Below are 56,718 nucleotides of genomic sequence, written 5' to 3' on the forward strand. Positions count from 1 at the left end.
AAAGAGCAGGACGATGTTGTCACCATCCGCACCCCTGGCGGTGAAGTGGAATACGAAATTATCAAGGTTGAATACCTGTAATTCGCTTCTCTACTAAGATGTTGATACATTGTAAAGAAAAGAAAAAGGCCGCATAGCGGCCTTTTATCAACTCAAGGAGCATGGCATTTTGCTGAGCCTGCTGAAAGAAATCCCTCGTTTCACACAGAAAATGTGATTGATTCAGGATATCCTTAGCGTGGCAGCGAGATTTTACGCTCTTTAGATGGGCGATAGAGCACCAGCGTTTTACCGATGACCTGTACATTACAGGCGCCGGTTTCGCGCACGATGGCTTCCACGATCAGGTTTTTAGTGTCTCTGTCTTCAGAGGCGATTTTCACCTTGATCAGCTCGTGGTGTTCCAGCGCTTGTTCAATCTCGGCAAGCACCCCTTCGGTCAAACCATTGTTGCCAAGCATGACTACAGGCTTGAGCGGATGTGCCAGACCTTTAAGGTGCTGTTTTTGTTTAGTACTCAGATTCATCGTATATTTTTGCTTACGTTGGGATTGAAAACGGTTCATTCTACCGCCATCTCCCTTATATCGCCAAATAGCTGCGTAGAAATTTACGTCACAGGCAAGCAACGATGAACCAGGACGGAAATGTTAAATGACAGGTAAAAAGCGTTCTGCCAGTTCCAGCCGCTGGCTTCAGGAACACTTTAGCGATAAATATGTTCAACAGGCACAGAAAAAGGGGTTACGTTCCCGTGCCTGGTTTAAACTTGATGAAATACAGCAAAGTGACAAACTTTTTAAGCCGGGGATGACGGTTGTCGACCTCGGTGCGGCACCTGGCGGATGGTCCCAGTATGCGGTAACGCAGATCGGCGGAACGGGCCGAATCATCGCGTGCGATCTTTTACCAATGGATCCCATCGTTGGTGTCGACTTCCTTCAGGGCGACTTTCGTGATGAATTAGTGCTGAAAGCGTTACTTGATCGTGTTGGTGACAGTAAGGTCCAGGTTGTCATGTCGGATATGGCACCAAATATGTGCGGAACACCGGCGGTGGATATCCCCCGCGCCATGTATCTGGTGGAGCTAGCGTTAGAAATGTGTCGTGATGTACTAGCGCCTGGTGGTTGTTTTGTTGTGAAGGTGTTTCAGGGCGAAGGTTTCGAGGAGTATCTTAAGGAAATTCGCTCCCTGTTTGCGAAGGTCAAAGTTCGTAAGCCGGACTCTTCCCGGGCCCGTTCCCGTGAAGTGTATATTGTAGCGACCGGGCGAAAATGATAACCGGGAGATTTCAGACGAAAGTTTGAATGAAACTGGATATAGAGTATCCTGACGCTGTTTTTAACACAGTTGTAATATGAGGTTAATCCCTTGAGTGACATGGCGAAAAACCTAATACTCTGGCTGGTCATTGCCGTTGTGCTGATGTCAGTATTCCAGAGCTTTGGGCCCAGCGAGTCGAATGGCCGCAAGGTGGATTATTCTACCTTCCTGCAAGAGGTCAATCAGGACCAGGTTCGCGAAGCGCGTATCAACGGACGTGAGATCAACGTTACCAAGAAAGATAGTAACCGTTACACGACTTACATCCCGGTGAACGATCCTAAGCTGCTTGATAACCTTCTGACCAAAAACGTCAAAGTGGTAGGCGAGCCGCCAGAAGAACCAAGCCTGCTGGCTTCTATCTTCATTTCCTGGTTCCCGATGCTGCTTCTTATCGGCGTCTGGATCTTCTTTATGCGCCAGATGCAGGGCGGCGGTGGCAAAGGTGCCATGTCGTTCGGTAAGAGCAAGGCGCGTATGCTGACGGAAGACCAGATCAAGACCACGTTTGCTGACGTCGCCGGTTGTGACGAAGCAAAAGAAGAAGTGGGTGAACTGGTTGAATACCTGCGCGAGCCGAGCCGTTTCCAGAAACTGGGCGGTAAGATCCCGAAAGGCGTCCTGATGGTAGGCCCTCCGGGTACCGGTAAAACCCTGCTGGCGAAAGCCATCGCGGGTGAAGCGAAGGTGCCGTTCTTTACTATTTCAGGTTCTGACTTCGTTGAAATGTTCGTGGGTGTCGGTGCATCTCGTGTGCGTGACATGTTCGAGCAGGCCAAGAAGGCAGCACCGTGCATCATCTTTATCGATGAAATCGACGCCGTAGGCCGCCAGCGTGGCGCGGGCCTGGGCGGTGGTCACGATGAGCGTGAGCAGACCCTGAACCAGATGCTGGTTGAGATGGACGGCTTCGAAGGTAACGAAGGTATTATCGTTATCGCGGCGACTAACCGTCCGGACGTACTTGACCCTGCGCTGCTGCGTCCAGGCCGTTTCGACCGTCAGGTTGTTGTCGGTCTGCCGGATGTTCGTGGTCGTGAACAGATTCTGAAAGTGCACATGCGTCGCGTACCGCTGGCGCCAGATATCGACGCGGCCATCATTGCGCGCGGTACCCCGGGCTTCTCCGGTGCGGACCTGGCTAACCTGGTCAACGAAGCTGCACTGTTTGCCGCTCGCGGTAACAAGCGCGTGGTCTCCATGGTGGAGTTCGAGAAAGCGAAAGACAAAATCATGATGGGTGCGGAACGTCGCTCCATGGTGATGACGGAAGCGCAGAAAGAGTCCACGGCTTACCACGAAGCGGGTCACGCGATTATCGGTCGCCTGGTGCCGGAACACGATCCGGTACACAAGGTAACGATTATTCCGCGCGGCCGTGCGCTGGGTGTGACCTTCTTCCTGCCTGAGGGCGACGCGATCAGCGCCAGCCGTCAGAAGCTGGAAAGCCAGATTTCGACCCTGTACGGCGGTCGTCTGGCGGAAGAGATCATCTACGGGCCAGAACATGTTTCTACCGGTGCGTCGAACGACATTAAAGTGGCGACAAACCTGGCGCGTAACATGGTGACTCAGTGGGGCTTCTCCGACAAACTCGGTCCGCTGCTGTATGCAGAGGAAGAGGGTGAAGTATTCCTGGGCCGCTCCGTGGCGAAAGCAAAACATATGTCCGATGAGACGGCACGTATCATCGACCAGGAAGTGAAAGCGCTGATTGAACGTAACTACGGTCGTGCGCGTCAGATCCTGAACGACAATATGGACATTCTGCATTCGATGAAAGATGCGCTCATGAAATATGAGACCATCGATGCACCGCAGATTGACGACCTGATGGCTCGCCGCGAAGTGCGTCCGCCAGCAGGCTGGGAAGACCCAGGCGCTTCCAACAATTCTGACAACAATGGTACCCCGCGCGCGCCGCGTCCGGTCGATGAACCGCGTACGCCAAACCCGGGCAACACCATGTCAGAGCAGTTGGGCGACAAGTAAGTCACTGCTGTTGAAGCGTTTGTCTGTACCCCAAACCCTGGAGCTTGCTCCGGGGTTTTTCTTTTCCGTTAAACCATACTAAAACCAGGGATTTAACCATGAAACTCTTCGCCCAGGACTCGCATCTCGATCTTTCACATCCGCACGTGATGGGGATCCTGAATGTTACCCCTGACTCCTTCTCTGACGGCGGCACGCATAACACGCTTATCGACGCGGTTAAGCACGCAAATCTAATGATCAACGCGGGTGCCACCATCATTGATGTGGGCGGTGAATCGACGCGTCCCGGCGCGGCAGATGTTTCGGTGGAAGAAGAGCTGGCGCGCGTGGTGCCGGTGGTTGAGGCAATCGCGCAACGTTTCGAGGTGTGGATCTCCGTCGACACGTCCAAACCAGAAGTGATCCGTGAAGTGGCGAGAGTGGGTGCTCACATTATTAATGATATCCGCTCGCTGACCGAACCGGGTGCGATCGAGGCCGCTGCAGAAACCGGCCTGCCGGTATGCCTGATGCACATGCAGGGGCAACCGAAAACCATGCAGGAAGCGCCGAAGTATGATGACGTCTTTGCCGACGTGAATCGCTTCTTTATTGAGCATATTGAACGCTGTGAGCGTGCAGGTATCGCAAAAGAGAAATTGCTGCTCGACCCGGGGTTCGGTTTCGGTAAAAATCTCTCACACAATTATGCGTTGCTTGCGCGCTTATCGGAATTTCATCACTTTGGTCTGCCGCTGCTGGTGGGTATGTCGAGAAAGTCGATGATTGGTCAATTGCTGAATGTAGGACCGAGCGAGCGCCTGAGTGGCAGCCTGGCCTGCGCGGTAATTGCGGCGATGCAAGGCGCGCACATTATCCGTGTCCATGACGTCAAAGAAACAGTAGAAGCCATGCGTGTGGTGGAAGCCACACTGGCAGCGAAGGAAAACAAACGCTATGAGTAACCGTAAATATTTTGGTACCGATGGTATCCGTGGGCGCGTAGGCGATGCTCCAATTACCCCTGATTTTGTTCTGAAGCTCGGCTGGGCTGCCGGCAAGGTACTGGCGCGTCATGGCTCACGTAAGATCATTATTGGTAAAGATACCCGTATTTCGGGCTATATGCTGGAATCTGCGTTGGAAGCGGGTCTGGCAGCGGCAGGGCTTTCAGCCTCTTTTACTGGCCCAATGCCAACGCCTGCTGTTGCCTACCTTACGCGCACCTTCCGCGCGGAAGCGGGAATTGTGATTTCGGCGTCTCATAACCCGTTCTACGACAACGGCATCAAGTTCTTCTCCATTGACGGCACCAAGCTGCCGGACGAGGTGGAAGAGGCCATTGAAGCCGAAATGGAAAAAGAGATCACCTGTGTTGATTCCGCCGAGCTGGGTAAAGCGAACCGTATCGTCGATGCGGCGGGTCGTTATATCGAATTCTGCAAAGGCACCTTCCCGAACGAGCTGAGCCTGGCGCATCTTAAAATTGTGGTGGACTGTGCGAACGGTGCGACCTATCACATTGCGCCGAATGTCTTCCGCGAGCTGGGTGCGAAAGTGATCGCCATCGGCTGCGAGCCGGATGGTCTGAACATTAACGAAGAAGTCGGGGCGACGGACGTGCGCGCCCTGCAGGCGCGCGTGCTGGCGGAAAAAGCCGATCTGGGTATTGCCCTGGACGGCGACGGTGACCGCGTGATCATGGTTGACCACGAAGGTAATAAAGTCGACGGCGATCAGATCCTCTACATCATTGCCCGTGAAGGCCTGCGCCAGGGCCAGCTGCGCGGCGGCGCGGTTGGGACGCTGATGAGCAACATGGGTCTGGAGCTGGCGCTGAAACAGCTCGGTATTCCGTTCGTCCGCGCGAAGGTGGGTGACCGCTATGTGCTGGAAAAATTGCAGGAGAAGGGCTGGCGCATTGGTGCTGAGAACTCCGGCCACGTGATCCTGCTCGACAAAACCACTACCGGTGACGGCATTGTTGCCGCGCTTCAGGTGGTTGCCGCGATGGCGCGCAACCATATGAGCCTGCACGATCTGTGCAGCGGGATGAAAATGTTCCCGCAGATCCTGGTGAACGTGCGTTTCACTGCGGGTAAAGGCGACCCGCTGGAAAATGAGAACGTGAAAGCGGTGATGGCTGACGTTGAAGCGGCGCTGGGCAGCCGTGGGCGCGTGCTGCTGCGTAAGTCTGGTACCGAACCACTGATCCGCGTGATGGTGGAAGGCGAAGACGAAGCGCAGGTCACCGAATTTGCGCACCGTATTGCGGATGCCGTAAAAGCTGCATAATCTTGCATGCTAAATGTTTAAAAAGGCGGCGTTTGCCGCCTTTGTTTTAAGCAATTAATGGCTTTTTGCTGTTTTTTTCCGCAGTTGATACAATGCGTCGAAAATGCCCTTGCGAAGGTGATTCGCTTTGGTTAGTATTCACACCCGCTTCAGTGGGAAACAGAAATCCTGCTAATTGGTCGAAGCATTGGTATGCGGCAAATCCGCAAGGAACAGGTTGATTATGTACGAAGCTCTTTTAGTTGTTTTCCTTATTGTAGCCATCGCTCTCGTAGCGTTGATTATGCTGCAGCAAGGTAAAGGCGCTGATATGGGAGCCTCCTTCGGAGCAGGCGCTTCCGGTACGCTGTTCGGTTCAAGTGGTTCTGCGAACTTCATGACCCGCACGACGGCGATTCTGGCTACGCTGTTCTTCATCATCAGTCTGGTGCTGGGCAATATCAACAGCAACAAGACCAGCAAAGGAAGCGAGTGGGAAAATCTGAGCGCGCCAGCCAAAACTGAGCAGACTCAGCCAGCTGCACCGGCTAAGCCAACCAGCGATATCCCGCAGTAAGTATTCCGTACCGAGGTGGTGGAATTGGTAGACACGCTACCTTGAGGTGGTAGTGCCCTAACGGGCTTGTGGGTTCGAGTCCCATCCTCGGTACCAATATTCCAGAAGAAAGACGTCGAAAGGCGTCTTTTTTTTCGTCTGTAGCTTTTGCCTTTTGTAGGCCCGGTAAGCGCAGCGCCACCGGGCAAAATGGCGGGTGGCGCTGCGCTTACACGCCCTATAAAAGCCAAACAAAAAGGCGCCCATTGGGCGCCTTTTGCATGTTACATCAGCGATTACTTCTTATCGCTATTCTCCAGGTTTTCAACCTGCGGCAGGCCGTTACCGGAATTCGCGGAGAGCAGACCATTCTCAACGTAGTTGAAAAGCTTCTCACGGGTATCGGTAATGTCCAGGTTACGCATGGTCAACTGACCAATACGGTCGTCCGGAGAAAACACAGACTCACCTTTTTCCATGGTCAGACGCTCGGCTTTATAGGTCAGGTTGTCCGACACGGTGTTAAGAATGGAGTAGTCGTTACCACGACGCAGTTCCAGCGTCACTTCACCGGTGATCGCGCTCGCTACCCAACGCTGCAGCGCGTCACGCAGCATCAGCGCCTGCGGATCGAACCAGCGACCCTGATACAGCAGTTTGCCCAGTTGACGACCATGAGAGTGATACTGCTCGATGGTGTCTTCGTTGTGAATACCGGTCAGCAAACGCTCGTAAGCGATGTGCAGCAGCGCCATCCCTGGAGCTTCATAGATGCCGCGACTTTTCGCTTCGATGATACGGTTTTCAATCTGATCGCTCATGCCCAGACCGTGACGACCGCCGATGCGGTTTGCTTCCAGCATCAGTTCAACGTCGTCAGAGAAGGTCTTGCCGTTCAGGGCAACCGGATGACCACGTTCGAAACGCACGGTCACTTCTTCTGCCGGGATCTTCACGCTCTCGTCCCAGAACTTCACGCCCATGATCGGGTTAACGATCTTCACGCTGGAGTTCAGGAATTCCAGGTCCTTCGCTTCGTGCGTCGCGCCCAGCATGTTGGAGTCGGTAGAGTAGGCTTTCTCAACGGACATTTTGTAGTCAAAGCCGCAGGCAATCATAAACTCAGACATCTCATGACGACCACCCAGCTCGTCGATGAAGTCGGTGTCCAGCCACGGCTTGTAGATCTGCAGCTCCGCGTTGGTCAGCAGGCCATAACGATAGAAACGTTCGATATCGTTGCCTTTATAGGTGCTGCCGTCACCCCAGATGTTTACGCCATCTTCTTTCATGGCGGCAACCAGCATGGTGCCGGTGACGGCACGACCCAGCGGGGTGGTGTTGAAATAGGTCAGACCGCCCGTAGTGTTATGGAACGCACCGCACTGAATAGCGGCGATACCTTCAGCAACCAGTTGCTTACGGCAGTCAATCAGTCGCGCGTTTTCTGCGCCATACTCTTTAGCGCGACGAGGAATAGCATCGTAATCGTCCTCATCCGGCTGACCCAGGTTCGCAGTATATGCATACGGAACCGCTCCCTTCTGGCGCATCCACAGCAGTGCAGCGCTGGTATCCAGGCCGCCTGAGAAAGCGATGCCAATACGTTGTCCTACCGGAAGATGCTTGAGAATCGTCGTCATAGAATAAAACCCTGCTTGATTGACTGATTAGAGACCGCTTTCGTTCTCTTGTGCATTTTTATGCAAAATAAGTGAGTATTCATTTAATCATCTTTTATCGAATACCGGAAGAGACTCATGCGTTTTTTGTAAAAAATTTGGTCTGTTCTCTCTGGCGGAAGCTGGGTTGACAGGTGGGGTCAACTATCAATATACTAAACGCCGATTTTACGTCCCGTCTTCGGTACCAAATCCCAGCATTATTTGCAAATTCTGTCCAAAACGCGTAGAATTTGCCACGTTTCAGGCGCGGGGTGGAGCAGCCTGGTAGCTCGTCGGGCTCATAACCCGAAGGTCGTCGGTTCAAATCCGGCCCCCGCAACCACTTTCCCATAAAGTTCTTTTTCAAATATACTGTGAAGACTTAGAGCCTTCGTAGCTGGATTTGAAAAAATTCTTTCGGAGAGTGCTCCAGGCCACAGTTGTGGCTATAGGGTTCAGTTATCTAAAGCCCCGATTTATCGGGGTTTTTTGTTATCTGACTACAGAATAACTGGGCTTTACGCCCTTTTTTTATGTCTTGGGGGTGGGCTTGTCCACATTAGAGCAAAAATTAACAGAGATGATTACTGCACCGGTCGAAGCACTGGGCTACGAACTGGTCGGCATCGAATTCGTTCGCGGCCGTACATCGACGCTGCGCATCTATATTGATAGTGAAGATGGCATCAATGTTGATGATTGTGCTGATGTCAGCCACCAGGTGAGTGCGGTTCTTGATGTTGAAGACCCGATTACCGTTGCGTACAACCTGGAAGTTTCCTCACCTGGCCTGGATCGCCCGATGTTCACGGCCGAGCACTATGTGCGCTTTACCGGTGAAGAAGTGGCTCTCGTTCTGCGTATGTCCGTACAGAACCGCCGTAAATGGCAGGGAATTATCAAAGCCGTTGATGGTGAAATGATCACGGTAACAGTCGAAGGCAAAGATGAAGTGTTCGCGCTGAGTAATATCCAGAAGGCGAACCTGGTTCCCCACTTTTAACAGTCTGGATTGAGGTGAAAAGCCCGCGATGAACAAAGAAATTTTGGCTGTTGTTGAAGCCGTCTCCAACGAGAAATCACTGCCGCGTGAGAAAATTTTCGAAGCGCTGGAAAGTGCACTGGCTACAGCAACCAAGAAAAAATACGAACAAGAGATCGATGTTCGCGTAGAAATCGATCGTAAAAGCGGTGACTTCGATACATTCCGTCGTTGGGTAATCGTTGAAGAAGTGACCCAGCCGACCAAAGAGATCACCCTGGAAGCGGCACGTTTTGAAGACGAAAGTCTGAACGTGGGTGACTACGTTGAAGATCAGATTGAATCTGTGACCTTCGACCGTATCACCACCCAGACCGCTAAGCAGGTTATCGTGCAGAAAGTGCGCGAAGCCGAGCGCGCGCTGGTTGTCGATCAGTTCCGCGATCAGGAAGGCGAAATCATCACTGGCGTGGTGAAGAAAGTGAACCGTGACAACATCTCTCTGGAAATTAAATCCGAAGGGATGCCGGGCAACGCTGAAGCCGTGATCCTGCGTGAAGACATGCTGCCGCGTGAAAACTTCCGCCCGGGCGACCGTATTCGTGGTGTTCTGTACGCCGTGCGCCCTGAAGCGCGTGGTGCACAGCTGTTCGTGACCCGTTCTAAACCAGAAATGCTGGTTGAACTGTTCCGCATCGAAGTGCCGGAAATCGGCGAAGAAGTTATTGAGATCAAAGCAGCAGCTCGCGATCCAGGCTCTCGTGCGAAAATTGCGGTGAAAACCAACGACAAGCGTATCGACCCGGTCGGTGCTTGCGTCGGTATGCGCGGCGCGCGCGTTCAGGCGGTTTCTACCGAACTGGGCGGCGAGCGTATTGATATCGTTCTGTGGGACGACAACCCGGCGCAGTTCGTGATCAACGCAATGGCTCCGGCTGATGTCGCGTCTATCGTTGTTGACGAAGACAAACACACCATGGATATCGCTGTTGAAGCGGGCAACCTGGCGCAGGCGATTGGCCGTAACGGTCAGAACGTACGCCTGGCGTCACAGCTGAGCGGCTGGGAACTCAACGTCATGACCGTTGATGACCTGCAGGCTAAGCATCAGGCTGAAGCCCATGCGGCGATCGATACCTTCACCAAATACCTCGACATTGACGAAGACTTCGCCACTGTTCTGGTAGAAGAAGGTTTCTCTACGCTGGAAGAACTGGCCTATGTGCCAATGAAAGAGCTGCTGGAAATTGACGGTCTGGATGAGCCAACCGTTGAAGCCCTGCGTGAACGCGCTAAAAACGCACTGACCACCCTGGCACTGGCTCAGGAAGAAAGCCTTGGCGATAAGAAGCCGGCTGATGACCTGCTGAATCTGGAAGGTCTTGATCGTGCGATTGCGTTCAAGCTGGCTGCCCGTGGTGTTTGTACGCTGGAAGATCTCGCTGAGCAAGGCGTTGATGACCTGGCCGATATCGAAGGTTTAACCGACGAGAAAGCCGGCGAACTCATCATGGCCGCACGTAATATTTGCTGGTTCGGCGACGAAGCGTAATAAACTGTAGCAGGAAGGAACAGCATGACTGATGTAACTGTAAAATCGCTGGCTGCTGAGATTCAGACCTCCGTGGACCGCCTGGTACAGCAATTTGCTGATGCAGGGATCCCGAAGTCCGCTGATGACTCGGTGACCGCGCAAGAAAAACAAACCTTGTTAACGCACCTGAACCGCGAACACGGTTCTACGCCTGACAAGTTAACGCTGCAGCGCAAAACGCGCAGCACGTTAAACATTCCTGGTACCGGTGGCAAAAGCAAATCGGTACAAATTGAAGTCCGCAAGACGCGCACCTTTGTAAAACGTGATCCGCAAGAGGCAGAACGCCTTGCCGCGGAAGAGCAGGCACAGCGTGAAGCGGAAGAACAAGCTCAGCGTGAGGCGGAAGCAGCCGCCAAACGTGAAGCAGAATTAAAAGCTGAACGTGAGGCCGCAGAAAAAGCGAAACGCGACGCCAGTGATAAAGTGAAGCGTGACGCTGCGGAAAAAGACAAAGTGAGCAATCAACAGACAGACGAAATGACCAAAACCGCCCAGGCTGAAAAAGCCCGCCGTGAAAATGAAGCTGCCGAGCTGAAGCGTAAAGCGGAAGAAGAAGCCCGCCGTAAGCTGGAAGAAGAAGCTCGCCGCGTCGCTGAAGAAGCGCGCCGTATGGCAGAAGAAAACGAGAAGAATGGCGTGAATACCGCTGAACCGACTGAAGACACCAGCGACTATCACGTGACCACTTCTCAGCATGCGCGTCAGGCTGAAGATGATAACGACCGTGAAGTAGAAGGCGGCCGTGGCCGTGGTCGTAATGCAAAAGCCGCGCGTCCGGCTAAGAAAGGTAACAAACACGCTGAATCTAAAGCTGACCGCGAAGAAGCTCGTGCAGCGGTTCGCGGTGGTAAAGGCGGCAAGCGTAAAGGTTCTTCTCTGCAGCAGGGCTTCCAGAAGCCAGCTCAGGCGGTTAACCGTGACGTCGTGATTGGCGAAACCATCACCGTTGGCGATCTGGCAAACAAGATGGCGGTTAAAGGCTCTCAGGTCATCAAAGCGATGATGAAGCTGGGCGCAATGGCGACCATCAACCAGGTTATCGACCAGGAAACCGCACAGCTGGTTGCCGAAGAGATGGGCCACAAAGTTATCCTGCGTCGTGAAAACGAGCTGGAAGAAGCCGTAATGAGCGACCGTGACACTGGCGCTGCGGCTGAACCGCGTGCACCGGTTGTGACCATCATGGGTCACGTTGACCACGGTAAAACCTCTCTGCTCGACTACATTCGTTCTACGAAAGTTGCCTCCGGCGAAGCGGGTGGTATTACCCAGCACATCGGTGCTTACCACGTAGAAACTGAAAACGGCATGATCACCTTCCTGGATACCCCAGGCCACGCAGCGTTCACCTCAATGCGTGCTCGTGGTGCTCAGGCTACGGATATCGTTGTACTGGTTGTTGCAGCAGACGATGGCGTTATGCCACAGACCATTGAAGCTATCCAGCACGCGAAAGCGGCGCAGGTGCCTCTGGTTGTTGCGGTCAACAAAATCGATAAGCCAGAAGCCGATCTGGACCGCGTGAAGAACGAACTGTCTCAGTACGGCGTTATGCCGGAAGAGTGGGGCGGCGAAGCGCAGTTCATCCCTGTATCTGCAAAAGCGGGTACTGGTATCGACGACCTGCTGAACGCTATCCTGCTTCAGGCCGAAGTTCTGGAGCTGAAAGCCGTTCGTAAAGGTATGGCGAGCGGTGCGGTAATCGAATCCTTCCTGGATAAAGGTCGTGGTCCGGTTGCAACGGTTCTGGTTCGCGAAGGTACGCTGAACAAGGGCGACATCGTTCTGTGTGGCTTCGAATACGGTCGCGTTCGTGCGATGCGTAACGAACTGGGTCAGGAAGTGCTGGAAGCAGGTCCGTCCATTCCAGTGGAAATCCTGGGTCTGTCCGGTGTTCCGGCTGCCGGTGATGAAGTGACCGTTGTGCGTGACGAGAAGAAAGCGCGTGAAGTGGCACTGTATCGTCAGGGCAAATTCCGTGAAGTTAAGCTGGCGCGTCAGCAGAAATCTAAACTTGAGAACATGTTTGCGAACATGGCTGAAGGCGAAGTTCACGAAGTGAACGTCGTTCTGAAAGCAGACGTTCAGGGTTCTGTGGAAGCGATCTCCGACTCCTTGCTGAAACTGTCTACCGACGAAGTGAAAGTGAAGATCATCGGTTCTGGCGTAGGTGGTATCACCGAAACCGACGCAACCCTGGCTGCGGCATCCAACGCTATCCTGGTTGGCTTCAACGTGCGTGCTGATGCATCTGCTCGCCGCGTGATCGAAGCGGAAAGCCTGGATCTGCGCTACTACTCCGTCATCTATAACCTGATCGACGAAGTGAAAGCCGCGATGAGCGGTATGCTGTCTCCTGAGCTGAAACAGCAGATCATCGGTCTGGCTGAAGTGCGTGACGTGTTCAAATCACCGAAATTCGGTGCGATCGCGGGCTGTATGGTTACCGAAGGTACCATCAAGCGTCACAACCCAATCCGCGTACTGCGTGACAACGTGGTTATCTACGAAGGCGAGCTGGAATCCCTGCGCCGCTTCAAAGATGACGTTAACGAAGTCCGTAACGGCATGGAATGTGGTATCGGCGTTAAGAACTACAACGACGTTCGCGTTGGCGATATGATCGAAGTGTTCGAAATCATCGAGATCCAACGCAGCATCGACTAATCCTTAGGGATAAGTCCATATGTAGGCCGGGATCGCCTCGTGCCACCCGGCAATAATTTTAAAAGGGGCTTTTAGCCCCTTTTTTGTCTGGAGAATTTATTATGGCGAAAGAATTTGGTCGCCCACAGCGCGTGGCGCAGGAGATGCAGAAAGAGATCGCACTCATCCTGCAACGCGAAATCAAAGATCCGCGTATCGGTATGATGACCACCGTCTCTGGCGTGGAAATGTCTCGTGACCTGGCCTATGCCAAAGTGTTCGTGACCTTCCTGAACGATCAGGACGAAGCGGCGGTTAAAAACGGCATTAAAGCACTGCAGGAAGCCTCTGGTTTCATCCGCTCTCTGCTCGGCAAAGCGATGCGCCTGCGTATTGTTCCCGAGCTGACCTTCTTCTACGACAACTCGCTGGTCGAAGGTATGCGCATGTCCAACCTGGTGACCAGCGTGGTGAAACATGACGACGAACGTCGTGTTAACCCGACGGACGACAGCAAGGAGGACTGATGAGTCGTCCTCGTCGTCGCGGTCGCGACGTGCATGGCGTGCTGCTGCTGGATAAACCACAGGGTGCATCCAGCAACGACGTGCTGCAAAAAGTGAAGCGTATTTATAACGCTAACCGTGCGGGCCACACCGGCGCACTGGATCCGCTGGCGACCGGCATGCTGCCGATTTGCCTGGGTGAAGCAACAAAGTTTTCCCAGTACCTGCTCGATTCCGATAAACGCTACCGCGTTATCGCTAAACTGGGCCAGCGTACGGATACTTCCGACGCGGATGGTCAGGTGGTGGAAGAGCGCCCGGTGACCTTCAGCGCCGAACAGCTTGATGCGGCCCTGGAGAGCTTCCGCGGAGACACGATGCAGGTGCCGTCGATGTATTCGGCGCTGAAATATCAGGGCAAGAAGCTCTACGAATATGCGCGCCAGGGAATTGACGTCCCGCGCGAAGCGCGTCCGATAACCGTGTATGAGCTGCTGTTCATTCGCCACGAAGGTGACGAGCTGGAGCTGGAAGTCCACTGTTCGAAAGGGACCTATATTCGCACCATCATCGACGACCTGGGTGAAAAGCTGGGCTGCGGTGCGCATGTGATTTATCTGCGTCGTCTGGCGGTCAGTAAATATCCGGTGGAACGCATGGTGACGCTTGAGCAGCTGCGCGCGCTGGCTGAGCAGGCACAAGCGCAGGGAGTGGAACCAGCAGATTTGCTGGATCCACTGCTGATGCCAATGGACAGTCCGGCAGCGGACTTCCCGATCGTTAATCTTCCTTTAACATCGTCCGTTTACTTTAAGAACGGAAACCCGGTTCGTACGGCGGATGCGCCGCTGGATGGACTGGTACGCGTGACGGAAGGTGACGAAGGGAAATTCATCGGTATGGGCGAAATGGACGGTGAAGGGCGCGTTGCGCCGCGTCGTCTGGTCGTCGAATATCCGGTCGACGCGTGACGGTGATTACGCCTCACCTTGCGATAAGCAGGGGAGACGAGTAGAATATCGCCGCTTAACGCCCGGTAAATTGTTTAACAATCTGCGGGGCGTACATGGGGTCGCTGAATTAGAGATCGGCACCCTTACATTTTTTATACTTTGGAGTTTGAAAATGTCTCTAAGCGTTGAAGCTAAAGCTAAAATCGTTTCTGAGTTTGGTCGTGGTACTAACGACAGCGGTTCTACCGAAGTTCAGGTTGCACTGCTGACTGCACAGATTAACCACCTGCAGGGTCACTTTGCAGAGCACAAAAAAGATCACCACAGCCGTCGTGGTCTGCTGCGCATGGTTTCTCAGCGTCGTAAACTGCTCGACTACCTGAAGCGTAAAGATGTTGCACGCTACACCGCGCTGATCGAGCGTCTGGGTCTGCGTCGCTAAGTCTTGCGAGTTTCAGAAAAGGGGGCCTGATGGCCCCTTTTTTCAACCAGACGGCAGCAATTCAATGGAAACTATTGTATTGTTGCTATAAATGATCTTCATTGCAGAGGTTCGCGCGGCTAATGAGAGGCTTCACCCATGGGGGTGTCGGTTGTCATTAGTCGCGAGGATGCGAAGAAGGTCGGGTTAAATCGACAGCACGCCGGCGGTGTGCTGTCATACATTTAAGAAAGGATAGAATTTTGCTGAATCCGATCGTTCGTAAATTCCAGTATGGTCAACACACCGTCACGCTGGAAACCGGCATGATGGCACGCCAGGCGACTGCTGCCGTTATGGTAAGCATGGATGACACCGCGGTATTCGTGACCGTTGTGGGCCAGAAAAAAGCTAAACCAGGTCAGGACTTCTTCCCGCTGACCGTTAACTACCAGGAGCGTACCTACGCTGCCGGTAAAATCCCGGGTGGCTTCTTCCGTCGTGAAGGCCGTCCAAGCGAAGGCGAAACCCTGATCGCGCGTCTGATTGACCGCCCGGTTCGTCCGCTGTTCCCGGAAGGCTTCGTTAACGAAGTGCAGGTTATTGCGACCGTTGTTTCCGTTAACCCACAGGTTAACCCGGACATCGTTGCGATGATCGGTGCCTCCGCTGCCCTGTCACTGTCTGGTATTCCATTCAATGGCCCAATCGGTGCCGCGCGCGTCGGTTACATCAACGACCAGTACGTGCTGAACCCAACTCAGGAAGAGCTGAAAGAAAGTAAGCTGGACCTGGTTGTTGCCGGTACTGAAGCGGCTGTGCTGATGGTTGAATCCGAAGCTGAACTGCTGAGCGAAGACCAGATGCTGGGCGCTGTGGTGTTCGGTCACGAGCAGCAGCAGATTGTTATCCAGAACATCAACGACCTGGTGAAAGAAGCCGGTAAGCCACGTTGGGACTGGCAGCCAGAAGCAGCAAACGACGCGCTGAACGCACGCGTTGCCGCACTGGCAGAATCTCGTCTGAGCGACGCTTACCGCATCACCGACAAACAGGAGCGTTACGCTCAGGTTGACGCGATCAAATCTGAAGTAACCGCGACCCTGGTTGCCGAAGACGAAACGCTGGACGCTAACGAAATTGGCGAAATTCTGCACGCTATCGAGAAAAACGTTGTTCGTAGCCGCGTACTGGCAGGCGAGCCGCGTATCGATGGCCGTGAAAAAGACATGATTCGTGGTCTGGATGTACGCACTGGCGTACTGCCGCGTACTCACGGTTCTGCGCTGTTCACCCGTGGTGAAACGCAGGCGCTGGTTACCGCAACCCTGGGTACCGCACGTGACGCGCAGATCATCGATGAACTGATGGGCGAGCGTACTGACAACTTCCTGTTCCACTACAACTTCCCTCCGTACTCTGTGGGCGAAACCGGTATGGTTGGCTCACCGAAGCGTCGTGAAATTGGTCACGGTCGTCTGGCGAAGCGCGGCGTGCTGGCAGTGATGCCGGAAGCTGACAAATTCCCGTACACCGTTCGCGTGGTTTCTGAAATCACCGAATCCAACGGTTCTTCTTCCATGGCTTCCGTATGTGGTGCCTCTCTGGCGCTGATGGATGCGGGCGTGCCGATCAAAGCCGCCGTTGCGGGTATCGCAATGGGTCTGGTGAAAGAAGGCGACAACTTCGTTGTTCTGTCTGACATTCTGGGTGACGAAGACCACCTGGGCGATATGGACTTCAAAGTAGCGGGTTCCCGCGACGGTATCTCTGCCCTGCAGATGGATATCAAAATTGAAGGTATCACCAAAGAGATCATGCAGGTTGCTCTGAACCAGGCTAAAGGTGCGCGTCTGCACATCCTGGGCGTGATGGAACAGGCTATCAACGCGCCACGCGGTGATATCTCTGAATTCGCTCCGCGTATTCACACCATCAAGATCAATCCAGACAAGATCAAAGATGTTATCGGTAAGGGCGGTTCTGTTATCCGCGCGCTGACCGAAGAGACTGGCACCACCATCGAAATCGAAGATGACGGTACTGTGAAGATCGCAGCAACCGACGGCGAGAAAGCGAAATTCGCTATCCGTCGCATCGAAGAAATCACTGCTGAAATCGAAGTGGGCCGCGTCTACGCGGGTAAAGTGACCCGTATCGTTGACTTTGGTGCGTTCGTTGCCATCGGTGGCGGTAAAGAAGGTCTGGTTCACATCTCTCAGATCGCTGACAAGCGCGTTGAGAAAGTGACCGATTACCTGCAGATGGGTCAGGAAGTGCCGGTTAAGGTTCTGGAAGTTGACCGTCAGGGCCGTATCCGTCTGAGCATTAAAGAAGCAACCGAGCAGTCTCAACCTGCTGCGGCACCGGAAGCTCCGGCTGCTGAACAGCAAGGCGAGTAAGTTGCCATTTGCCCTCCGCTTTGCGGAGGGCCTGTTATCAGGCAGGACGCCTTGTTAAGCCGCCGGGGGACAGGACGTTCATCCAATAGTTGTCTTCGGGAGTGGGAAATGAAGCCTTTTTTGCGCTGGTGTTTCGTTGCGACAGCTTTAACGCTGGCAGGATGCAGCAACTCTGCCTGGCGTAAGAGCGAAGTCCTCGCAGTGCCATTGCAACCGACTTTGCAGCAGGAAGTGATTCTGGCACGCATGGAACAAATACTTGCCAGTCGGGCTTTAACCGATGACGAACGCGCACAGCTTTTATATGAGCGCGGAGTGTTGTATGATAGTCTCGGTCTGAGGGCATTAGCGCGAAATGATTTTTCACAAGCGCTGGCTATCCGACCTGATATGCCTGAAGTATTCAATTACTTAGGCATTTATTTAACGCAGGCAGGCAATTTTGATGCTGCCTATGAAGCGTTTGATTCTGTACTTGAGCTTGATCCAACTTACAACTACGCGCACTTGAATCGCGGTATCGCATTGTATTACGGCGGTCGTGATAAGTTAGCGCAAGATGATCTGCTGGCGTTTTATCAAGACGATCCTAATGATCCTTTCCGTAGCCTGTGGCTTTACATCGTTGAGCGGAAGCTCGATGAGAAGCAGGCAAAAGAAGCACTACAACAGCGCTTCGAGAAATCGGATAAGGAACAGTGGGGATGGAACATTGTCGAGTTCTACCTGGGCAACATTAGCGAAGCAACGCTGATGGAACGCCTCAAGGCGGACGCAACGGATAACACCTCGCTCGCTGAGCATCTCAGTGAAACCAACTTCTATTTAGGTAAGTACTACCTAAGTCTGGGGGATATGGACAGCGCTACGGCACTGTTCAAATTAGCGGTTGCTAACAACGTACATAACTTCGTTGAGCACCGTTATGCATTGTTGGAATTATCGCTCTTGGGCCAGGAGCAAGACGACCTGGCAGAATCGGACCAGCAATAGCTGACGACATAAACATCAGCCCGTAATCTTTTGATTGCCATCACCTTCACTGGTGAGGGCGTTGTTGTTCGTCAATACACCTACTTTGAGCCGGTTCACACTTTTCAATGAAAATTGCTAATCATTTTCACGATGAGCTAAGTAGACTGGCCGCCATTGACATTGAGGCACTCGTACTACATGGCTGAATTCGAAACCACTTTTGCAGATCTGGGCCTGAAGGCTCCTATCCTTGAAGCCCTTAACGATCTGGGTTACGAAAAACCATCTCCGATCCAGGCAGAATGTATCCCGCATCTGCTTTCTGGTCGTGACGTGCTGGGCATGGCCCAGACTGGTAGCGGTAAAACTGCAGCGTTCTCGCTGCCGCTGCTGAACAACATCGATCCGGACCTGCGTGCACCGCAGATCCTCGTCCTGGCTCCAACTCGTGAACTGGCTGTTCAGGTTGCTGAAGCAATGACGGAATTCTCTAAACATATGCGCGGCGTAAACGTGGTAGCCCTGTACGGCGGCCAGCGTTATGACGTGCAGTTACGCGCCCTGCGCCAGGGCCCACAGATTGTCGTCGGTACGCCGGGCCGTCTGCTGGATCACCTGAAGCGCGGTACTCTGGACCTCTCTAAACTGAGCGGCCTGGTACTGGATGAAGCAGATGAAATGCTGCGTATGGGCTTCATCGAAGACGTAGAAACCATCATGGCGCAGATCCCGGAAGGTCACCAGACCGCTCTGTTCTCTGCAACCATGCCAGAAGCGATCCGTCGCATTACCCGCCGCTTCATGAAAGAGCCGCAGGAAGTGCGCATTCAGTCCAGCGTGACCACTCGCCCGGACATCAGCCAGAGCTACTGGTCCGTGTACGGCATGCGCAAAAACGAAGCGCTGGTCCGTTTCCTGGAAGCGGAAGATTTTGATGCGGCGATTATCTTCGTGCGTACCAAAAATGCGACCCTGGAAGTGGCTGAAGCGCTGGAGCGTAACGGCTACAACAGCGCAGCGCTGAACGGCGACATGAACCAGGCCCTGCGTGAGCAGACGCTGGAGCGTCTGAAAGACGGTCGTCTGGATATCCTGATTGCAACCGACGTGGCAGCACGTGGTCTGGACGTTGAGCGTATCAGCCTGGTTGTAAACTACGACATTCCGATGGACTCCGAGTCTTACGTTCACCGTATCGGTCGTACCGGTCGTGCGGGTCGTGCTGGCCGTGCGCTGCTGTTCGTTGAGAACCGCGAGCGTCGTCTGCTGCGCAACATTGAACGCACCATGAAGCTGACCATTCCAGAAGCCGACCTGCCAAACGCAGATCTGCTGGGCAAACGCCGTCTGGAAAAATTCGCCGCGAAAGTACAGCAGCAGCTGGAAAGCAGCGATCTGGATCAGTACCGCGCGCTGCTGTCGCAGATCCAGCCTGTCGCTGAAGGCGAAGAGCTGGACATGGAAACTCTGGCTGCAGCACTGCTGAAAATGGCTCAGGGCGAACGTAGCCTGATCGTGCCACCAGATGCACCGATGCGTCCTAAGCGTGAGTTCCGTGACCGTGACGATCGTTTCGAACGTCGTGGCGACCGTAACGACCGTGGTCCACGCGGCGACCGTCCAGAGCGTGGTGGTGAAGACCGTCCACGTCGTGAACGTCGTGACGCAGGCGATATGGAACTGTATCGCATTGAAGTGGGCCGTGATGATGGTGTTGAAGTTCGTCACATCGTTGGCGCGATTGCTAACGAAGGCGACATCAGCAGCCGTTACATTGGTAACATCAAGCTGTTTGCATCCCACTCTACTATCGAACTGCCAAAAGGCATGCCGGGCGAAGTACTTCAGCACTTTACTCGCACCCGCATCCTGAACAAGCCGATGAACATGCAGCTGCTGGGCGATGCACAGCCACGTCCTGACCGCGGTGGCGAACGTCGTGGCGGTGGTCGCGGTTTCGGCGGCGAGCGTCGTGAAGGCGGTCGCAGTGAAGGTCGCGGTGGTGAAGGTCGTCGTTTCTCCGGCGAGCGCCGCGAAAGCCGTGGCCCACGTCGTGAAGAAGGCACCAGCCGTCGTCGTTTCGGTGACGCGTAAGCCTTTCGCTTCTGACGTAAAGTAAAATATACAGCCCCGATACACGCTATCGGGGCTTTTTTTATTCCCTTTGTACTCTTGTACTGGTACAGTGCATCGCACTAAAATGCAGAACCGCATGATTAACTGGAGAAAAGGCTGTATGGCGACACTAACCACCACCCAAACGTCACCTTCGCTGCTTGGCGGCGTGGTGATCATCGGCGGAACCATTATAGGTGCCGGGATGTTTTCCCTGCCCGTGGTCATGTCCGGTGCGTGGTTCTTCTGGTCGCTGGCCGCGCTGGTGTTCACCTGGTTCTGTATGCTGCATTCCGGCCTGATGATCCTTGAAGCGAACCTGAACTACCGCATTGGCTCCAGCTTCGACACCATCACCAAAGATCTGCTGGGCAAAGGCTGGAACCTGGTGAACGGCCTTTCCATCGCATTTGTGCTCTACATCCTGACCTACGCGTACATCTCAGCAAGCGGCTCGATTCTGCATCACACCTTTTCGGAGATGTCGCTGAACGTTCCGGCGCGTCTGGCCGGGCTTTGCTTTGCGCTGGGCGTGGCGTTTATCGTCTGGATGAGCACCAAAGCGGTGAGCCGCATGACGGCCATCGTGCTGGGCGCGAAGGTCATCACCTTCTTCCTGACCTTCGGCAGCCTGCTGGGGCACGTTACGCCCGCCACGCTGTTTAACGTTGCGGAAGTTAATACCTCCTACACGCCGTATCTGCTAATGACTCTGCCGTTCTGTCTGGCGTCGTTCGGCTACCACGGCAACGTGCCGAGCCTGATGAAGTACTACGGCAAAGATCCGCGCACGATTGTGAAGTGCCTGGTCTACGGCACGCTGCTGGCGCTTGGGCTGTATGTGATTTGGCTGCTGGGGACAATGGGCAACATCCCGCGCCCGGAGTTTATCGGCATTGCGCAAAAGGGCGGTAACATTGACGTGCTGGTGCAGGCGCTGAGCGGCGTGCTGAACAGCCGCAGCCTGGATCTGCTGCTGGTGATCTTCTCTAACTTCGCGGTGGCGAGCTCTTTCCTCGGCGTGACGCTGGGCCTGTTTGACTACCTGGCGGATCTGTTTGGCTTTGATGACTCCGCGATGGGGCGCTTCAAAACCGCGCTGCTGACCTTCCTGCCGCCGATTGTCGGCGGTCTGCTGTGGCCGAACGGTTTCCTGTACGCCATAGGCTATGCCGGACTGGCGGCAACCATCTGGGCGGCGATTGTGCCAGCGCTGCTGGCACGTAAATCACGTAAACGCTTCGGCAGCCCGAAATTCCGCGTCTGGGGCGGTAAACCGATGATTGCGCTGATCCTGGTATTTGGGGTGGGTAACGCACTGGTCCACGTGCTGTCGAGCTTTAACCTGTTGCCTGTGTACCAGTAAACACATTGCCCGGTGGCGCTACGCTCACCGGGCCTACAGGGACCGCGTAGGCCGGATAAGGCGAAGCCGCCATCCGGCAAAAAACTACCCCACCAATTCTTCTTTCACCTGCATCGCCAGGTCAAACGAATGTAAACGCGCCTGGTGATCGAAAATCTGGCCGTTGACCATAATTTCATCCGCCTGCGTTTCACGCAGCACTGCTTCCAGCCCGTGACGCACTTTTTCCTTATCACCCACCAGCGACATGCTCAACGCCTGCTGCACGCCATACTGCTCGGAGGCCGACCACAGCTGATGCATATTTTCCACTGGAGGCGGCAATTGGCCCGTCTCGCCGCGGCGCAGCTTCACAAACGCCTGCTGCATAGAGGTAAACAGGAATTCCGCGTCGCGATTGCTGTCAGCGGCAATGATGTTGATACACACCATCGCGTACGGCTTCTCCAGACGCTCGGACGGTTTGAAGTTCGTACGGTAGAGGTGCAGCGCCTGATGCAGCATATCCGGCGCGAAGTGGGAGGCGAACGCGAACGGCAGCCCCAGCTGCGCGGCGAGCTGCGCGCTATACAGGCTCGAGCCTAACAGCCACACCGGGATCTTCTCGCCATAGCCCGGCACCGGGCGCACGTGCGGGTTCGGATCTCGCGCATCGAACCAGTCCACCAGTTCCGCCACGTCGCGCGGGAAGTTATCGATATCGCCGCTCATATGGCGGCGCAGGGCGCGCATGGTCGGCTGGTCGCTGCCCGGCGCGCGGCCAAGCCCCAGGTCAATACGGCCCGGATAGAGGGTGTTCAGCGTCCCGAACTGCTCGGCTATCACCAGCGGGGCGTGGTTCGGCAGCATCACGCCACCGGAGCCAAGGTGCAAAGTGGTGGTATTCGCTGCCAGGTAGCCAATCAGCACCGATGTAGCGGCGCTGGCAATGCCGACCATGTTGTGATGTTCTGCCAGCCAGTAGCGGTGATAGCCACGCTTTTCGGCCAGCTGAGCCAGATCGAGAGAGTGCGTGAAGGCTTCTCTTGCCGAGGAGCCTTGTGGGATCGGCGCCAGATCCAGCACCGAAAACGGAATGGTTTTGTCAGTCATAACAGCTCACTTTGTCGACGGTCAATCTTTAATACTGCATTAAAAAATGATAACCGTTGTTAACAAAGTGAGCCTTTTTTAGGCCTGAAGTTCCAGCCCGGCCAGACGTTTCCAGTAACCGTTGCAGTCGCTGTTTGCCGTCAGCGGCAGCGGCGACGCGCCGTTTTCGTTGGCGCGGAAGGCGTCCAGCATCGCGAAAACGCGGGTATCCAGCGGCGACAGGCGCACCATGTCCACCAGTCCGTCCATCGACGCCAGCTCGTTGCCGAGGTTATAGACGTAACCGCTCATGGTTTGAATGCCGTTCAGGACAAACACCTGCTGGTTCTCCTGCGACAGCATGCTGCGCCCGTTCGGGTACTTGATGCAGCAGGTTTCACATTCATCTTTCGGGCGGTCTTCCGATCGCGCGGTGAAGCAGCGGGCAGAGTAGGCCAGCGGCAGATGACCGTAGCTCAGCACTTCCACTTCGAACTGATGGCGAATGCCCAGCTCGTCGCACTGATTCAGCAGGTTTGCCAGCCAGTCACGGGAGAGCTCCACCGGCATGCACCAGCGGGTCATTCCCTGTTTGAGCAGCAGGCGCAGGGTGACGGCGTTATAGCAGTTCAGCGCATGGCCTGCGACAAACGGCAGCCTGCGTTCGGCGCACATGTTCACCACGCCCAGGTCGCTCGCCTCCAGCAGAAACTCACCGTTTTCGACGTAGCGCTTCAGCTCGCCCAGTTCGGACGAAGCCTGAACCAGCGCGAGCGTTGACAGCACCACCTGCTTGCCGCTCCCGGCCAGGCTTTTCGCCATCTCCAGCCAGTCGCCCACTTTGGTGGCGCGGCGTTTGCTGCATACTGCTTCACCGAGGTAAATCACATCGGCGCTGCTGGTGGCGGCCTGTTGGTAAAAATCTTCCAGCGTCTCTTTTGGCCAGTAGTAGAGCACCGGCCCTAATGAATATTTCATGGTTATCTCACTGCCATTTACGGTGATACGCGCCCAGCGTGGTTTGCGTGCCTTCGGACATCGATCCGAGCGTCTCCATCCACGCCGCCTGTGGGGCGTAGTTCTGCGGGTCCGCCATGCAGCGGTCGATGGCCTGACGCCACACTTTCGCCACCTGGCTCACATAGGCCGGACTGCGCTGGCGACCTTCAATTTTCACCGAGGCAATATTGGCGGCCAGCAGCTCCGGCAGCAGCTCCAGCGTGTTAAGGCTGGTGGGCTCTTCCAGTGCGTGGTAGCGCTCGCCGTCGACCAGGTAGCGGCCTTTGCACAGCGTCGGATAACCCGCGTTTTCACCGTCCTGATAGCGGTCGATCAGAACTTCATTCAGACGCGACTCCAGCCCCTGTGGGGTCTGCTGCCAGCGGACGAAGCGGGCAGGGGAGCAGGCCCCGACGGTATTCGGCGATTCACCGGTTAAGTAAGAAGAAAGATAGCAACGGCCTTCGGCCATGATGCACAGACTACCAAAGGCAAAAACCTCCAGCGGCACTGGCGTGACGCGCGCGAGTTGCTTAACCTGATGAATAGAGAGCACGCGCGGCAGCACCACGCGAGCGACGTCAAAGTGTTGATGGTAAAAACGCACCGCCTCTTCGTTGGTGGCAGATGCCTGAACAGAGACGTGGCGCTCAATATGCGGATAGCGTTCTGCCGCATACTCAAGCATGGCGAGGTCGGCCAGGATTAACGCATCGGCGCCCAGCTGTGCTGCCATGTCCACCGCGCGCTGCCAGCGGGCGTAACCGTCAGGATGGGCAAACGTGTTGATGGCAATATGCAGCTTGCGGCGGTGCTGATGAACGAAGTTAACGGCTTCCTGAAGCTTTTTCTCCGTAAAGTTAAGGCCAGCAAAATGGCGGGCGTTGGTGTCATCCTTCAGCCCGATATAGACCGCATCGGCCCCATTCTCGATGGCCGCCTTAAGCGCCGGAAGGTTTCCGGCAGGGCAGAGCAGCTCCATAAATTATCCTGATGTAGTCGATAGCAAAATTGTTAACGAGCTGGGATTTTAATTAACCCATACGCGACAATTTTTGATTTAAGGCAGCTAATGGCGTATTGATGGCACCAATAATGGGGTACGTCCGACGATGGTTTGTTGATTTACGCCGCTATGTTCTGAAACGGATGTGGCAAAATAGCGGGACTATAGCTATCAGGGAGTAAAGCTCGTGCTGGATAAACTGCGTTCACGTCTCGTACAATTCGGTCCATCAATGCTGAGCGTGCCGGTCAGGCTGGCGCCGTTCGCGCTTAAACGCCAGGTGCTGGAGCAGGTCCTGAGCTGGCAGTTCCGTCAGGCGCTGCAGGATGGCGAGCTGGAGTTTCTGGAAGGGCGCTGGTTAAGCATTGAGGTGCGTGACATCGGGCTGCGCTGGTTTACCTCCGTAGAGAACGACCAGCTGATCGTTCGTGAGTCCGCCGAGGCGGACGTGAGCTTTAGCGCCAACGCCAGCGACCTGCTAATGATTGCCGCGCGTAAGCAGGACCCGGACACACTCTTCTTCCAGCGCCGTCTGGTGATTGAGGGCGACACGGAGCTTGGCCTGTACGTTAAGAATTTAATGGATGCCATTGAGCTGGAGCAGATGCCGAAAGCGCTGCGCGTGATGTTGATGCAAATGGCAGATTTTGTTGAGGCGGGGCTGAAATCCCCGCCGGACAGTAAACACACTTCAGTAGGTGAGCCATGCTGATTCGAGTCGAAATAGGGATTGATGCACCGGGTATCGATGCGTTATTACGCCGCTCTTTTGAGAGCGATGCGGAAGCCCAACTGGTCCACGATCTCCGTGAAGACGGCCTGATCACGCTGGGGCTGGTTGCCACCGATGACGAAGGTCAGGTTGTCGGCTATGTTGCCTTCAGCCCGGTGATCGTTCAGGGTGAAGATCTTCAGTGGGTGGGCATGGCACCGCTGGCGGTAGATGAAAACTACCGCGGGCAGGGCCTGGCGCGCCAGCTGGTCTATGAAGGGCTGGACTCGCTGAATGAGTTTGGTTATGCCGCAGTGGTCACGCTGGGCGACCCGGCGTTCTATGGCCGTTTAGGCTTCGAGCAGGCCGCGCATTACGATCTTCGCTGCCGCTGGCCGGGTACCGAATCCGCCTTCCAGGTGCATCGCCTGGCGGATGATGCCCTGAACGGCGTAAATGGTCTGGTGGACTACCACGACCATTTTAATCGCTTTTAATCAGGCTCTCGCGTAGCGCCTCAAAGGAGCCGTCTCCGGTCACGAGGCGCTCCTTCTGGCGCTTCGTTAGCTGCTTAATACGGTACTCCAGCCTGAGTGCCAGCGATCTGTCCCCCACGGCGGCAGAAAAAGCCAGCTGCAGTTCGCCTTTCCCCCGCAGCGCTTTTGCCCCTTTCCCCGTTTGATGTTGTAAAAAACGCCGCGCCACATCGGTGGTGATCCCGGTGTAGAGTGCGTTATCAGCGGTTCGGACAAGATAGAGAAACCAGCACACGGTAAACAGATTCAGTATGTTAAGGTGAACGCACCATAGCATGAGAGAGAACGAAAATGGAAACACTGGCCGCCATTAACCGCTGGCTGGCAAAGCAGCACGTCGTGACCTGGTGCGTATATAGCGAGGGCGAAATGTGGTGCGCCAACGCCTTTTACTACTACGATCCTGAACGCGTCGCTTTTTACGTCATGAGTGAGGACAAAACGCGGCATGCCCAGATGACCGGCCAGCAGGCAAAAGTGGCGGGCACGGTCAACGGCCAGCCCAAAACCGTCGCGCTGATCCGCGGCGTGCAGTTCAAGGGTGAGATTCGTCGTCTGGAAGGTGAAGAAAGCGACGCACAGCGTAAACGCTACACGCGCCGCTTCCCGGTTGCTGCTGCGCTAAAAGCCCCGGTGTGGGAAATCCGCGTTGATGAGCTGAAATTTACCGACAACACCCTGGGCTTTGGCAAGAAGCTTCACTGGCTACGCGCCGAGCAGGCGTAGTGCTTCGCGGTTAAACGCCGGGAGATCGTCCGGGGTCCGGCTGGTGATCAGCTGGTCGTTATCGTTGACCACCTCCTGATCGTAAAACTCGGCCCCTGCGTTTTTCAGATCGATAACGATCGGTTTCACCGCCGTAAGCTTACGCCCGCGGACCACTTCAGCGCTGATCAGCAGCTGCGGGCCGTGGCAGATGGCAAAGACCGGCTTGCCGGTGCCGACGAAGTCACGGGTAAAGGTGACGAAACGCTCGTCCCCGCGCAGGGAATCCGGTGAATGGCCGCCCGGTAACAGCAGGGCGTCGAAATCTGACGGGCTGACGTTATCGATGGACTCATCGATGGTCACGCTGGCTTCGCCCTTGTGGCCCTTCACGGTTTTACCCGCTTCTTTCTCAATGGTGATGACCTCGTGGCCTGCCTTGCGGAATGCCTCAGCTGGCGACGTAAATTCTGAATCTTCAAACTCGTCGGTAATCAAGACTGCGATTTTTTTACCCATGCTTCCTCCGTTGTTTTCGCTTCAGACTGTTTTTTTCCCGTTTGTGGTAAATACTTACCGGTAACAGACTTTTAAGTGTGGTAGAGCAGGTCCAGATCGCAAACGGACAATTCTGTAAAGGGGATAAGATGAGTCAGGTACTGATTACCGGCGCAACCGGGCTGGTGGGTGGACATCTGCTGCGGCTGCTGATCCAGGACCGGCATATCAACTATATTGCCGCCCCGACGCGCCGCCCGCTGTTGGATATCACCGGCGTCTATAACCCGCACGATCCCCAGCTCACCGACGCGCTGGCGCAGGTGCAGGATCCTATAGATATCGCCTTTTGCTGCCTGGGCACGACGCGGCGTGAGGCGGGCAGTAAAGAAGCGTTCATCCATGCGGACTACACGCTGGTGGTGGATACCGCCCTGACGGCGAAAAAGCTGGGGGCAAAACATTTCCTGGTGGTGAGCTCGCACGGCGCCAGCACCGGCTCACCGTTTTTTTACAATCAGGTGAAGGGCAAAATGGAAGAGGCGCTGATTGCGCAGAAGTGGGAGCGCCTGACAATCGTGCGGCCTTCCATGCTGATGGGCCACCGCGACGAACGGCGTTTTAACGAATCCTTCTTCGCCCCGCTGTTTCGTATCCTGCCGGGTAACTGGAAGTCCATCGAGGCGCGGGACGTCGCGCAGGCGATGCTGAAAGAGGCGCTGGCACCGTCGCAGGAGGGCGTCAATATCATCCCTTCGGCAAAACTGCGTGAAATCGCGCAGGGCGAGGCGTAAACTTCTCCGGCTTATTAAATAACACTCTCCGGGGAATGGTATGACTGGTCAGTCTTCATCTCAGGCGGCAACACCTGTCCAATGGTGGAAGCCCGCACTCTTCTTTCTCGTGGTCATCATTGGCCTCTGGTATGTGAAATGGCAGCCGTACTACGGCAAAGCCTTCACCGCTGCCGAAACGCACAGCATCGGTAAATCTATACTCGCTCAGGCTGATGCCAGCCCGCTGAAGGCGGCATGGGATTACGCCATGGTCTACTTCCTGGCGGTGTGGAAAGCTGCCGTCTTAGGGGTAATCCTGGGATCGCTGATTCAGGTACTTATTCCGCGAAACTGGCTGGTGAAAACACTCGGGCAGCCGCGCTTTCAGGGCACGCTGCTGGGGACGATTTTCTCTCTGCCGGGCATGATGTGCTCCTGCTGTGCCGCACCGGTAGCGGCGGGTATGCGCCGCCAGCGCGTATCCATGGGCGGTGCGCTGGCATTCTGGATGGGGAACCCGCTGCTCAACCCGGCGACGCTGGTGTTTATGGGCTTTGTGCTCGGCTGGCATTTTGCCGCTATCCGTCTGGTTGCCGGGCTGCTGACGGTGCTGGTGGTGGCGACGCTGGTACAAAAACTGGTGAAGGATACTGCCGTCGAACCCGCAGCCGTTGAACTGGACGTCAGCGAACCGCAGGGCGGTTTCTTCACTCGCTGGGGTAAGGCGCTGTGGCAGCTTTTCTGGAGCACCATTCCGGTCTATATCCTGGCGGTACTGGTTCTGGGCGCGGCGCGCGTCTGGCTCTTCCCGCATGCGGATGGGGCGATCGACAACACGCTGATGTGGGTGATTGCGATGGCCGTTGCAGGCTGCCTGTTTGTGATCCCCACGGCGGCAGAAATTCCGATTGTCCAGACCATGATGCTGGCCGGTATGGGTACCGCACCGGCGCTGGCGCTGCTTATCACCTTGCCGGCAATCAGCCTGCCGTCGCTCATCATGCTGCGTAAGTCTTTCCCGGCGAAAGCGCTGTGGCTGACGGCGGGGCTGGTGGCGTTGAGCGGAGTGATGGTGGGGAGTATTGCATTGATGTAAAAAAAGCCCGGTGGCGCTCGCGCCTACCGGGCCTTTAGTCAGACGTGGATTACTTAATGTAGGTAAACGCGGTGGTGACGTGCTTCACGCCGCTCACCCGGCTGGCGATATCCGCCGCCGCTTTCCCTTCACGATCGGTCACCAGACCCAGCAGGAACACTTCACCGTTTTCGGTCGTTACTTTTACGTTTGAGGATTTCACCTGGTCTGAACCCAGCAGCTGGGAGCGGACTTTGGTGGTGATCCAGGTGTCAGACGACGCGGTGCCCAGGCTGATTGGCTGACCCTGGCGGATTTCATTGAAGACTTCCGTGGTGCCCTCAACGCCCATTGCGATCTGCTTCGCGCGGCTGGAGAGGTCGGTATTCGGTGCCTGACCCGTCAGCAGGACTTTGCCCTGATAGGCCGTCACGTTGATACGCGCTTCTTTCTTGATTTGTTCGTCTTTCGACAGCGCACTGTTGACCCGCAGCTCCAGCGTACCGTCATCCACCTGCGTTCCCACAGAGCGCGGATCGGTCGCCGCTTTGGTGCCTACTGCGGCAGTACCCACAACGGCCGCAGCAATACATCCCTGAAGCAGTAATGCAGACATAAGGACTGCGAGGGTCGATAAAGCCTTCATAAAAACTCCTTAATCATCCTGGTGAGGGAAAAGCGTGTTATCGATCAAATCGCATAAGCAGTTCACCGTGAGCATATGCATCTCCTGGATACGTGCGCTACGGTGAGACGGAATGCGGATTTCCACATCCTGCGGCCCGAGCAGACCCGCCAGCTCACCGCCGTCATAGCCGGTTAAGGCGACGATGGTCATGTCGCGGGTAACGGCGGCTTCAACGGCTTTGACGATGTCCCGGCTGTTGCCGCGCGTGGAGATCGCCAGCAGCACATCGCCGGCATGCCCCAGGGCGCGCACCTGCTTTGCGTAAATTTCGTCATGCAGACGATCGTTAGCAATCGCTGTTAAGACCACATTATCGGTATTAAGTGCAATGGCAGGTAAACTCGGGCGTTCGGTTTCAAAACGGTTAATCATGCTGGCAGCAAAATGCTGTGCGTTGGCGGCTGAGGTTCCGTTGCCACAACAGAGGATTTTGTTGCCGTTAAGCAGGGATTGCACCAGCGTCATTGCAGCGCGAGAGATCGCGTCCGGAAGGGCTTCCGCCGCGGCAATCTGAGTCTGGATGCTTTCTGTGAAGCACACTTTAATTCTTTCGAGCACGTTATCCCTTTTAAATCTTAATTATGCGTCTTCGCCAAAAGCGTTTTTAAGCCATTCGATCTCATTTCCGGTGAAGGCTATCACATCGAAACGGCAATCCACAGTATCAAAGCTCCCATTATGGCGGGCAAGCCACAAGTGGGCAGTCTGTAATAATTTATGTTGTTTGGCGAGCGTCACGCTGGCGGCAGCACCGCCAAAACGGGAAGACTGTCGAAAGCGGACTTCTACAAACACAATCACCTGACCGTCTTTCATGATCAGATCAATTTCGCCGCCGCGCCCGCGGACGTTGGCGGCGATAAAGCGCAGTCCTTTGCCTTCGAGCCAGCGACGCGCTTTTAACTCCCACGCATCGCCGGTCTCTTTACGGCTTAACTGGCCGGGACGATTTGCCCCTGCTGGTATTTGAGCCATGATAACTTCCTGTTAATCACACAGTCCTGAGTGGCGGTCAGATCGCCGGTGTTGCCGTTAAGCTCAAAGCCTGGCACCTGACGCATCTGGGTAAAGTGGTTTGCCAGCGCCCACGCATCAACACCCATCGCATACAGACGCGCCAGAGAGTAGTCGTTACGTACGGAGCTTAGCGCCTGCTGCATCAGCGCCGGGTTACTGCCCGCCAGCATCGGGATTTCGCTGTACTGCAGGCCGTCCATTTCCAGACGGAAATCCGGGCCTGCAGTGCCCTGTGCGCTGCGGGAGCTGGCGTAGAGCGTTGCGCCGCTCTGGCTGCCGTTACGCATCGCGATCATCGGCTTGATAAAGGCGATCTCCTGCGGCGTGGCAACGATATAGGCCGCATCCACTTTACCACCACCGCTTATCTGCGCGTCGGTTGGCGGGGCAGGGATGGTCAGGCCGCCAATGGTCACGCTCTGCTGCTGCGGCAGGCTGGCGGAAACCGGACTGCCGTTAAGCGCGATACCCGCTCCACCGTTAACGCCCGCACGCAGTTCAGAGACGGAACCGAATTTCTGCTGCAGCACGATGCCGCCGCCCAGCTTCTGCCACTCGTCGGCAAAAGCATTAGCCACGCGATCGCCCAGCGTACTGCGCGGGATCAGCAGCAGCGGGGCCTGTTTACCCTGCTCGTGGATATGACGTGCCGCATCGCGGGCTTCATCTTCCGGAGAAAGTGCGAAGTAGCAAATATTGGCCCGGTTCTGAACCTGTTCCGGCTGGTTGAGCGCCAGTACGTTCAGCGTGGTATTGCTCTTCATCAGCTCTTCCACGTTGTTTTTCAGCAGCGGGCCGACAACGATGCTTGCCCCGTCCTGCTGAACCTGCGCCAGCACCTGGTCAAGCGGCTTCGAACTGGTGTCGTAGATTTTCAATTCAGCGCCCGGGTTGGCGCTGGTAGCTGCCACGGCCTGCGGCTGTGCTGCAGGTTGAGCGGTAGGTTGTGCCGGCTGCTGTTGAGGCTGTTCTGCCGTTGCCTCTGGTGCAGGCATCGCTTGTGCCTCAGCCGGAGCCTGTACTGCCGGTGCGGCAGTCGCTGGTGGGGTTGTCGGTGCGGTAACCGGGTTTTGCATTGTACCCTGCGCCGGGGTTTGTGCGGTGGTCAGGTCACTGGTCTCGGCGGCAGAGGGGCTGACAACGTCGTTCACGTTGGCCGCCTGCGCTGCCTGCACCGGAACCGCACTGCCCGTTACCGGCGTGGTGCCGTTTTTCGCCGCTTCAAAGCCCTGTTGAATCGTACGGCCAAACACTGCTGCCTGGCCATTCAGCGGCAGAAGCAGCGCAATTTTGCTTGTCGACGCAGGCTTAAAGTTCTGCACATTCACCAGCTGGGTTGGCAGCATTTTTGCGCCCGGGTTCTGCGGGTAACGGGTCTGCCAGTCGGTAATACCGGCTTTCAGCATTTTTGGATCGCTGCGGTTGTTAAACCACATCTGCTGCAGATCAAGCCAGCCCTGAAGCACGTTTTCGTCCGCGTTAATGACCAGCGCCTTTGCCTGATCCTGGGTCATCGAGGCAAGCGCCTGCCAGGTGGCATCAATGTTTTTCTGCTTGTCGGCACCGGCGAGCAGCGGCTCCTGGGCAATCAAGGCACGCAGGAGCGTCAGGGAAGGGCGCCCCTGCTCAGCGGTAATGCCCGCCTGCCAGAAGCGCGCCTGCTGGTTTTTATCCAGCGCGCTCAGGTCAATGCTCCCCAGGATCTTTTTCGCGCCATCATAATCTTTCTGCGCGACCTTCAGCTCGGCAGAGAGCAGGCTCTGCTCAAGTTGCTGAGTATCGTTAAGCTCTTTCGGCAGTTGGCCGAACAGCTCGGCAGCCTGCTGGGTTTTGCCCTCTTTCAGCAGTGCACGAATGGCGAGTAATTGCCAGTTGATCCTGGTATCATTTGTACTCTGCGACATTTGTTGCAGATAAAAGCCAGAATCAGCCTGAGCGGAGCCCTGAAGATGGGCGGCGCTCTGGTCAGGTGCCTGGGTGCCACAGCCTGCAAAAATCAGGGCTGCGAGCAGCAGCGGCACGCTGCGCGTGGCTTTTTTTCGAAGAAACGTTAACGGTACCATACTGTATCCAGTGATTTTTTTACGCAATGCTCAATATTAAATCGGCAATACGGACGAAACAATGAAACAACACGAAACGGCAGATAATTCTCAAGGCCAGCTTTATATTGTACCTACTCCTATCGGGAATTTGTCTGATATTACCCAACGTGCGCTGAACGTATTGCAAGCTGTTGATTTAATTGCCGCTGAAGACACCCGACACACCGGTTTACTGCTGCAACATTTCGCGATTAACGCCCGTTTGTTTGCCCTGCACGATCACAATGAGCAACAAAAAGCCGAAACGCTGGTGGCGAAGCTCAAAGAGGGGCAGAACATCGCGCTGGTCTCTGACGCCGGGACGCCGCTGATTAACGATCCTGGCTACCATCTGGTGCGCACCTGTCGCGAAGCCGGGATTCGCGTTGTGCCACTGCCGGGGCCGTGCGCCGCGATTGCTGCATTGAGCGCCGCAGGTCTGCCGTCTGACCGTTTCTGCTATGAAGGCTTCCTCCCTGCCAAATCCAAAGGCCGCCGCGACGTCTTAAAAGAGCTGGAAGCGGAACCGCGCACCCTGATTTTCTACGAATCCACGCACCGCCTGCTGGAAAGCCTGGAAGATATGGTCACCGTCTGGGGCGAATCCCGCTACGTGGTGCTGGCGCGTGAGCTGACCAAAACCTGGGAAACCATTCACGGTGCGCCAGTCGGTGAACTGCTGGCGTGGGTGAAGGAAGACGAAAACCGCCGCAAAGGCGAAATGGTGCTGATTGTCGAAGGGCATAGGGCGGAAGAGGATGCCCTGCCTGCTGATGCGCTGCGCACGCTGGCCTTGCTGCAGGCCGAACTGCCGCTGAAGAAAGCGGCGGCATTAGCAGCAGAGATTCACGGCGTGAAGAAAAATGCGCTGTATAAGTATGCGCTGGAGCAGCAGGGGGAGTAATTTCTGATACTGTTTTGCCGGGTGGCGGCTGCGCCTTACCCGGCCTACAGATTTATTTACTTTTCTATTTCCCAGGCATCGCCTCAAATACCAGCGTTTCCAGCGGCTGCAGCGTAATCACCACCGCGTTTTTGTACTCCTCAGGTACGGTTGAATTACTGCCGTACATCGCTTTGAGACTAAACTTCGCCGCGTCTCCCGTGGGTATTTCGAACTCTTTCGCTAAATCAAGATAGTAGCTTTGCGGCTTGTCCGAGGGGTTACGCAAGCCGAGTATGGCTTTCTCTTTACTCCACGAAGCCCAGCCGTAAACCTGCAGCGCCGTCGGGTCTCCGCCAATCCAGTGCGTATCCACCAGCACGCTGGCATTGTCACGCGACCATTTTGCGGCCTGCGCCAGCGTATCCCACTTCGCCTTGTTCAGCATTGAAGGGGTGATATACAGTTCCTGCAACTGGGTGCCGGTGGCGAAGTAGCTCCAGACCTGATCGGCAAAATCACTGTCCGTTTGCACCTTCTCCAGCCCGTAATAGGCATTCTCAGCGCTGACAATGCCGTGATACATCAGCGAGTTCAGCGGAAACAGCGGGCCTTTGCGCACAATGGAGCGGTACGTTTCGGCATCGCGGTAGGTCATCCACTGCTGCACCGGCGTGCCGGGACCGTACAGGTTGATGTCATCACCCTGACGCCAGATGGAATCCGCATAGAACAGCCAGGACGGACTGGCATTGGTGCCGGTCGTCAGGTTGATAAACAGATTCGGGTTGGCGCTGCGCATGTTATGCAGCAGAGCGATGGAGGCGTCAAAATCCGAGGCGAACGGGCTGCCCGGGATATGCGCGTTGGCATTACCCATCCCGTCCAGCTTGAACGAGGTAATGTGCTCGTTTTTGATAAGCTTAACGATCTGCTCATTGAAGTTTTTAAAGTAGTTAGGCCCTGACAGAGCCAGCTTCCCGTCGACGGTTTCGAACCCATACTCTTTTGCATGCGAGACGCGAACGTCGCGCGGTTTGTTATACCCTCCCCACGGTGAAAGCCACAGTCCGACCGAGCTGTGCAGGCTGTCGGCTTTTTCCCGTACCTTGCCAAAACCGTTGCCGAATGCCGGGCCAAACAGCCAGCGCCCGGTCAGGTCGTCCCAGCCATCGTCCAGCAGGAAGGCGTCCAGCGCCACGCCGCGTCCGGCGATAAATTCCTTATTCCATTCATCCATCCGCCCCAGCACGTCCTGTTCGGAATAGGGGGTAAAGAAGCCAATATCCATCCAGCTGTTGTAGTGCAGGTAGGGCTTATACGGACGCGGACGCACGGTATTAATAAACTGGTTTACGCTGCGGCGCAGCTGGCTGGTTTCCGGGAAAGTGCCGAAATACGTGGTATAGCTGACCGGCGTTGCGGGCTGAATCGGCGTTTTTAACTCTACGTTGAGGTTGGTCGTCGCTTCATAGGCGTAGGTGTTAACGATGGGCTTGTCCGGGAGAATAAAGAACGAGTCCGCGACAATCGGCGAGCTGTTGATCGCCCCGTCAACGTAAGGTGCCTGCGTCTGTTTTTTCGTCGGGAAGAAGGTGATTTTTGCCACGTCACGCGGCTGACTTACCGCCGCGAGGGTGTAATCGATGCTGGCGTATTTATCTTTCACCAGGTTGAGCTTTACCGTCACGTTAAAATCCGGACGCGAAAAGTCGATGACAATGGCGCTGTCCTGCTTTTCGACGTGCTTGATTTTGAAATCAGCGGTGTGGATTTTGGTTTTGTCCGGCAGCGTCAGAAAGAACAGTTCCTGCGGGGTGATGGGGTGGTTGGCCTTTTTGTCAGTTACCACCACCGTTGAATTGGCGTCATCAAAGGACAGGGCAATCTTGTCGTTAGTGAGCGTGTAGTTCGCTGCCATCGCGCCATGGGAAACGCACAGGGCAAGCATTGAGAGGGTGAGCACTTTTTTCATTAAAGTAAGATCCTCTTTGTTATGCTTCTGCCGGAAGACGCAGACGGTTAGCCGAACCGCAAACGGCGATCTTGCTTCGGACCACCTCTTTCATGGCGTCCATCCCAACGCGCATGTAGAAGCGCGGATCGTTGCCCTGCGGGTTCTCGGCAAACCAGGCTTTGACCGCATCAGAGAAGGCGATTTTCAACTCGGTTGCGACATTAACTTTGCACACGCCCAGTTCAATAGTGCGGCGCACATCATCATCCGGAACATCGCTCGCACCGTGCAGCACCAGCGGAACCGCTACCACCTCGCGGATCTCAGCCAGGCGCTGGAAGTCAATTTTGGGGCGTTTGGTATAGAGGCCGTGTGCAGTGCCGATGGCAACGGCGAGGCTGTCCACGCCGGTCAGCTCAACGAAGCGTTTCGCCTCCTGCGGGTCGGTCAGGAATGCGCTTTCGGCGTCGACGCTCATGTCATCTTCAACCCCCCCCAGACGGCCCAGTTCCGCCTCAACGCTACAGTCGTTGAGGTGGCAAAAATCGACCACCGATTTCACCAGCTTCACGTTTTCTTCAAAGGGATAGTGGCTACCGTCGATCATTGCGCTGCGTACGCCGGCATGTACCTTGCGACGAATGTCATCCAGCGATTCGTGATGATCGAGATGCAGCGCCAGCGGCATGTCGTAGCTGAGGGAGTATGCGCTGCACAGAGCGTAGATCTCCTCCAGCGCAATGTGTTTAAAAGTACCCGGCGTCCCGGCGAGGATCACCGGCGATCGCATTTCGCTGCACACTTCGAGGATCGCCTGGATCGTCTCGGCGTTATGGATGTTAAAGGCCGGAACGGCATAGCCCTTTGTCTGCGCGTCCTGCAAAAGATATTTGGTCGAAATAATAGTCATAATACGATCCTCTTAAGCCTGCCACGGATGAATAACCACGCCCTGTACCACACGGTTGACCGTTCCGCTGGCGGATGGTGTGTCCGGCGTGTTGCCAACATGCAGAGACTGGGTTAGCGCAAAGACCTGGGCGTAGATCAGGAAGCAGAACGCCTGCTCCATATCGTTGAACGGACGGGAAGGCGGCAGCAGGATATGCGGCCCCGCTTCAATGGCTGGATCGTTTTCGGCGGCGATGGCGACCACGCGCATGGCCTGACGATCGCGGCGCAGCTCGGCCAGCAGATCCAGATCGTACTGACGCGTATACGGATGGCTGGAGATAAACACCACCACCAGCGTTTCGTTATCCACCAGTGACTTAGGCCCGTGACGAAAGCCCGTTGGTGAATCGTAGAATGCCGCCAGCTTGCCCGCGGTCAGCTCCAGCACCTTCAGCGCAGACTCGCGCGCCGCTCCCTGCAGACCGCCGCTTCCCAGATACACAACGCGTTTCCACGGTTCGTTGCCAAAGACGCCCTCGCTGAAATCCCCGAGCGAGGTGAGGATCGCCTGGCAGCGATCGGCTACGTCCCGGAAGCTTTGGCTGCCGATCGTTTCTGGTGCGAATACGGCCAGACAGCTCGCCATCATGGTGGTAATGCTGCTGGTCATCGCGAACCCGCGATCGTGCGTTTCGGCTGGCATCAGCAGGGCAAAGGCGTTATCGCTCTCGACGGCGTTCTGGTACAGGCTTCCCGCCTCGTTGCAGGTGATCGACAGGTGGTAGCACTCGGGCACGAACCGGTTCGCCAGCTCAACGGCGGCGACGCTCTCTGGACTGTTGCCGGAGCGGGCAAAAGAGACCAGCAGCAGAGGGTGTGCCGGGCTGAAGTAATCCATCGGGTTGGTGACCAGATCGGTTGTCGGTATGGCGGAGACGTTTTTACCGGTGTGGCTCGCAAGCCAGGGGGCAATTATCTCGCCAATAAACGCGGAGGTGCCCGCGCCGGTGAGGACGATCCGCAGGTCTCGCTTACGCAGCAGCGGCGTCAGGAAACCGTCAATCGAGGTGCGCAGATTATCGATGTTGTTGAGTGAGCGGATCCAGCAGGCAGGCTGCTGACGGATCTCTTTTTCGGTCCAGGTGCCGGTTGTGGCGGCGGTGGTTTGTTGCATAACTCAGTCCTTAGTCGTGTGAATTCCACATCAGACGCTGGCAAACGTGTCGCTATCTTTCGTTTCGTTTCACTTATTCACATTAGCAGTTAAACAAAATCTATAGGAAAGAAATCGAAAGTTCAATAATGGAAAAGGAATAAAACGAAAAGTGTGATCGTGAAAGGAAAGGGTAAAGCCAAGGAAAGGAAAAGAACGGCCTTACGATTTGATGCCGTAAGGCCGCCGGGACACGCAATGTAAACTACGAAGGTGAACGCTGTGAAAGTAACCGGATCATATTCCTTCCTCTACGGGGGCTTCCTCGCGACAGCGACCAAGCTCATCCACCAGGCTGGTCAGGCCGCGGTGGCCGCACTCCAGTGCCTGCAGACGAAACGCTTCGCTACTTAATCCGTCACGTTCCAGCACCATTTCCAGCAAAAGCTGCAGGTTGGTGCCGGTAATCACTTCGCTACCCGGTCTTTGCATCGCGAGCGTCGAGGCCACGCGAAACGGCGTGCCGCCGAGAAGGTCGGTGAGGAAAATAATATCCTGCTCTGGGTCCAGCTCACTCACCGCCTGCTCAAGCTGAGCGGTCAGCCTGGCAGTGGTGGAGTTTTCCGGAAAATCGATGGCGATAAACTGCGGCTGCTCGCCAAGGATCTGCCTCATCGCCTGTTCAAGCCCGCTGGCAAAGCCGCCGTGACCCGTCAAAATTATGCCTAACATCGCAACCTCTTTGCTTTTACAGGAAGTGACAGAATTTACCGACAACGCCCAGCACCACGGTGATACCGATCAGCCGCAGCGGGCTCCAGCCGCGGCGCACCAGCCAGAACATGGTCAGGGTGTAGACCAGCGGCAGGAACGCGGGCATCAGCTTGTCGATCACGTCGGTTTGCAGTTTGACGACCGCATCACCCGCCTTGATTTCAAGCGTCGTATTGAGTCGGACGTAGGTCGCCACCAGCGCGCCGATCACCGTCATCCCGACAATAGAGGCCGCGTGGCCCACCTTTTTGGTGTTGGCTTTGATCAGCGGAATGGCGGCAACGCCCATTCGGTATGCGTAGTGCGCCAGGCCAAAGCGCAGGCCGAGATGCACCACGTTGAACAGCACGATAAAAACCACCGCGCCAAGAATGGAGCCTTGCAGTGCCAGGCTGGCACCAATACCGCCGCAGATGGGTAACAGGGTCAGCCAGAACATGGCGTCACCAATGCCTCCGAGCGGGGCACCGACCGCAATTTTGGTGCTCTGAATGCTGTTTACATCCTGCTTGGAACGCTCCATTGCCAGAATAATGCCGATAACGAAGGTCACCAGAAACGGGTGGGTATTAAAGAAGCCCATATGACCTTTCATCGCCCGCGCCAGGTCCCGCTTATTGGTGTGGATCTTTTTCAGCGCGGGCAGCAGCCCGTACAGCCAGCCGGAGGCCTGCATACGTTCATAGTTAAACGAGGCCTGCAGCAGCATGGAGCGCCAGGCCACGCGGTTAATGTCTTTTTTGGTCAGCTCCGCGCCAATGGTCTGGTCTTCATAGACGTTTTCATTCACGCCGCTCAGCAGCGTCTCTTCACTGACAGACGCGCCCGGCAGGGTGGTTTGATTAGATGCCATCTTCAAATTCCTCTTTCTGGGCCGCAGGCGCCGTCGGTTCAGGCGATTTACGCAGCAGGTCGATCAGCGCCATCGCCAGCGCCGCTGCGGCAATCGCCAGTACCGGAAGCTTCAGCCAGGCCGCGGCGACAAAACCGATAATGAAATAAGGGATGTAGACGTTTTTCATCATGATCTTCAGCAGCACGGCGAAGCCGATCGCTGGCATGATGCCGCCCGCGACGCCGAGACCGTCAATCAGTCGCTCCGGCAGGATAGCAATGGCGGTTTTCGCGTGTTCAGCGCCAAAGTAGATGGGCAGAAACGCGCACAGGAAATAAAAAATGCCGAGCGCCAGCAGCGCCAGATAGTTGACTCGCTCTATGCCGTCGGTGTCCGCGTTGGCCGCCATGCGATCGCAGCGGGACATTACGCCGGACATCACGGAGAAGAGAAAGGTGATCCCCATCTGAACCGCCACGGCAAACGGCACCGCGACCCCAACGGCGACATCCGGCTTCACGCCCGTGGTGATGGCAAACGTGGTGCCGACGATGGTGCCGATAATCACGTTTGGCGGTTGCGCGCCCGCCAGCGGCGCCAGACCCATCCAGACCAGCTCTAAGGTACCGCCGGTCAGGATCCCGGTATGCAGATCGCCCAGTATCAGGCCGACCAGAGGACCAAGCACCACCGGGCGGTGCATGTGTGTTAAGCCGTTAAACATATCCAGGCCCGCGATAAAGGCAAGAAGCCCCAGCGCGAATGCCTGCAACAGACTGATTTCCATTGTGAATCCCTCAAAGCAGTTTAAAGAGATCCAAAGCGGTCTCTGTTGGGACGCCCTGAACAAAGCATTCCACCCCGGCCGCTTTCAGGCCGTTGAACGCAGCGATATCGTTCGCGTCGACAGAGACCGTTTTGGCAATTTGCTGTTTGCCACTGGCGTAGTGCATGTTTCCGACATTGATACGGGTGATGGGCACGCCGCCTTCAACCAGCTTCAGAAAATCGGCGGGTGATTTGCAGACCAGCAGAATTTTCTGGCGGTCAGCGGCGCGGTGAATGTTGTCGATCACTTTTTGCAGCGACCAGAAACGCACGGCGATCCCTTCCGCGAGCACCATTTCCATCAGGTTTTGTTGAACCGGATCGTCTGCAACCTCGTCATTTGCCACCAGCACCAGGTTTGCCCCCGCAAACCCCACCCACTGCACGCCCACCTGTCCGTGGATCAGGCGTTCATCAATGCGGCATAAGACAATGTTTGGCATAGCGTTTTCCTCTTTTTAATTATGCGTGTGGAGTCGTTACGCCTTCGCAGGCGGCATGGTACTGCTGGAGTATGTCCTGAATGTGGTCAATGATGAGTTCCCGCGGCGTTGACTTGAGAGCGCCCTCGCGAACTTTGCTGTACTGCAACGGCAAATACTGGCTGATAAGCGGCAGCGGAATGGGTTCGTCTGCCAGATTGCGCACCAGTCGTTCAAAGGCATCGTCAATCTGGCTGTCCGGCCAGTAATAGCGCACGCGGTCGGAGTAGCTGTAGCCGCGGGCCAGGCGTCGGGCGTTGCCGTCACCGTGATAGTGGCTTTGCCAGTATTCCGGGCGATCGAGCATCACGTTTTCCAGAACGTGACGCAGGCCCGAGCTGGCTTTCGCCGGGAGCAGTTCTTCTTCAATGGCGGCCAGCGAGAACAGCGCTTCACGCAGGGCAAAGGTCAGGGCAGGGCCGACTTTTAAAATAGCGAAGTGATCGTTCACCAGCTGGCGCAGCGCCTGTTGCGTCTGGTAATCGGTAGAGTGTGCTTCAAATACCAGCGTGTCATATGCTTCAACCATCTTGCTCAGCGCGACGGCTTTATGTGGCTGATAGTCACAAACGTGCGCATGGTCGAACTCAACGCCGGGCTGAACCACCAGGCCAATAATGCGCGGCCAGATGTCGCTTAATCCTTCCTTCTCGAATGCATGGCGGTGTGCCTCAAGCGTGGCGCGCGCCGCCTCTGGCGTCGTGACCTCAAGCTCGGTCAGCGTTTCGTGCGCGCCGCCGGGAACCGGAACTTCCGTGCCGATAACGTAGACCAGATCGGCTACACCAAATTGCTCAAGACAGGTTGTTTCGGCAATTTTTGCCAGACGCGCGGCGCGCCCGGCAACGATCGCATCGGTTAAAGGAACCGGATCGTCTTCGCAGGACATGCTGCAATCGAGGTGAATTTTTTTAAATCCGGCCGCCACGTAGTGCCTGATCAGATCGTCGGCGTTCGCCATCGCCTGCAAAGCCGGCAGGTTTTGCCAGCGGTTGGGCCCTAAATGATCGCCGCCGAGGATCAGCTGCGAAGTTGGGAAACCAAGCGATTGCGCCAGCTTACAAACGAACCCGTGAAAGTCGGCGGGGGTCATGCCGGTATAGCCGCCAAACTGATCCACCTGGTTTGAGGTGGCTTCAATCAGCAGTGGCGTTTTGCGTGAATGGGCGTAACGAATGGCAGCTTCAAGTACCAGTGGATGTGCGGAACAGACGGCATAAATCCCGTTTGCATTCCCCCGTTTATGTTGTTCCACCATTTCTGTCAGATGTTTCACTTTCCTCTCCATTTCGGATGGTAATGATTTTTATCTTTCGTTTTGTTTCATTTAATCCTGCATTATGGCGGTGTAAAAATAAAACGAAAGATAATGGTTTTCCGATCTGTTTCACAAAAGAAACACAATGAAAGGTTTCAGCTGTTCACAGGCTTGCATATGTCCTCCAGACAGCGCTTGCATTCGCTAAAAAGAAAGGCGTTAATAGACAAAACGAAATGAAATGAAAGTTTATTGATTAAGGATCTCGTATGAGCAGCAGCGATTCATCCGCAGAGAAGCGCATCACCGGCACCAGTGAAAGGCGGGAGCAGATCATTCAGCGGTTGCGGGCGCAGGGAAGCGTGCAGGTTAACGATCTGTCTCATCTGTACGGCGTATCGACGGTGACGATCCGTAACGATCTGGCGTTTCTGGAAAAGCAGGGCATCGCCGTTCGTGCCTACGGCGGGGCGCTGATCTGCGAAGGGAATGCGCTTGGCATCGAGCCTTCCGTTGAGGATAAAAGCTCGCTCAATACGGCGGTGAAGCGCAGCATCGCTCAGGCCGCCGCCGCGCTGGTGAAGCCGGGGCACCGCATAATTCTGGATTCGGGCACCACGACTTTTGAGATCGCTCGTATGCTGCGCCAGCACTCGGATGTCATTGCGATGACTAACGGGATGAACGTGGCGAATGCGTTGCTGGAAGCAGAAGGGGTAGAGCTGCTGATGACCGGCGGTCACTTGCGGCGTCAGTCGCAGTCCTTCTACGGCGACCAGGCGGAACAGTCCTTACAGAATTATCACTTTGATCTGCTGTTCCTGGGCGTCGACGCTATCGATCTCGATCGCGGTGTGAGCACGCACAACGAGGATGAAGCACGCCTGAACCGCAAAATGTGCGAGGTGGCAGAGCGTATTATTGTCGTGACCGACTCCAGCAAGTTTAACCGCTCAAGCCTGCATAAAATCATTGATACGCAACGGATAGATATGATTATCGTTGATGAAGGTATTCCGGCGGAGAGTCTGGAAGGATTACGGAAAAGCGGGATTGAGGTGGTGTTGGTTTAAGATTTTTTACCCTCTCCCCTATGGGGAGAGGGAAGGCTGAGGGGCCATCACGTCACCGGCGCCGGGTTAAATACCGCCAGCTGGTTATGCAATCCCCACTGGTCCGAGAAAGTTTTCTTCCTCCCGCTCGCTACGTCCAGAATAAAATGGAACAGCTTCCAGCCCACGTCCTCAATACTCTCTTCCCCGGTGGCGATGGTGCCCGCGTTGATATCCATTAAGTCATACCAACGGTTTGCCAGCTCGGTGCGCGTCGCCATCTTGATCACCGGGACCGCCATCAGGCCGTACGGCGTGCCGCGCCCGGTGGTAAAGACCTGCACCGTAATACCGGATGCGACCTGCTGCGTGCCGCACACAAAATCGCTGGCCGGCGTTGCCGCGTAGATCAGGCCGCGTTTCGTCGGGCGCTGTCCCGGAGAGAGCACCTCTGCAATGGCGCTCTGACCGGATTTGGCGATGGAGCCGAGGGCTTTTTCCACCACGTTTGCCAGGCCGCCTTTCTTGTTACCGGGAGAGGGATTGGCGCTGCGGTCTGTTTTGCCCATATCGAGATAGCTATCGTACCAGGCCATTTCCTCCAGCAGGCGCCTGCCGACCTCTTCATTAACGGCGCGCGGCGTCAGCAGGTGGATGGCGTCACGGACTTCGGTCACCTCGGAGAACATCACCGTGGCGCCGCAGCGAACGAGCAGATCGGACGCATAGCCCACCGCCGGGTTGGCCGTTACGCCGGAGAAGGCATCGCTGCCGCCGCACTGGGTTCCGACCACCAGCTCCGATGCCGGGCACGTTTCGCGCTGGCGGCGGTTGAGCTTGTCCAGATGTCGCTCTGCCACCTGAAGAATATCGTCGACCATTGAACGAAAACCAACGTGGCGCTCGTCCTGCAGGCGCACGATGCTGGCCCCGTCTGCCGGGATGGCTTTGACATCCTCGGTGCCCTGAAGCAGGCGCTCTGGCTGCAATTTTTCACAGCCGAGGCCAATGACCATCACCTCGCCGCCAAAGTTCGGATTCAGGGCGATATTGTGGATAGTACGGATCGGCACGACCGCCGCGGGCGCGTTGATCGCTACGCCGCAGCCGTACAGGTGGTTAAGACCCACTACGCCGTCGACGTTCGGGTACTTTGGCAGCAGATCGCGTTCAATGATTTTCACCACGTAATCCACCACGCCCGCCACGCAGTGCACGCTGGTGGTAATGCCGAGCAGGTTTTTGGTGCCGACGCTACCGTCCGCATTGCGGTACCCTTCAAAGGTATAGCCCTCCAGCGGCGGCAAAGCTTCAGGAACGCGGGTCGCCAGCGGAAGCGTATTCAGCGGCGGTGCTTCTGGCAGCGCCACCAGCGACTCCTCAATCCAGCTACCCTGCGGAATAGCGCTTACCGCATAGCCGATGACTTCGCCGTAGCGTACGATTTCACCGTGGGCAGGAATATCGACCAACGCGACCTTGTGCCCCTGCGGAATATGCTCAATTAGCTCCAGCCCGTCCGGGAAGCGGGTGCCTGCTTTTAAGCCATTGTCGTTGACAATAATCGCCACGTTATCCGTATCGTGAACCTTAATATAAAACGCCGTCGGGGGTGCCTCTCTAATTGCAATATCGGTCATTATTCACTCTTCTCCGGCAAAGTTTCAGCTATGAAAAATAACTCGTTGGATAATCGTTTTCTTAACGTAGAAATAAAGCATGTCAGGAGAAGAAAAGTGAAAATGTGATCGCGATCGTTTCAGGCGGACTAATCCTTGATTCTGTGCATTAGCGCCCACTGCTTTGTGCATATGCTCAAAATAGCATTGAGATGTAACGCAATACTTGAGCATCAAAACAATGTGCTGACGTGTAGAGCCGATTATACTGAATGACGATTTTATAACGCCACCATTCAGTCAGAGAAATAAATATAAAGAATCTGTTCTGGAATAAATATTACTGGCTAAAACTGCGGAATTAAAAAAGGGTTAAGTGATGAATAACGATATCTTCCCGAATAAGTTTAAAGCTGCCCTCGCGGCGCACCAGATTCAGATTGGCTGTTGGTCCGCGCTGGCAAACCCTATCAGCACCGAAGTGTTAGGCCTGGCCGGATTCGACTGGCTGGTGCTGGACGGCGAACACGCGCCGAACGATATCAGCACCTTTATTCCGCAGCTGATGGCGCTGAAAGGTAGCCCCAGCACTCCGGTAGTGCGCGTGCCAACTAACGAGCCGGTGATTATCAAGCGTCTGCTGGATATCGGTTTCTACAATTTCCTGATCCCGTTTGTGGAAACGGAAGAACAGGCGGCGCTGGCCGTGGCCTCAACGCGCTATCCGCCGGAAGGGATCCGCGGCGTCTCGGTATCGCACCGCGCCAACATGTTTGGCACCGTGCCGGACTATTTCGCCCAGTCCAATAGCAACATCACTATTCTGGTTCAGATTGAAAGCCAGCAGGGCGTTGATAACGTCGATGCGATTGCAGCCACAGACGGCGTGGACGGTATCTTTGTCGGTCCAAGCGATCTGGCTGCGGCGTTTGGGCATCTGGGCAACGCCAGCCACCCGGACGTACAGCGCGCAATCCAGCACATCTTTGCCCGCGCCAAAGCGCACGGCAAACCGTGCGGCATTCTGGCGCCGGTTGAAGCCGATGCCCGCCGCTACCTGGAGTGGGGAGCCACGTTCGTTGCCGTCGGCAGCGACCTCGGCGTGTTCCGCTCAGCGACGCAGAAATTAGCGGACGCTTTTAAAAAATAACCATCATTGAGGAAACAGATTATGACGCTGAAAGTGGGTTTTATTGGTCTTGGGATCATGGGTAAACCAATGAGTAAGAACCTGATTAAAGCGGGTTACTCACTGGTGGTATCCGATCACAATCCACAGTCTGTGGCTGAGGTGATGGCGGCGGGCGCGGAAACAGCTACTACCCCTAAAGCCATTGCTGAGCAGTGCGATGTCATCATCACCATGCTGCCAAATTCCCCTCACGTCCAAGAGGTCGCGCTTGGGGAGAACGGCATCATCGAAGGTGCGAAGCCAGGCCTGGTGCTGATTGATATGAGCTCTATTGCCCCGCTCGCGAGCCGTGAAATCAGCGAGGCGTTAAAAGCGAAGGGCGTAGAGATGCTGGATGCGCCCGTCAGCGGCGGCGAGCCGAAAGCCATCGACGGTACCCTGTCGGTGATGGTGGGCGGCGATAAGGCCGTGTTCGACAAATACTATGACCTGATGAAAGCGATGGCAGGCTCCGTAGTGCATACCGGAGACATTGGCGCGGGCAACGTTACCAAGCTCGCGAACCAGGTGATTGTGGCGCTGAACATTGCCGCCATGTCTGAAGCGCTGACGCTGGCAACGAAGGCGGGCGTCAATCCGGACCTGGTTTATCAGGCAATCCGTGGCGGTCTGGCGGGCAGTACGGTGCTGGATGCCAAAGCGCCGATGGTGATGGATCGTAATTTCAAACCCGGTTTCCGAATTGATCTGCACATCAAAGATCTGGCGAACGCGCTGGATACGTCTCACGGCGTGGGTGCACAGCTGCCGCTGACCGCTGCGGTTATGGAGATGATGCAGGCGCTGCGGGCGGATGGCCTGGGTACGGCCGATCACAGCGCGATTGCGTGCTACTACGAAAAACTGGCGAAGGTGGAAGTGGCGCGTTAATAGCATCTTGCCCGCACCTGAGGGTGACAGCGGCGCGCAAACCCTCTATACTGCGCGCCGAAGCTGACCAGACAGTCGCCGCTTCGTCGTCGTCCCTTTCGGGGGAGACGGGCGGAGGGGAGGAAAGTCCGGGCTCCATAGGGCAGGGTGCCAGGTAACGCCTGGGGGGGAAACCCACGACCAGTGCAACAGAGAGCAAACCGCCGATGGCCCGCGCAAGCGGGATCAGGTAAGGGTGAAAGGGTGCGGTAAGAGCGCACCGCGCGGCTGGTAACAGTCCGTGGCACGGTAAACTCCACCCGGAGCAAGGCCAAATAGGGGTTCACATGGTACGGCCCGTACTGAACCCGGGTAGGCTGCTTGAGCCAGTGAGCGATTGCTGGCCTAGATGAATGACTGTCCACGACAGAACCCGGCTTATCGGTCAGCTTCAACTTCTTCCAGAACCCCGCTTCGGCGGGGTTTTTGCTTTTAGAGTTTCGTAGCCCAGGTATGCGCATCGCCACCGGGCAACTCGCACAAACGACATCAATTCTCATATTTGCGACATTAAGCACATTTCACTGCATGACCCTTTCAGGCATCGCTATGCCTACCGCAAACGATCGTTATCACAAAATTTCACCCTAAAAAATGGTGAATTTACAGTATTGTTAATTTGTTGCGAATGTTAACTGAACGATCGCAAATATTTTCTTATTTGATATAAACATATTGAAATTAAAAACATTCAGGCTATGAATGTGTGACGTATTCCACTGTTTATAAAAAGCTGTCCAAAAATCCTCTGCAAAATTTGATAATTTGAAAGAATGTTTAAAAGGAATAACGGTTATTTATTGGCCTTTAATTGTCTGAAAGTTCGTCTTTATTGATTTATTTAACGCAGAGAAATTTATCAAGGTTATCGCCATAAAATAAATTTATTACTGCAGATTTTATTGATCGATATCAGCGTAATGGTGTGCTTTTAATTTTGTATGGCATTGATTATAAAGTATTTTTTAGGTTATTGTTGTGCCCGTAAAATGCGCGGGGAAGCAAATTGTGAGTAACAGCACATACCCCCTGAAACATTATTGGGTAGAATCCGCTGCGTCATAGGGAAATAAGCGCAGAATATTATGAATACTATTATTCTACCGAAAACTCAGCACCTCGTGGTATTTCAGGAAGTCATTAAAAGTGGCTCCATAGGTTCTGCCGCAAGACAACTAGGCCTGACGCAACCCGCCGTCAGCAAAATCATCAGCGACATCGAATCCTACTTCGGGGTGGAAGTGATGGTGCGTAAAAACACCGGCGTAAAACTCACTGCCGCTGGTCAGGTGCTGCTGTCATACGCTGAGTCGATCACCCGCGAAATGAAAAACATGGTGAGCGAAATCAACAGCCTCAGTTTCAGTACCGTCATGGACGTCTCCTTTGGCTATCCGTCGCTGATTGGCTTCACCTTCCTGTCTGAGATGATCAAAAAATTCAGGGAAGTGTTCCCGAAAGCGCGCGTCTCCATGTATGAAGCGCAGCTCTCTTCATTCCTGCCCGCCATTCGCGACGGTCGGCTGGATTTTGCCATCGGCACCCTGAGCGACGGAATGTTGCTTCAGGATCTTCACGTTGAGCCACTGTTTGAATCTGAGTTTGTGCTGGTGGCGAGTAAATCACGAACGTGCACCGGCCCGACCAGACTGGCATCACTTACGCACGAGCAGTGGGTGATGCCGCAAACCGATATGGGCTACTACAACGAACTCCTGACCACCCTGCAAGACAACCGCATCAGCATTGAAAACATCGTCCAGACCGATTCCGTCGTCACCATTTATAACCTTGTCCTGAATGCCGATTATCTGACGGTGATCCCCCGCGACATGATTGCGCCGTTCGGCTCAGACCAGTTTATTGTGCTGCCGGTGGAAGATGAATTACCCGTGGCGCGCTATGCCGCCGTGTGGTCGAAAAATTACAGTATTAAAAAATCGGCGTCAGTATTAGTTGAACTGGCAAAACAATATTCGTCGATGGATATCGATAAACGACGATAGAAATAATTAAGTTTTAAAACACCCGGAGCGACGCTTTTTAACGCTCTGATACCCTGACTTTGCCTGAAAAGAATGAATTATTATAACGAGGATATTATGCACATTACTTACGATCTCCCGGTGACCATTGAAGATATTCAGGACGCCAGAAAACGCCTGGCGGGGAAAATTTATAAAACCGGCATGCCGCGCTCAAATTATCTCAGCGAACGCTGTAAGGGTGAGATATTCCTGAAATTTGAAAATATGCAGCGTACCGGTTCGTTTAAAATACGCGGGGCGTTTAATAAGTTAAGTTCATTGACGGACGCAGAAAAACGCAAAGGGGTAGTGGCCTGCTCCGCAGGAAACCACGCTCAGGGGGTGTCGCTCTCTTGCGCCATGCTCGGTATCGACGGCAAAGTGGTGATGCCGATGGGCGCGCCAAAATCCAAGGTCGCCGCTACCCGCGACTACTCCGCCGAAGTGGTGCTGCACGGCGAGAACTTCAACGACACCATCGCTAAGGTGAGCGAAATCGTCGAGATGGAGGGGCGCATATTTATTCCGCCTTATGACGATGCGAAAGTCATTGCCGGGCAGGGCACCATCGGCCTCGAAATTCTCGAAGATCTTTACGACGTGGATAATGTGATTGTTCCTATCGGCGGCGGCGGCTTAATTGCCGGTATTGCGACAGCAATTAAATCCATCAACCCGACAATCAATATTATCGGCGTACAGTCTGAAAACGTTCACGGCATGGCGGCTTCCTGGCAGGCCGGAGAAATAACCAACCATCGCGTTACCGGCACATTAGCCGACGGCTGCGACGTGTCTCGTCCGGGTAAATTAACCTTCGAAATTGTTCGTGAACTGGTCGATGACATTGTGCTGGTGAGCGAAGACGATATTCGCAACAGCATGATTGCCCTTATTCAGCGAAATAAAGTGGTGACGGAAGGTGCGGGCGCGCTGGCCTGCGCGGCGTTATTAAGCGGCAAGCTTGACCCCTATATTCAGGGCCGTAAAACCGTCTGCATTATTTCCGGCGGCAATATCGATCTCTCCCGTGTTTCCCAAATTACCGGCTTCGTTGACGCATAAAGGTGACCTATGAGCAACACAGAAAGCATTATCGTTGGCCAGACAAAAACGTCCTCCTGGCGTAAGTCTGACACCACATGGACGCTCGGCCTGTTTGGTACCGCCATCGGCGCAGGCGTGCTGTTCTTCCCCATTCGCGCAGGCTTTGGCGGACTGATCCCCATCCTGCTGATGCTGGTACTTGCCTTCCCGATTGCGTTTTACTGCCACCGCGCGCTGGCGCGCCTCTGTTTGTCCGGCAGCAACGTCTCCGGCAACATCACCGAGACGGTGGAAGAGCACTTCGGGAAAACCGGTGGGGTGGTGATCACCTTCCTCTACTTCTTCGCCATTTGCCCGCTGCTGTGGATTTACGGCGTCACCATTACTAACACCTTTATGACCTTCTGGGAAAACCAGCTCCAGATGCCTGCGCTGAACCGCGGCGTGGTGGCGCTGTTCCTGCTGCTGCTGATGGCCTTTGTGATCTGGTTCGGGAAAGACCTGATGGTAAAGGTGATGAGCTACCTGGTGTTCCCGTTCATTGCCAGCCTGGTGCTAATTTCCCTGTCGCTGATCCCGTACTGGAACTCGGCGGTAATCGACCAGGTCAACCTGAGCGATATCGCCTTTACCGGTCATGACGGCATTCTGGTCACGGTGTGGCTGGGGATCTCCATCATGGTCTTCTCCTTTAACTTCTCGCCCATCGTCTCCTCGTTCGTGGTCTCCAAGCGCGAAGAGTACGAGCCGGAGTTCGGGAAAGCATTCACCGAGCAGAAATGTTCCAAAATCATCGGTCGCGCCAGCCTGCTGATGGTGGCGGTGGTGATGTTCTTCGCCTTTAGCTGCCTGTTTACGCTCTCTCCGCAGAACATGGCGGATGCCAAAGCGCAGAACATTCCGGTGCTCTCTTACCTGGCGAACCACTTTGCCTCGATGTCGGGCAGTAAATCCACGTTCGCCACGGTGCTGGAATACGGCGCCTCCATCATCGCGCTGGTCGCTATCTTTAAATCCTTCTTCGGCCACTACCTGGGCACGCTGGAGGGGCTGAACGGCCTGATCCTCAAGTTCGGCTACAAGGGCGATAAGAAGAACGTCTCCGTCGGCAAGCTGAACACCATCAGCATGATTTTCATCATGGGCTCCACCTGGATTGTGGCCTACGCCAACCCGAACATTCTCGACCTTATTGAAGCCATGGGGGCGCCAATTATCGCTTCTCTGCTGTGTCTGCTGCCGATGTACGCCATTCGTAAAGCGCCCGCGCTGGCGAAATACAAAGGCCGGACCGAGAACATCTTCGTGACCGTGGTCGGCCTGCTGACCATTCTGAATATCGTTTACAAACTGTTCTAACCCAAAGCTCAGGAAGAGCGGAGTAACACATGACTGAATTTCCGGTAGTACTGGTTATTAACTGCGGATCGTCCTCCGTTAAGTTTTCGGTGCTGGACGCAGCAGGCTGCGATGCCCTGCTGACGGGCATTGCGGACGGCATCAACACTGAAAAAGCCTTTATTTCTGTGAACGGGGGTGAACCGGTCAGACTGGCTCACCAGGACTACGAAGGGGCACTGGCCGCCATCGCCCTCGAGCTGGAGAAGCGCGACCTGATGAGCAGCGTGGCCTTGATTGGCCACCGCATCGCTCACGGCGGCGATCTCTTCAGCGAGTCGACCCTCATCACGGTAGAGGTCATTGAGCAGATCCGCCTGGTTTCCCCGCTGGCGCCGCTGCATAACTACGCCAACCTGAGCGGCGTGGAAGCTGCAGAGCGCCTGTTCCCCGGCGTGCAGCAGGTGGCGGTATTTGACACCAGCTTCCACCAGACCATGGCGCCGCAGGCGTATCTGTACGGTCTGCCGTACCGCTATTTTGAAGAGCTGGGCGTGCGCCGCTACGGCTTCCACGGCACCTCTCACCGCTACGTGTCCGCGCAGGCGCACGCGCTCCTCGGGCTGTCCCCCGATGACAGCGGCCTGGTGATTGCCCATCTCGGCAACGGGGCGTCCATCTGCGCGGTGCGCAACGGTAAAAGCGTCGATACCTCAATGGGGATGACGCCGCTGGAGGGGCTGGTGATGGGCACGCGCTGCGGCGACGTGGACTTCGGCGCAATGGCGTGGATTGCCCAGCAGACCGGTCAGTCGTTCGAGGATCTGGAGCGCGTGGTCAACAAAGAGTCCGGGTTGCTTGGCATCTCCGGTATCTCCTCCGATTTACGTGCGCTGGAGAAAGCCTGGCATGACGGCAATGACCGGGCGCAGCTGGCGATAAAGACCTTTGTCCACCGCATAGCGCGGCATATCGCCGGTCACGCCGCGTCTCTGCACCGTCTGGATGGCGTGATCTTCACTGGCGGCATCGGTGAAAACTCCACGCTGATCCGCGCGCTGGTGGCGGAACATCTGAAGGTGTTTGGCATCGCGCTCGACGAGGCGAAAAACGCTCTGCCGGGCAGCGCGGGTGAGCGCGTCATCTCCACCGAGTCGTCCCGCGTGACCTGCGCGGTTATCCCTACCAACGAAGAAAAAATGATCGCGCTGGACGCCCTCCGTCTTGGGAAGGTCACCCCGGCTGCGGCTTACGCCTGATAAAGCGAGAATCTGATGAAAGTAACAATCGATACGGGCATCGCGCCCTACAGCGACGCATGGGCCGGGTTTCGCGGTGAAGAATGGAAAAACGCCGTTAACGTCCGCGATTTTATTCAGCATAACTACACCCCTTATGAAGGCGATGAAGCTTTCCTCGCGCAGGCGACGCCAGCAACGACGGCGCTGTGGCAGAAGGTGATGGTCGGCATTCGCCAGGAGAATGCCACCCACGCCCCGGTGGATTTCGACACCAACATTGCCACCACCATTACCGCCCACGGACCGGGCTACATCGACCAGGATCTTGAGACGATCGTCGGCCTGCAAACCGACAAACCGCTCAAGCGCGCCCTGCATCCGTACGGCGGGATAAACATGATCCGCAGCTCGTTCGAAGCCTACGGCCGCGAGATGGATCCGCAGTTCGAATACCTGTTTACCGACCTGCGTAAAACCCACAACCAGGGCGTGTTTGACGTTTACTCCCCGGAGATGATGCGCTGCCGTAAATCTGGCGTGCTGACCGGTCTGCCGGACGGCTACGGGCGCGGGCGCATTATCGGCGACTACCGCCGCGTGGCGCTGTACGGCATCAGCTATCTGGTGCGCGAGCGTGAACTGCAGTTTGCCGATCTGCAGGGGAGGCTGGAGCGCGGCGAAGATCTGGAGGCAACGATCCGCCTGCGCGAGGAGCTGGCGGAGCATAAGCGTGCGTTGCTGCAGATCCAGCAGATGGCGGCGAACTATGGCTTTGATATTTCACGTCCGGCGATGAACGCGCAGGAAGCGGTGCAGTGGGTCTACTTTGCCTACCTTGCCGCAGTGAAATCCCAGAACGGCGGGGCGATGTCGCTGGGGCGTACGGCCTCGTTCCTTGATATCTACATTGAACGCGACATGCAGGCGGGGCGGCTGAACGAGGTGCAGGCCCAGGAGCTGATCGACCACTTCATCATGAAGATCCGCATGGTGCGCTTCCTGCGCACGCCGGAGTTCGACACGCTCTTCTCCGGCGATCCGATCTGGGCCACGGAAGTGATCGGCGGCATGGGGCTGGATGGCCGTACGCTGGTGACCAAAAACAGCTTCCGCTACCTGCATACCCTGCACACCATGGGGCCCGCGCCGGAGCCGAACCTGACGATCCTCTGGTCTGAACAGCTGCCGATCGCGTTTAAGAAATACGCCGCGCAGGTGTCGATCGTCACCTCGTCGCTGCAGTATGAGAACGACGATCTTATGCGCGCCGACTTCAACAGCGACGACTACGCCATTGCCTGCTGCGTCAGCCCAATGGTGATCGGCAAGCAGATGCAGTTCTTTGGCGCACGCGCCAACCTTGCTAAAACGCTGCTGTACGCGATCAACGGCGGGGTGGACGAGAAGCTGAAGATCCAGGTCGGCCCGAAAACCGAGCCGCTGCTGGATGAGGTGCTGGATTACGACACCGTGATGGCGAGCCTCGACCACTTTATGGACTGGCTGGCGGTGCAGTACATCAGCGCGCTGAATCTCATTCACTACATGCATGATAAGTACAGTTACGAAGCCTCGCTGATGGCGCTGCACGATCGTGACGTCTATCGCACCATGGCCTGCGGCATTGCCGGGCTGTCGGTGGCGGCGGATTCCCTGTCGGCGATTAAATACGCCACGGTGAAACCAGTGCGCGACCACACCGGCCTGGCGGTGGACTTCGTCATCGAAGGCGACTATCCGCAGTACGGCAATAATGACGATCGCGTGGACAGCATCGCCTGCGACCTGGTGGAGCGATTTATGAAGAAGATCCAGGCGCTGCCGACGTATCGCAACGCGGTGCCGACTCAGTCGATCCTGACTATCACCTCCAACGTGGTCTACGGCCAGAAAACGGGCAACACGCCGGACGGACGCCGCGGCGGCACGCCGTTTGCGCCTGGCGCCAACCCAATGCACGGTCGCGACAGGAAAGGGGCGGTGGCTTCGCTAACGTCGGTCGCCAAGCTGCCGTTTACCTACGCCAAAGACGGGATCTCCTATACCTTCTCCATTGTGCCGCAGGCGCTGGGCAAGGATGAACTGGTGCGCAAAACCAACCTGGTGGGGTTGCTGGATGGGTACTTCCATCACGAAGCGTCTATTGAGGGCGGGCAGCACCTGAACGTCAACGTCATGAACCGGGAGATGCTGCTGGATGCCATTGCCCATCCGGAGAACTACCCGAACCTGACAATTCGCGTATCCGGCTATGCGGTGCGGTTTAACGCCCTGACGCGCGAGCAGCAGCAGGACGTGATTTCGCGGACGTTTACGCAGGCGATGTGACGCAGGCCAAATAATCCGCCCCCTTCAGATAAGGGGGCTTTTTTGTCTGCTAAAAATCATGCAGATGTTCGTTCATTCCATGCATCAGAAAATTGAATATTGCCATCGCAGTAAGTCCAGATTGCTTTTTCGTATCTCAACTGAATGGATTCAAGATGGCCCGTACCGGGACAGTTACGTGTATCGTTAACAATAGGGGAGATTGATACGACCTTTACACCTTCCAGTTCAGTTCTGAAGTATTCAACTTCCCTTCCCGCATCGTTAATTCGATAATATCTTATCTCAACTTTTTTTAGGTTTTGCCCTGTAGCCACAGCCTTATAAAGATACGGAGATGAACTATCTATCTCCTTCTCGAACAAGAAAGGGGCATGTTTGCGCGTTCCGGTTAATCTCCCGGAAAGAGGATCTGTTGGAATACTTAAATTATGGGTTAACCCTCTAATTTCAACACTCCCTTCCCGATCCTGTACATCACTTGAACCCTTAATAAGTGAGCCGCCATCGTCAAAAAACCAAATATGAACCGGTACAGCCATAAATCATGCTCCTTTCGAAAATCAGTGGTGGATCCATGAGCCTGCTTTTACCGCCTCAGCAAACATTCTTACGGTTAATGGCTTCGATATTTGTTTAACGGGTTCTTGCGTAAACCATTTTCTGAAAAACCAGGTTTGAGTCCAGGGGAAATAGTTTTGCGTGGGCACATTGATAAGATACTTTTTCTCAAACTTCTCAATGACATAAACGATATCATCCAGATCGGTGTAATCCTGTAAAACATCGTCTAACTCGAGCGGGATCCTCTTGCCCGTAAATGTTCCCTGTTCTGGTAAATTTTCCCTGAAGAACTTCAAAACATCATTTTCACTATTCATATTCACCAAATCCGATCTTTAGGGTGAGCAATCGTATTATATCGTGAGAGTGTTTTGTAACTTATCGTTGCAAGATCAGCAGCAAGTATGGTTATCCCCAATGCAGGGATCCATCGACCAATGAATGCACCTAAGTTTTTGGTATACATTGGTTTTCGGTATTTAAAGCTTGCGAGGGTAATCGTAGGTAATCGGTGTGGTAGCTGTACATTCAGAAGATCACGAAGATACTTAGAAGCCACGGAAGTACCTATAGTAGCCGTTTCTGGCTTTGTTCTGGTCTCAAGTATAGGTAAACCAAGGATCATAGTAGCCATCATTACTGCATCTTTTAATCCACCGAACTGTTCATCGGTAGTATCAAGGAAAATCCAAAAAAATAACTCAGACGCCGAGATATTACATACACCTTTATAGAAGTATGTTCCATTGAGCTCTTCAACGGTATCCATATCATAGCCATAATAATAGAGTGGTTTCAGTGATGCTATCGTATAAAAATTTGAAGGCATAAAGTAGAACAATCGTCTTTATAAATTCCTAAAAAAGATCCATTTTTTAAATATATTGATTCTGTGAAATGCGTCACTTTTAGAATTTTTTACCAAACATCATTAAAAATTAGGCGTTTTTTTCTCTAAATTTAGGAAGTCCGCATAAAGATTGTGACTTTTTTCTCCCGCGCTACGGATATGATCTTCCCATACCAACAACACACACCTGCACTCTCTGACTCGCAATCGCTGGCGATCGGAACCTAATAAAAACAAAATAAGCGAGTGCCCAATGAATATGGCAACAAACAGCAGTGTGATTGTGAGTGATTCCCCTGCGGCAAGGCGGGCGGGAATGAGCGAAAGCGAATGGCGAGAGGCGATCAAATTCGACAGCACCGACACGGGCTGGGTCATCATGAGTATCGGGATGGCTATCGGCGCGGGTATCGTTTTTCTTCCGGTGCAGGTTGGATTAATGGGGCTGTGGGTCTTTTTGCTCTCCTCGATTATTGGCTATCCGGCCATGTACCTCTTCCAGCGATTATTTATTAATACGCTGGCGGAATCCCCGGAATGTAAAGACTACCCGAGCGTGATTA

At 55.1% G+C, this 56,718-nt stretch carries 55 protein-coding genes, 2 tRNA genes and 1 other RNA gene (2 of these 58 only partly in view); 35 read left to right on the forward strand and 23 right to left on the reverse strand.

Annotated features, from left to right (window positions below; all coding sequences use genetic code 11):
• Window positions 1-81, forward strand: the 3' portion of a protein-coding gene (gene greA / locus IM284_RS00655; protein WP_006812122.1) for a transcription elongation factor GreA. The gene continues 396 nt to the left of window position 1, outside the view; 81 of the gene's 477 nt are visible here — the last part of the coding sequence; the start codon falls outside the window, past its left edge; it ends in the stop codon at window positions 79-81.
• A gap of 152 nt (window positions 82-233) precedes the next feature.
• Here greA and yhbY read toward each other — a convergent pair whose 3' ends face one another.
• The gene (yhbY, locus tag IM284_RS00660; protein ID WP_003861814.1) at window positions 234-527 is read right to left on the reverse strand and encodes a ribosome assembly RNA-binding protein YhbY; all 294 of its coding nucleotides are present in this window, start codon (window positions 525-527) and stop codon (window positions 234-236) included.
• Between the two features lie 127 nt (window positions 528-654).
• On the opposite strand from yhbY, the gene rlmE reads away from it, so the two are divergent.
• From rlmE to IM284_RS00690, 6 genes are all read left to right on the forward strand, one after another.
• Window positions 655-1,281: a 23S rRNA (uridine(2552)-2'-O)-methyltransferase RlmE gene (rlmE, locus tag IM284_RS00665; RefSeq protein ID WP_193055695.1), complete on the forward strand. Its 627-nt coding sequence runs from the start codon at window positions 655-657 to the stop codon at window positions 1,279-1,281.
• A 102-nt stretch (window positions 1,282-1,383) separates the two neighbouring features.
• A complete protein-coding gene (ftsH, locus tag IM284_RS00670; RefSeq protein ID WP_013098921.1) occupies window positions 1,384-3,318 on the forward strand; it encodes an ATP-dependent zinc metalloprotease FtsH in 1,935 nt (644 codons plus the stop codon).
• Window positions 3,319-3,416: 98 nt separating this feature from the next.
• Complete coding sequence (folP, locus tag IM284_RS00675) at window positions 3,417-4,265, forward strand: dihydropteroate synthase (protein ID WP_047367054.1); 849 nt, start codon at window positions 3,417-3,419, stop codon at window positions 4,263-4,265.
• Window positions 4,258-5,595: a phosphoglucosamine mutase gene (glmM, locus tag IM284_RS00680; RefSeq protein ID WP_047367055.1), complete on the forward strand. Its 1,338-nt coding sequence runs from the start codon at window positions 4,258-4,260 to the stop codon at window positions 5,593-5,595. Before folP ends, glmM begins: the two co-directional genes overlap by 8 nt.
• A 223-nt stretch (window positions 5,596-5,818) precedes the next feature.
• Window positions 5,819-6,151, forward strand: a complete 333-nt coding sequence (gene secG, locus IM284_RS00685) for a preprotein translocase subunit SecG (RefSeq protein WP_021242256.1) — start codon at window positions 5,819-5,821, stop codon at window positions 6,149-6,151.
• 9 nt (window positions 6,152-6,160) lie between these two features.
• Window positions 6,161-6,247: transfer RNA gene (locus tag IM284_RS00690), tRNA-Leu, on the forward strand.
• A 179-nt stretch (window positions 6,248-6,426) separates the two neighbouring features.
• Here the strand turns inward: IM284_RS00690 and argG are convergent.
• Window positions 6,427-7,773: an argininosuccinate synthase gene (gene argG, locus IM284_RS00695; protein WP_028014551.1), complete on the reverse strand. Its 1,347-nt coding sequence runs from the start codon at window positions 7,771-7,773 to the stop codon at window positions 6,427-6,429.
• A gap of 287 nt (window positions 7,774-8,060) precedes the next feature.
• Here argG and IM284_RS00700 point away from each other — a divergent pair.
• The 12 genes from IM284_RS00700 to mtr all read left to right on the forward strand — a co-directional run bounded on the left by IM284_RS00700 (window position 8,061) and on the right by mtr (window position 21,757).
• Window positions 8,061-8,137 (forward strand) — tRNA-Met (locus IM284_RS00700).
• Between the two features lie 207 nt (window positions 8,138-8,344).
• On the forward strand, window positions 8,345-8,797 hold the full coding sequence (rimP, locus tag IM284_RS00705; RefSeq protein WP_047367056.1) for a ribosome maturation factor RimP: 453 nt from the start codon (window positions 8,345-8,347) through the stop codon (window positions 8,795-8,797).
• A gap of 28 nt (window positions 8,798-8,825) precedes the next feature.
• Window positions 8,826-10,328, forward strand: a complete 1,503-nt coding sequence (gene nusA / locus IM284_RS00710; RefSeq protein WP_014885374.1) for a transcription termination factor NusA — start codon at window positions 8,826-8,828, stop codon at window positions 10,326-10,328.
• 24 nt (window positions 10,329-10,352) lie between these two features.
• Entirely contained in the window at window positions 10,353-13,040 is a 2,688-nt protein-coding gene (gene infB / locus IM284_RS00715; protein WP_041907885.1) for a translation initiation factor IF-2, read from the forward strand.
• Window positions 13,041-13,141: 101 nt separating this feature from the next.
• Entirely contained in the window at window positions 13,142-13,546 is a 405-nt protein-coding gene (gene rbfA / locus IM284_RS00720; RefSeq protein WP_041907887.1) for a 30S ribosome-binding factor RbfA, read from the forward strand.
• On the forward strand, window positions 13,546-14,496 hold the full coding sequence (gene truB, locus IM284_RS00725) for a tRNA pseudouridine(55) synthase TruB (protein WP_045260076.1): 951 nt from the start codon (window positions 13,546-13,548) through the stop codon (window positions 14,494-14,496). The genes rbfA and truB overlap by 1 nt, the downstream gene beginning before the upstream one ends.
• Before the next feature lie 154 nt (window positions 14,497-14,650).
• Complete coding sequence (gene rpsO, locus IM284_RS00730) at window positions 14,651-14,920, forward strand: 30S ribosomal protein S15 (RefSeq protein WP_003861789.1); 270 nt, start codon at window positions 14,651-14,653, stop codon at window positions 14,918-14,920.
• A 242-nt stretch (window positions 14,921-15,162) separates the two neighbouring features.
• Complete coding sequence (gene pnp, locus IM284_RS00735) at window positions 15,163-17,301, forward strand: polyribonucleotide nucleotidyltransferase (RefSeq protein WP_028014547.1); 2,139 nt, start codon at window positions 15,163-15,165, stop codon at window positions 17,299-17,301.
• Between the two features lie 108 nt (window positions 17,302-17,409).
• Window positions 17,410-18,294: a lipoprotein NlpI gene (gene nlpI, locus IM284_RS00740; RefSeq protein WP_028014546.1), complete on the forward strand. Its 885-nt coding sequence runs from the start codon at window positions 17,410-17,412 to the stop codon at window positions 18,292-18,294.
• A 107-nt stretch (window positions 18,295-18,401) separates the two neighbouring features.
• Window positions 18,402-18,482: a protein YrbN gene (yrbN, locus tag IM284_RS23695; RefSeq protein WP_100122156.1), complete on the forward strand. Its 81-nt coding sequence runs from the start codon at window positions 18,402-18,404 to the stop codon at window positions 18,480-18,482.
• On the forward strand, window positions 18,475-20,370 hold the full coding sequence (locus IM284_RS00750) for a DEAD/DEAH family ATP-dependent RNA helicase (RefSeq protein WP_041907893.1): 1,896 nt from the start codon (window positions 18,475-18,477) through the stop codon (window positions 20,368-20,370). Before yrbN ends, IM284_RS00750 begins: the two co-directional genes overlap by 8 nt.
• A 142-nt stretch (window positions 20,371-20,512) precedes the next feature.
• Entirely contained in the window at window positions 20,513-21,757 is a 1,245-nt protein-coding gene (gene mtr, locus IM284_RS00755; RefSeq protein WP_047367119.1) for a tryptophan permease, read from the forward strand.
• A gap of 84 nt (window positions 21,758-21,841) precedes the next feature.
• Here mtr and IM284_RS00760 read toward each other — a convergent pair whose 3' ends face one another.
• From IM284_RS00760 to IM284_RS00770, 3 genes are all read right to left on the reverse strand, one after another.
• Complete coding sequence (locus IM284_RS00760) at window positions 21,842-22,849, reverse strand: luciferase-like monooxygenase (RefSeq protein ID WP_193055696.1); 1,008 nt, start codon at window positions 22,847-22,849, stop codon at window positions 21,842-21,844.
• Window positions 22,850-22,927: 78 nt separating this feature from the next.
• Window positions 22,928-23,806, reverse strand: coding sequence for a U32 family peptidase (locus IM284_RS00765; protein ID WP_047367058.1), 879 nt, complete (start codon window positions 23,804-23,806; stop codon window positions 22,928-22,930).
• 7 nt (window positions 23,807-23,813) lie between these two features.
• Window positions 23,814-24,809 carry a peptidase U32 family protein gene (locus tag IM284_RS00770; RefSeq protein ID WP_014885366.1) on the reverse strand — a complete coding sequence of 332 codons (996 nt, stop codon included), beginning with the start codon at window positions 24,807-24,809 and terminating at the stop codon, window positions 23,814-23,816.
• Window positions 24,810-25,020: 211 nt separating this feature from the next.
• On the opposite strand from IM284_RS00770, the gene IM284_RS00775 reads away from it, so the two are divergent.
• The gene (locus IM284_RS00775) at window positions 25,021-25,545 is read left to right on the forward strand and encodes an SCP2 domain-containing protein (RefSeq protein WP_028014541.1); all 525 of its coding nucleotides are present in this window, start codon (window positions 25,021-25,023) and stop codon (window positions 25,543-25,545) included.
• Entirely contained in the window at window positions 25,539-26,042 is a 504-nt protein-coding gene (locus IM284_RS00780; RefSeq protein WP_041907900.1) for a GNAT family N-acetyltransferase, read from the forward strand. Before IM284_RS00775 ends, IM284_RS00780 begins: the two co-directional genes overlap by 7 nt.
• Here IM284_RS00780 and IM284_RS00785 read toward each other — a convergent pair.
• The gene (locus IM284_RS00785) at window positions 26,029-26,358 is read right to left on the reverse strand and encodes a GIY-YIG nuclease family protein (RefSeq protein WP_045260079.1); all 330 of its coding nucleotides are present in this window, start codon (window positions 26,356-26,358) and stop codon (window positions 26,029-26,031) included. The two genes, IM284_RS00780 and IM284_RS00785, sit on opposite strands and share 14 nt — an antisense overlap.
• Window positions 26,359-26,372: 14 nt before the next feature.
• Between IM284_RS00785 and IM284_RS00790 the strand changes: the two genes are divergently transcribed.
• Entirely contained in the window at window positions 26,373-26,807 is a 435-nt protein-coding gene (locus tag IM284_RS00790; protein WP_047364709.1) for a YhbP family protein, read from the forward strand.
• On the opposite strand, the gene IM284_RS00795 is transcribed toward IM284_RS00790, so the two are convergent.
• Entirely contained in the window at window positions 26,787-27,305 is a 519-nt protein-coding gene (locus IM284_RS00795) for a type 1 glutamine amidotransferase domain-containing protein (RefSeq protein ID WP_028014537.1), read from the reverse strand. The two genes, IM284_RS00790 and IM284_RS00795, sit on opposite strands and share 21 nt — an antisense overlap.
• 128 nt (window positions 27,306-27,433) lie before the next feature.
• Here IM284_RS00795 and IM284_RS00800 point away from each other — a divergent pair, with 128 nt between their 5' ends.
• Together IM284_RS00800 and IM284_RS00805 are read left to right on the forward strand one after the other, a co-directional pair.
• The gene (locus IM284_RS00800) at window positions 27,434-28,078 is read left to right on the forward strand and encodes an NAD(P)H-binding protein (protein WP_041907904.1); all 645 of its coding nucleotides are present in this window, start codon (window positions 27,434-27,436) and stop codon (window positions 28,076-28,078) included.
• A 40-nt stretch (window positions 28,079-28,118) separates the two neighbouring features.
• Window positions 28,119-29,156 (forward strand): permease, encoded by a 1,038-nt coding sequence (locus tag IM284_RS00805; protein ID WP_028014535.1) that lies wholly within the window; start codon window positions 28,119-28,121, stop codon window positions 29,154-29,156.
• 49 nt (window positions 29,157-29,205) lie between these two features.
• On the opposite strand, the gene dolP is transcribed toward IM284_RS00805, so the two are convergent.
• Genes dolP through IM284_RS00825 form a run of 4 tightly spaced genes read right to left on the reverse strand, consistent with a single transcriptional unit; the run spans window position 29,206 to window position 32,903 of the window.
• A complete protein-coding gene (gene dolP / locus IM284_RS00810) occupies window positions 29,206-29,781 on the reverse strand; it encodes a division/outer membrane stress-associated lipid-binding lipoprotein (protein WP_047367060.1) in 576 nt (191 codons plus the stop codon).
• 9 nt (window positions 29,782-29,790) lie between these two features.
• Window positions 29,791-30,381, reverse strand: a complete 591-nt coding sequence (gene diaA, locus IM284_RS00815; protein WP_003861754.1) for a DnaA initiator-associating protein DiaA — start codon at window positions 30,379-30,381, stop codon at window positions 29,791-29,793.
• 21 nt (window positions 30,382-30,402) lie between these two features.
• A complete protein-coding gene (locus tag IM284_RS00820) occupies window positions 30,403-30,798 on the reverse strand; it encodes a YraN family protein (protein WP_028014533.1) in 396 nt (131 codons plus the stop codon).
• A complete protein-coding gene (locus IM284_RS00825; protein ID WP_047367061.1) occupies window positions 30,756-32,903 on the reverse strand; it encodes a penicillin-binding protein activator in 2,148 nt (715 codons plus the stop codon). Before IM284_RS00825 ends, IM284_RS00820 begins: the two co-directional genes overlap by 43 nt.
• A 61-nt stretch (window positions 32,904-32,964) precedes the next feature.
• On the opposite strand from IM284_RS00825, the gene rsmI reads away from it, so the two are divergent.
• Window positions 32,965-33,828, forward strand: coding sequence for a 16S rRNA (cytidine(1402)-2'-O)-methyltransferase (rsmI, locus tag IM284_RS00830; RefSeq protein WP_047364705.1), 864 nt, complete (start codon window positions 32,965-32,967; stop codon window positions 33,826-33,828).
• Window positions 33,829-33,892: 64 nt separating this feature from the next.
• Here rsmI and IM284_RS00835 read toward each other — a convergent pair whose 3' ends face one another.
• From IM284_RS00835 to kbaZ, 8 genes are all read right to left on the reverse strand, one after another.
• Entirely contained in the window at window positions 33,893-35,782 is a 1,890-nt protein-coding gene (locus IM284_RS00835) for an enterotoxin (protein WP_193055697.1), read from the reverse strand.
• 19 nt (window positions 35,783-35,801) lie between these two features.
• Window positions 35,802-36,674, reverse strand: a complete 873-nt coding sequence (gene kbaY, locus IM284_RS00840) for a tagatose-bisphosphate aldolase subunit KbaY (protein ID WP_047367063.1) — start codon at window positions 36,672-36,674, stop codon at window positions 35,802-35,804.
• Window positions 36,675-36,686: 12 nt separating this feature from the next.
• Window positions 36,687-37,832, reverse strand: a complete 1,146-nt coding sequence (locus tag IM284_RS00845) for an SIS domain-containing protein (RefSeq protein ID WP_047367064.1) — start codon at window positions 37,830-37,832, stop codon at window positions 36,687-36,689.
• Between the two features lie 276 nt (window positions 37,833-38,108).
• On the reverse strand, window positions 38,109-38,543 hold the full coding sequence (gene agaF / locus IM284_RS00850) for a PTS galactosamine/N-acetylgalactosamine transporter subunit IIA (protein WP_047367065.1): 435 nt from the start codon (window positions 38,541-38,543) through the stop codon (window positions 38,109-38,111).
• 16 nt (window positions 38,544-38,559) lie between these two features.
• Complete coding sequence (agaE, locus tag IM284_RS00855) at window positions 38,560-39,438, reverse strand: PTS N-acetylgalactosamine transporter subunit IID (RefSeq protein WP_047367066.1); 879 nt, start codon at window positions 39,436-39,438, stop codon at window positions 38,560-38,562.
• Complete coding sequence (gene agaW, locus IM284_RS00860; RefSeq protein ID WP_028014525.1) at window positions 39,428-40,207, reverse strand: PTS N-acetylgalactosamine transporter subunit IIC; 780 nt, start codon at window positions 40,205-40,207, stop codon at window positions 39,428-39,430. Before agaW ends, agaE begins: the two co-directional genes overlap by 11 nt.
• Before the next feature lie 10 nt (window positions 40,208-40,217).
• The gene (agaV, locus tag IM284_RS00865) at window positions 40,218-40,691 is read right to left on the reverse strand and encodes a PTS N-acetylgalactosamine transporter subunit IIB (protein WP_028014524.1); all 474 of its coding nucleotides are present in this window, start codon (window positions 40,689-40,691) and stop codon (window positions 40,218-40,220) included.
• Window positions 40,692-40,710: 19 nt separating this feature from the next.
• Complete coding sequence (gene kbaZ, locus IM284_RS00870) at window positions 40,711-42,018, reverse strand: tagatose-bisphosphate aldolase subunit KbaZ (protein ID WP_047367067.1); 1,308 nt, start codon at window positions 42,016-42,018, stop codon at window positions 40,711-40,713.
• A gap of 239 nt (window positions 42,019-42,257) precedes the next feature.
• On the opposite strand from kbaZ, the gene IM284_RS00875 reads away from it, so the two are divergent.
• The gene (locus IM284_RS00875) at window positions 42,258-43,061 is read left to right on the forward strand and encodes a DeoR family transcriptional regulator (RefSeq protein ID WP_047367068.1); all 804 of its coding nucleotides are present in this window, start codon (window positions 42,258-42,260) and stop codon (window positions 43,059-43,061) included.
• 47 nt (window positions 43,062-43,108) lie between these two features.
• Here IM284_RS00875 and garD read toward each other — a convergent pair whose 3' ends face one another.
• Window positions 43,109-44,680 (reverse strand): galactarate dehydratase, encoded by a 1,572-nt coding sequence (gene garD / locus IM284_RS00880; RefSeq protein ID WP_047367069.1) that lies wholly within the window; start codon window positions 44,678-44,680, stop codon window positions 43,109-43,111.
• 358 nt (window positions 44,681-45,038) lie between these two features.
• Here garD and garL point away from each other — a divergent pair, with 358 nt between their 5' ends.
• The 8 genes from garL to pflB all read left to right on the forward strand — a co-directional run bounded on the left by garL (window position 45,039) and on the right by pflB (window position 54,741).
• Window positions 45,039-45,809 (forward strand): 2-dehydro-3-deoxyglucarate aldolase, encoded by a 771-nt coding sequence (gene garL / locus IM284_RS00885; RefSeq protein WP_028014520.1) that lies wholly within the window; start codon window positions 45,039-45,041, stop codon window positions 45,807-45,809.
• Between the two features lie 21 nt (window positions 45,810-45,830).
• Window positions 45,831-46,721 carry a 2-hydroxy-3-oxopropionate reductase gene (gene garR, locus IM284_RS00890; protein ID WP_047367070.1) on the forward strand — a complete coding sequence of 297 codons (891 nt, stop codon included), beginning with the start codon at window positions 45,831-45,833 and terminating at the stop codon, window positions 46,719-46,721.
• Window positions 46,722-46,780: 59 nt separating this feature from the next.
• An RNA gene (gene rnpB, locus IM284_RS00895) (RNase P RNA component class A) lies at window positions 46,781-47,157 on the forward strand.
• Window positions 47,158-47,845: 688 nt separating this feature from the next.
• Complete coding sequence (gene tdcA, locus IM284_RS00900; RefSeq protein WP_045260099.1) at window positions 47,846-48,766, forward strand: transcriptional regulator TdcA; 921 nt, start codon at window positions 47,846-47,848, stop codon at window positions 48,764-48,766.
• A gap of 96 nt (window positions 48,767-48,862) precedes the next feature.
• On the forward strand, window positions 48,863-49,852 hold the full coding sequence (tdcB, locus tag IM284_RS00905) for a bifunctional threonine ammonia-lyase/L-serine ammonia-lyase TdcB (RefSeq protein WP_047367120.1): 990 nt from the start codon (window positions 48,863-48,865) through the stop codon (window positions 49,850-49,852).
• Window positions 49,853-49,861: 9 nt separating this feature from the next.
• The gene (gene tdcC, locus IM284_RS00910; protein WP_047367071.1) at window positions 49,862-51,193 is read left to right on the forward strand and encodes a threonine/serine transporter TdcC; all 1,332 of its coding nucleotides are present in this window, start codon (window positions 49,862-49,864) and stop codon (window positions 51,191-51,193) included.
• A 29-nt stretch (window positions 51,194-51,222) separates the two neighbouring features.
• The gene (tdcD, locus tag IM284_RS00915) at window positions 51,223-52,431 is read left to right on the forward strand and encodes a propionate kinase (protein WP_047367072.1); all 1,209 of its coding nucleotides are present in this window, start codon (window positions 51,223-51,225) and stop codon (window positions 52,429-52,431) included.
• Between the two features lie 15 nt (window positions 52,432-52,446).
• Window positions 52,447-54,741, forward strand: a complete 2,295-nt coding sequence (pflB, locus tag IM284_RS00920; protein ID WP_047367073.1) for a formate C-acetyltransferase — start codon at window positions 52,447-52,449, stop codon at window positions 54,739-54,741.
• Between the two features lie 56 nt (window positions 54,742-54,797).
• Here pflB and IM284_RS00925 read toward each other — a convergent pair whose 3' ends face one another.
• From IM284_RS00925 to IM284_RS00935, 3 genes are read right to left on the reverse strand one after another with little or no spacing between them, the layout of a single operon-like run.
• On the reverse strand, window positions 54,798-55,283 hold the full coding sequence (locus IM284_RS00925) for a type VI secretion system tube protein TssD (RefSeq protein WP_048338835.1): 486 nt from the start codon (window positions 55,281-55,283) through the stop codon (window positions 54,798-54,800).
• A gap of 21 nt (window positions 55,284-55,304) precedes the next feature.
• Window positions 55,305-55,622: a DUF1493 family protein gene (locus IM284_RS00930; protein ID WP_047367074.1), complete on the reverse strand. Its 318-nt coding sequence runs from the start codon at window positions 55,620-55,622 to the stop codon at window positions 55,305-55,307.
• A gap of 2 nt (window positions 55,623-55,624) precedes the next feature.
• Window positions 55,625-56,074 carry an STM2901 family protein gene (locus IM284_RS00935; RefSeq protein WP_045260104.1) on the reverse strand — a complete coding sequence of 150 codons (450 nt, stop codon included), beginning with the start codon at window positions 56,072-56,074 and terminating at the stop codon, window positions 55,625-55,627.
• 334 nt (window positions 56,075-56,408) lie between these two features.
• On the opposite strand from IM284_RS00935, the gene IM284_RS00940 reads away from it, so the two are divergent.
• Window positions 56,409-56,718, forward strand: the 5' portion of a protein-coding gene (locus IM284_RS00940; RefSeq protein ID WP_047367075.1) for an amino acid permease. It continues 1,022 nt past the right edge of the window; only the first 310 of its 1,332 coding nucleotides appear in the window; its start codon is at window positions 56,409-56,411; its stop codon lies off the right edge, out of view.

Origin of the sequence: Enterobacter cloacae complex sp. P12RS (assembly GCF_014895875.1) — a bacterium.
GTDB classification, from domain to species: Bacteria; Pseudomonadota; Gammaproteobacteria; order Enterobacterales; family Enterobacteriaceae; genus Enterobacter; species Enterobacter bugandensis.

Excerpts from the sequence above, each read along its gene's own strand:
- IM284_RS00875 (WP_047367068.1), top strand. The coding sequence starts at position 42,258 with ATGAGCAGCAGCGATTCATCCGCAGAGAAGCGCATCACCGGCACCAGT.
- IM284_RS00930 (WP_047367074.1), bottom strand. The coding sequence starts at position 55,622 with ATGAATAGTGAAAATGATGTTTTGAAGTTCTTCAGGGAAAATTTACCA.
- pflB (WP_047367073.1), top strand. The coding sequence starts at position 52,447 with ATGAAAGTAACAATCGATACGGGCATCGCGCCCTACAGCGACGCATGG.
- tdcB (WP_047367120.1), top strand. The coding sequence starts at position 48,863 with ATGCACATTACTTACGATCTCCCGGTGACCATTGAAGATATTCAGGAC.
- rlmE (WP_193055695.1), top strand. The coding sequence starts at position 655 with ATGACAGGTAAAAAGCGTTCTGCCAGTTCCAGCCGCTGGCTTCAGGAA.
- tdcC (WP_047367071.1), top strand. The coding sequence starts at position 49,862 with ATGAGCAACACAGAAAGCATTATCGTTGGCCAGACAAAAACGTCCTCC.
- IM284_RS00935 (WP_045260104.1), bottom strand. The coding sequence starts at position 56,074 with ATGGATACCGTTGAAGAGCTCAATGGAACATACTTCTATAAAGGTGTA.
- IM284_RS00835 (WP_193055697.1), bottom strand. The coding sequence starts at position 35,782 with ATGAAAAAAGTGCTCACCCTCTCAATGCTTGCCCTGTGCGTTTCCCAT.
- infB (WP_041907885.1), top strand. The coding sequence starts at position 10,353 with ATGACTGATGTAACTGTAAAATCGCTGGCTGCTGAGATTCAGACCTCC.
- nlpI (WP_028014546.1), top strand. The coding sequence starts at position 17,410 with ATGAAGCCTTTTTTGCGCTGGTGTTTCGTTGCGACAGCTTTAACGCTG.
- agaE (WP_047367066.1), bottom strand. The coding sequence starts at position 39,438 with ATGGCATCTAATCAAACCACCCTGCCGGGCGCGTCTGTCAGTGAAGAG.
- garD (WP_047367069.1), bottom strand. The coding sequence starts at position 44,680 with ATGACCGATATTGCAATTAGAGAGGCACCCCCGACGGCGTTTTATATT.
- rsmI (WP_047364705.1), top strand. The coding sequence starts at position 32,965 with ATGAAACAACACGAAACGGCAGATAATTCTCAAGGCCAGCTTTATATT.
- IM284_RS00760 (WP_193055696.1), bottom strand. The coding sequence starts at position 22,849 with ATGACTGACAAAACCATTCCGTTTTCGGTGCTGGATCTGGCGCCGATC.
- IM284_RS00765 (WP_047367058.1), bottom strand. The coding sequence starts at position 23,806 with ATGAAATATTCATTAGGGCCGGTGCTCTACTACTGGCCAAAAGAGACG.
- IM284_RS00785 (WP_045260079.1), bottom strand. The coding sequence starts at position 26,358 with ATGCTATGGTGCGTTCACCTTAACATACTGAATCTGTTTACCGTGTGC.
- garL (WP_028014520.1), top strand. The coding sequence starts at position 45,039 with ATGAATAACGATATCTTCCCGAATAAGTTTAAAGCTGCCCTCGCGGCG.
- dolP (WP_047367060.1), bottom strand. The coding sequence starts at position 29,781 with ATGAAGGCTTTATCGACCCTCGCAGTCCTTATGTCTGCATTACTGCTT.
- folP (WP_047367054.1), top strand. The coding sequence starts at position 3,417 with ATGAAACTCTTCGCCCAGGACTCGCATCTCGATCTTTCACATCCGCAC.
- nusA (WP_014885374.1), top strand. The coding sequence starts at position 8,826 with ATGAACAAAGAAATTTTGGCTGTTGTTGAAGCCGTCTCCAACGAGAAA.
- IM284_RS00795 (WP_028014537.1), bottom strand. The coding sequence starts at position 27,305 with ATGGGTAAAAAAATCGCAGTCTTGATTACCGACGAGTTTGAAGATTCA.
- IM284_RS00845 (WP_047367064.1), bottom strand. The coding sequence starts at position 37,832 with ATGCAACAAACCACCGCCGCCACAACCGGCACCTGGACCGAAAAAGAG.
- ftsH (WP_013098921.1), top strand. The coding sequence starts at position 1,384 with ATGGCGAAAAACCTAATACTCTGGCTGGTCATTGCCGTTGTGCTGATG.
- truB (WP_045260076.1), top strand. The coding sequence starts at position 13,546 with ATGAGTCGTCCTCGTCGTCGCGGTCGCGACGTGCATGGCGTGCTGCTG.
- mtr (WP_047367119.1), top strand. The coding sequence starts at position 20,513 with ATGGCGACACTAACCACCACCCAAACGTCACCTTCGCTGCTTGGCGGC.
- kbaY (WP_047367063.1), bottom strand. The coding sequence starts at position 36,674 with ATGACTATTATTTCGACCAAATATCTTTTGCAGGACGCGCAGACAAAG.
- yhbY (WP_003861814.1), bottom strand. The coding sequence starts at position 527 with ATGAATCTGAGTACTAAACAAAAACAGCACCTTAAAGGTCTGGCACAT.
- tdcA (WP_045260099.1), top strand. The coding sequence starts at position 47,846 with ATGAATACTATTATTCTACCGAAAACTCAGCACCTCGTGGTATTTCAG.
- IM284_RS00770 (WP_014885366.1), bottom strand. The coding sequence starts at position 24,809 with ATGGAGCTGCTCTGCCCTGCCGGAAACCTTCCGGCGCTTAAGGCGGCC.
- argG (WP_028014551.1), bottom strand. The coding sequence starts at position 7,773 with ATGACGACGATTCTCAAGCATCTTCCGGTAGGACAACGTATTGGCATC.
- IM284_RS00805 (WP_028014535.1), top strand. The coding sequence starts at position 28,119 with ATGACTGGTCAGTCTTCATCTCAGGCGGCAACACCTGTCCAATGGTGG.
- kbaZ (WP_047367067.1), bottom strand. The coding sequence starts at position 42,018 with ATGGAGAGGAAAGTGAAACATCTGACAGAAATGGTGGAACAACATAAA.
- yrbN (WP_100122156.1), top strand. The coding sequence starts at position 18,402 with ATGAAAATTGCTAATCATTTTCACGATGAGCTAAGTAGACTGGCCGCC.
- IM284_RS00820 (WP_028014533.1), bottom strand. The coding sequence starts at position 30,798 with ATGGCTCAAATACCAGCAGGGGCAAATCGTCCCGGCCAGTTAAGCCGT.
- rbfA (WP_041907887.1), top strand. The coding sequence starts at position 13,142 with ATGGCGAAAGAATTTGGTCGCCCACAGCGCGTGGCGCAGGAGATGCAG.
- IM284_RS00925 (WP_048338835.1), bottom strand. The coding sequence starts at position 55,283 with ATGGCTGTACCGGTTCATATTTGGTTTTTTGACGATGGCGGCTCACTT.
- IM284_RS00800 (WP_041907904.1), top strand. The coding sequence starts at position 27,434 with ATGAGTCAGGTACTGATTACCGGCGCAACCGGGCTGGTGGGTGGACAT.
- agaW (WP_028014525.1), bottom strand. The coding sequence starts at position 40,207 with ATGGAAATCAGTCTGTTGCAGGCATTCGCGCTGGGGCTTCTTGCCTTT.
- IM284_RS00825 (WP_047367061.1), bottom strand. The coding sequence starts at position 32,903 with ATGGTACCGTTAACGTTTCTTCGAAAAAAAGCCACGCGCAGCGTGCCG.
- tdcD (WP_047367072.1), top strand. The coding sequence starts at position 51,223 with ATGACTGAATTTCCGGTAGTACTGGTTATTAACTGCGGATCGTCCTCC.
- glmM (WP_047367055.1), top strand. The coding sequence starts at position 4,258 with ATGAGTAACCGTAAATATTTTGGTACCGATGGTATCCGTGGGCGCGTA.
- IM284_RS00780 (WP_041907900.1), top strand. The coding sequence starts at position 25,539 with ATGCTGATTCGAGTCGAAATAGGGATTGATGCACCGGGTATCGATGCG.
- agaF (WP_047367065.1), bottom strand. The coding sequence starts at position 38,543 with ATGTTAGGCATAATTTTGACGGGTCACGGCGGCTTTGCCAGCGGGCTT.
- secG (WP_021242256.1), top strand. The coding sequence starts at position 5,819 with ATGTACGAAGCTCTTTTAGTTGTTTTCCTTATTGTAGCCATCGCTCTC.
- garR (WP_047367070.1), top strand. The coding sequence starts at position 45,831 with ATGACGCTGAAAGTGGGTTTTATTGGTCTTGGGATCATGGGTAAACCA.
- IM284_RS00750 (WP_041907893.1), top strand. The coding sequence starts at position 18,475 with ATGGCTGAATTCGAAACCACTTTTGCAGATCTGGGCCTGAAGGCTCCT.
- rpsO (WP_003861789.1), top strand. The coding sequence starts at position 14,651 with ATGTCTCTAAGCGTTGAAGCTAAAGCTAAAATCGTTTCTGAGTTTGGT.
- agaV (WP_028014524.1), bottom strand. The coding sequence starts at position 40,691 with ATGCCAAACATTGTCTTATGCCGCATTGATGAACGCCTGATCCACGGA.
- IM284_RS00790 (WP_047364709.1), top strand. The coding sequence starts at position 26,373 with ATGGAAACACTGGCCGCCATTAACCGCTGGCTGGCAAAGCAGCACGTC.